At 73.2% G+C, this 55,347-nt stretch carries 49 protein-coding genes, 1 other RNA gene and 2 pseudogenes; 22 read left to right on the forward strand and 30 right to left on the reverse strand.

Translation table 11 applies throughout. From position 1 onward, the window contains the following. Nucleotides 1–701: 701 nt before the first annotated feature. Nucleotides 702–1,757, reverse strand: coding sequence for an amidohydrolase family protein (locus tag ACIQV3_RS03030; protein ID WP_403709181.1), 1,056 nt, complete (start codon nucleotides 1,755–1,757; stop codon nucleotides 702–704). Between the two features lie 179 nt (nucleotides 1,758–1,936). Between ACIQV3_RS03030 and ACIQV3_RS03035 the strand changes: the two genes are divergently transcribed. Continuing rightward, nucleotides 1,937–3,265, forward strand: coding sequence for a cytochrome P450 (locus ACIQV3_RS03035; protein ID WP_403709183.1), 1,329 nt, complete (start codon nucleotides 1,937–1,939; stop codon nucleotides 3,263–3,265). A gap of 31 nt (nucleotides 3,266–3,296) precedes the next feature. Here ACIQV3_RS03035 and ACIQV3_RS03040 read toward each other — a convergent pair whose 3' ends face one another. The 3 genes from ACIQV3_RS03040 to ACIQV3_RS03050 form a co-directional block, all read right to left on the reverse strand. Next, on the reverse strand, nucleotides 3,297–4,163 hold the full coding sequence (locus tag ACIQV3_RS03040) for a hypothetical protein (RefSeq protein WP_403709185.1): 867 nt from the start codon (nucleotides 4,161–4,163) through the stop codon (nucleotides 3,297–3,299). A gap of 103 nt (nucleotides 4,164–4,266) precedes the next feature. After that, on the reverse strand, nucleotides 4,267–4,677 hold the full coding sequence (locus ACIQV3_RS03045; RefSeq protein WP_403709187.1) for a GntR family transcriptional regulator: 411 nt from the start codon (nucleotides 4,675–4,677) through the stop codon (nucleotides 4,267–4,269). A gap of 149 nt (nucleotides 4,678–4,826) precedes the next feature. After that, nucleotides 4,827–5,204: a DNA-binding response regulator gene (locus ACIQV3_RS03050; protein WP_403710112.1), complete on the reverse strand. Its 378-nt coding sequence runs from the start codon at nucleotides 5,202–5,204 to the stop codon at nucleotides 4,827–4,829. 296 nt (nucleotides 5,205–5,500) lie between these two features. Here ACIQV3_RS03050 and ACIQV3_RS03055 point away from each other — a divergent pair, with 296 nt between their 5' ends. From ACIQV3_RS03055 to ACIQV3_RS03065, 3 genes are all read left to right on the forward strand, one after another. After that, complete coding sequence (locus tag ACIQV3_RS03055) at nucleotides 5,501–6,373, forward strand: MaoC/PaaZ C-terminal domain-containing protein (RefSeq protein ID WP_403709189.1); 873 nt, start codon at nucleotides 5,501–5,503, stop codon at nucleotides 6,371–6,373. Nucleotides 6,374–6,474: 101 nt separating this feature from the next. Continuing rightward, complete coding sequence (locus ACIQV3_RS03060; RefSeq protein WP_403709191.1) at nucleotides 6,475–7,551, forward strand: Zn-dependent alcohol dehydrogenase; 1,077 nt, start codon at nucleotides 6,475–6,477, stop codon at nucleotides 7,549–7,551. A gap of 24 nt (nucleotides 7,552–7,575) precedes the next feature. Then, the gene (locus ACIQV3_RS03065; RefSeq protein ID WP_403709193.1) at nucleotides 7,576–8,520 is read left to right on the forward strand and encodes a 3-oxoacyl-ACP reductase; all 945 of its coding nucleotides are present in this window, start codon (nucleotides 7,576–7,578) and stop codon (nucleotides 8,518–8,520) included. A 78-nt stretch (nucleotides 8,521–8,598) separates the two neighbouring features. Here the strand turns inward: ACIQV3_RS03065 and ACIQV3_RS03070 are convergent. Together ACIQV3_RS03070 and ACIQV3_RS03075 are read right to left on the reverse strand one after the other, a co-directional pair. Continuing rightward, nucleotides 8,599–8,850, reverse strand: a pseudogene (locus ACIQV3_RS03070) (HAD-IA family hydrolase); the annotation flags it as partial. 97 nt (nucleotides 8,851–8,947) lie between these two features. Beyond that, entirely contained in the window at nucleotides 8,948–10,087 is a 1,140-nt protein-coding gene (locus ACIQV3_RS03075; protein ID WP_403709195.1) for a hypothetical protein, read from the reverse strand. A gap of 580 nt (nucleotides 10,088–10,667) precedes the next feature. Here ACIQV3_RS03075 and ACIQV3_RS03080 point away from each other — a divergent pair. The 4 genes from ACIQV3_RS03080 (at nucleotide 10,668) to ACIQV3_RS03095 (ending at nucleotide 14,362) form a co-directional block, all read left to right on the forward strand. After that, nucleotides 10,668–11,537, forward strand: coding sequence for a Nif3-like dinuclear metal center hexameric protein (locus tag ACIQV3_RS03080; protein WP_403709197.1), 870 nt, complete (start codon nucleotides 10,668–10,670; stop codon nucleotides 11,535–11,537). Continuing rightward, entirely contained in the window at nucleotides 11,534–12,277 is a 744-nt protein-coding gene (locus ACIQV3_RS03085; protein ID WP_403710114.1) for a zinc ribbon domain-containing protein, read from the forward strand. The genes ACIQV3_RS03080 and ACIQV3_RS03085 overlap by 4 nt, the downstream gene beginning before the upstream one ends. Further along, nucleotides 12,277–13,758: a bifunctional RNase H/acid phosphatase gene (locus ACIQV3_RS03090; RefSeq protein WP_403709199.1), complete on the forward strand. Its 1,482-nt coding sequence runs from the start codon at nucleotides 12,277–12,279 to the stop codon at nucleotides 13,756–13,758. The genes ACIQV3_RS03085 and ACIQV3_RS03090 overlap by 1 nt, the downstream gene beginning before the upstream one ends. Nucleotides 13,759–13,978: 220 nt before the next feature. Further along, entirely contained in the window at nucleotides 13,979–14,362 is a 384-nt protein-coding gene (locus ACIQV3_RS03095; RefSeq protein ID WP_403709201.1) for a hypothetical protein, read from the forward strand. A gap of 65 nt (nucleotides 14,363–14,427) precedes the next feature. On the opposite strand, the gene rnpB is transcribed toward ACIQV3_RS03095, so the two are convergent. Beyond that, nucleotides 14,428–14,837, reverse strand: an RNA gene (gene rnpB / locus ACIQV3_RS03100) — RNase P RNA component class A. A 76-nt stretch (nucleotides 14,838–14,913) separates the two neighbouring features. Here rnpB and ACIQV3_RS03105 point away from each other — a divergent pair. Beyond that, on the forward strand, nucleotides 14,914–15,711 hold the full coding sequence (locus tag ACIQV3_RS03105) for a MerR family transcriptional regulator (protein ID WP_403709203.1): 798 nt from the start codon (nucleotides 14,914–14,916) through the stop codon (nucleotides 15,709–15,711). Then, the gene (locus ACIQV3_RS03110; protein WP_403709205.1) at nucleotides 15,708–16,544 is read left to right on the forward strand and encodes a hypothetical protein; all 837 of its coding nucleotides are present in this window, start codon (nucleotides 15,708–15,710) and stop codon (nucleotides 16,542–16,544) included. The genes ACIQV3_RS03105 and ACIQV3_RS03110 overlap by 4 nt, the downstream gene beginning before the upstream one ends. 123 nt (nucleotides 16,545–16,667) lie before the next feature. Here ACIQV3_RS03110 and ACIQV3_RS03115 read toward each other — a convergent pair whose 3' ends face one another. From ACIQV3_RS03115 to ACIQV3_RS03135, 5 genes are all read right to left on the reverse strand, one after another. Beyond that, the gene (locus tag ACIQV3_RS03115; RefSeq protein ID WP_403709207.1) at nucleotides 16,668–17,267 is read right to left on the reverse strand and encodes a hypothetical protein; all 600 of its coding nucleotides are present in this window, start codon (nucleotides 17,265–17,267) and stop codon (nucleotides 16,668–16,670) included. Next, nucleotides 17,264–18,436, reverse strand: a complete 1,173-nt coding sequence (locus tag ACIQV3_RS03120) for an MAB_1171c family putative transporter (protein ID WP_403709209.1) — start codon at nucleotides 18,434–18,436, stop codon at nucleotides 17,264–17,266. The genes ACIQV3_RS03115 and ACIQV3_RS03120 overlap by 4 nt, the downstream gene beginning before the upstream one ends. 1 nt (nucleotide 18,437) lies before the next feature. After that, nucleotides 18,438–19,139 (reverse strand): hypothetical protein, encoded by a 702-nt coding sequence (locus tag ACIQV3_RS03125; protein ID WP_403709211.1) that lies wholly within the window; start codon nucleotides 19,137–19,139, stop codon nucleotides 18,438–18,440. Nucleotides 19,140–19,302: 163 nt separating this feature from the next. Then, nucleotides 19,303–19,815 carry an XRE family transcriptional regulator gene (locus ACIQV3_RS03130; RefSeq protein WP_403709213.1) on the reverse strand — a complete coding sequence of 171 codons (513 nt, stop codon included), beginning with the start codon at nucleotides 19,813–19,815 and terminating at the stop codon, nucleotides 19,303–19,305. 482 nt (nucleotides 19,816–20,297) lie between these two features. Beyond that, nucleotides 20,298–21,203 carry a helix-turn-helix domain-containing protein gene (locus ACIQV3_RS03135; protein WP_403709215.1) on the reverse strand — a complete coding sequence of 302 codons (906 nt, stop codon included), beginning with the start codon at nucleotides 21,201–21,203 and terminating at the stop codon, nucleotides 20,298–20,300. A 153-nt stretch (nucleotides 21,204–21,356) separates the two neighbouring features. On the opposite strand from ACIQV3_RS03135, the gene ACIQV3_RS03140 reads away from it, so the two are divergent. Beyond that, entirely contained in the window at nucleotides 21,357–22,805 is a 1,449-nt protein-coding gene (locus ACIQV3_RS03140; protein ID WP_403709217.1) for a TerD family protein, read from the forward strand. Nucleotides 22,806–23,035: 230 nt separating this feature from the next. Here the strand turns inward: ACIQV3_RS03140 and ACIQV3_RS03145 are convergent, their stop codons facing one another. Then, nucleotides 23,036–24,478, reverse strand: coding sequence for an RNB domain-containing ribonuclease (locus ACIQV3_RS03145; RefSeq protein ID WP_403709219.1), 1,443 nt, complete (start codon nucleotides 24,476–24,478; stop codon nucleotides 23,036–23,038). A gap of 132 nt (nucleotides 24,479–24,610) precedes the next feature. On the opposite strand from ACIQV3_RS03145, the gene yaaA reads away from it, so the two are divergent. After that, complete coding sequence (yaaA, locus tag ACIQV3_RS03150; RefSeq protein ID WP_403709221.1) at nucleotides 24,611–25,411, forward strand: peroxide stress protein YaaA; 801 nt, start codon at nucleotides 24,611–24,613, stop codon at nucleotides 25,409–25,411. A 43-nt stretch (nucleotides 25,412–25,454) separates the two neighbouring features. On the opposite strand, the gene ACIQV3_RS03155 is transcribed toward yaaA, so the two are convergent. After that, entirely contained in the window at nucleotides 25,455–26,204 is a 750-nt protein-coding gene (locus ACIQV3_RS03155) for a bifunctional DNA primase/polymerase (RefSeq protein ID WP_403709223.1), read from the reverse strand. Nucleotides 26,205–26,341: 137 nt separating this feature from the next. Next, nucleotides 26,342–27,031: a TetR/AcrR family transcriptional regulator gene (locus ACIQV3_RS03160; protein ID WP_403709225.1), complete on the reverse strand. Its 690-nt coding sequence runs from the start codon at nucleotides 27,029–27,031 to the stop codon at nucleotides 26,342–26,344. A 115-nt stretch (nucleotides 27,032–27,146) separates the two neighbouring features. Between ACIQV3_RS03160 and ddaH the strand changes: the two are divergent. Next, nucleotides 27,147–27,965: pseudogene (gene ddaH, locus ACIQV3_RS03165) on the forward strand (dimethylargininase); the annotation flags it as partial. 50 nt (nucleotides 27,966–28,015) lie between these two features. Here ddaH and ACIQV3_RS03170 read toward each other — a convergent pair. Beyond that, the gene (locus ACIQV3_RS03170) at nucleotides 28,016–29,020 is read right to left on the reverse strand and encodes a small ribosomal subunit Rsm22 family protein (RefSeq protein ID WP_403709227.1); all 1,005 of its coding nucleotides are present in this window, start codon (nucleotides 29,018–29,020) and stop codon (nucleotides 28,016–28,018) included. A 67-nt stretch (nucleotides 29,021–29,087) separates the two neighbouring features. Next, on the reverse strand, nucleotides 29,088–30,407 hold the full coding sequence (locus ACIQV3_RS03175) for a Bcr/CflA family multidrug efflux MFS transporter (protein ID WP_403709229.1): 1,320 nt from the start codon (nucleotides 30,405–30,407) through the stop codon (nucleotides 29,088–29,090). A 109-nt stretch (nucleotides 30,408–30,516) separates the two neighbouring features. Here ACIQV3_RS03175 and ACIQV3_RS03180 point away from each other — a divergent pair, with 109 nt between their 5' ends. Continuing rightward, nucleotides 30,517–31,287 (forward strand): SDR family oxidoreductase, encoded by a 771-nt coding sequence (locus ACIQV3_RS03180; RefSeq protein ID WP_403709231.1) that lies wholly within the window; start codon nucleotides 30,517–30,519, stop codon nucleotides 31,285–31,287. A gap of 121 nt (nucleotides 31,288–31,408) precedes the next feature. After that, the gene (locus ACIQV3_RS03185) at nucleotides 31,409–32,326 is read left to right on the forward strand and encodes a PhzF family phenazine biosynthesis protein (protein ID WP_403709233.1); all 918 of its coding nucleotides are present in this window, start codon (nucleotides 31,409–31,411) and stop codon (nucleotides 32,324–32,326) included. A gap of 58 nt (nucleotides 32,327–32,384) precedes the next feature. On the opposite strand, the gene efeU is transcribed toward ACIQV3_RS03185, so the two are convergent. The 6 genes from efeU to ACIQV3_RS03215 form a co-directional block, all read right to left on the reverse strand. Then, on the reverse strand, nucleotides 32,385–33,233 hold the full coding sequence (gene efeU / locus ACIQV3_RS03190) for an iron uptake transporter permease EfeU (RefSeq protein WP_403709235.1): 849 nt from the start codon (nucleotides 33,231–33,233) through the stop codon (nucleotides 32,385–32,387). Nucleotides 33,234–33,251: 18 nt separating this feature from the next. Continuing rightward, nucleotides 33,252–34,568, reverse strand: a complete 1,317-nt coding sequence (gene efeB, locus ACIQV3_RS03195; protein WP_403709237.1) for an iron uptake transporter deferrochelatase/peroxidase subunit — start codon at nucleotides 34,566–34,568, stop codon at nucleotides 33,252–33,254. A 34-nt stretch (nucleotides 34,569–34,602) separates the two neighbouring features. Then, nucleotides 34,603–35,754, reverse strand: a complete 1,152-nt coding sequence (gene efeO / locus ACIQV3_RS03200; RefSeq protein WP_403709239.1) for an iron uptake system protein EfeO — start codon at nucleotides 35,752–35,754, stop codon at nucleotides 34,603–34,605. A gap of 187 nt (nucleotides 35,755–35,941) precedes the next feature. Continuing rightward, entirely contained in the window at nucleotides 35,942–36,865 is a 924-nt protein-coding gene (locus tag ACIQV3_RS03205; protein WP_403709241.1) for a heme ABC transporter ATP-binding protein, read from the reverse strand. Further along, nucleotides 36,862–38,004 carry a FecCD family ABC transporter permease gene (locus ACIQV3_RS03210; RefSeq protein ID WP_403709243.1) on the reverse strand — a complete coding sequence of 381 codons (1,143 nt, stop codon included), beginning with the start codon at nucleotides 38,002–38,004 and terminating at the stop codon, nucleotides 36,862–36,864. The genes ACIQV3_RS03205 and ACIQV3_RS03210 overlap by 4 nt, the downstream gene beginning before the upstream one ends. A gap of 1 nt (nucleotide 38,005) precedes the next feature. Next, nucleotides 38,006–39,025 (reverse strand): hemin ABC transporter substrate-binding protein, encoded by a 1,020-nt coding sequence (locus ACIQV3_RS03215; protein ID WP_403709245.1) that lies wholly within the window; start codon nucleotides 39,023–39,025, stop codon nucleotides 38,006–38,008. Between the two features lie 181 nt (nucleotides 39,026–39,206). Between ACIQV3_RS03215 and ACIQV3_RS03220 the strand changes: the two genes are divergently transcribed. The 3 genes from ACIQV3_RS03220 (at nucleotide 39,207) to ACIQV3_RS03230 (ending at nucleotide 43,457) form a co-directional block, all read left to right on the forward strand. Beyond that, nucleotides 39,207–40,937, forward strand: a complete 1,731-nt coding sequence (locus ACIQV3_RS03220) for an HtaA domain-containing protein (RefSeq protein WP_403709247.1) — start codon at nucleotides 39,207–39,209, stop codon at nucleotides 40,935–40,937. Nucleotides 40,938–41,170: 233 nt separating this feature from the next. Continuing rightward, entirely contained in the window at nucleotides 41,171–42,721 is a 1,551-nt protein-coding gene (locus ACIQV3_RS03225; RefSeq protein WP_403709249.1) for an HtaA domain-containing protein, read from the forward strand. Between the two features lie 19 nt (nucleotides 42,722–42,740). After that, nucleotides 42,741–43,457, forward strand: a complete 717-nt coding sequence (locus ACIQV3_RS03230; protein ID WP_403709251.1) for a PhzF family phenazine biosynthesis protein — start codon at nucleotides 42,741–42,743, stop codon at nucleotides 43,455–43,457. A gap of 142 nt (nucleotides 43,458–43,599) precedes the next feature. Here ACIQV3_RS03230 and ACIQV3_RS03235 read toward each other — a convergent pair whose 3' ends face one another. Continuing rightward, nucleotides 43,600–44,247 carry a heme oxygenase (biliverdin-producing) gene (locus tag ACIQV3_RS03235; protein ID WP_403709253.1) on the reverse strand — a complete coding sequence of 216 codons (648 nt, stop codon included), beginning with the start codon at nucleotides 44,245–44,247 and terminating at the stop codon, nucleotides 43,600–43,602. Nucleotides 44,248–44,393: 146 nt separating this feature from the next. After that, the gene (gene map / locus ACIQV3_RS03240) at nucleotides 44,394–45,251 is read right to left on the reverse strand and encodes a type I methionyl aminopeptidase (RefSeq protein ID WP_327307005.1); all 858 of its coding nucleotides are present in this window, start codon (nucleotides 45,249–45,251) and stop codon (nucleotides 44,394–44,396) included. Between the two features lie 59 nt (nucleotides 45,252–45,310). On the opposite strand from map, the gene ACIQV3_RS03245 reads away from it, so the two are divergent. Next, complete coding sequence (locus ACIQV3_RS03245; protein WP_403709255.1) at nucleotides 45,311–45,556, forward strand: hypothetical protein; 246 nt, start codon at nucleotides 45,311–45,313, stop codon at nucleotides 45,554–45,556. 6 nt (nucleotides 45,557–45,562) lie between these two features. On the opposite strand, the gene ACIQV3_RS03250 is transcribed toward ACIQV3_RS03245, so the two are convergent. Further along, nucleotides 45,563–46,168, reverse strand: a complete 606-nt coding sequence (locus ACIQV3_RS03250) for a hypothetical protein (RefSeq protein ID WP_403709257.1) — start codon at nucleotides 46,166–46,168, stop codon at nucleotides 45,563–45,565. Nucleotides 46,169–46,439: 271 nt separating this feature from the next. Here ACIQV3_RS03250 and npdG point away from each other — a divergent pair, with 271 nt between their 5' ends. Next, on the forward strand, nucleotides 46,440–47,177 hold the full coding sequence (npdG, locus tag ACIQV3_RS03255) for an NADPH-dependent F420 reductase (protein WP_403709259.1): 738 nt from the start codon (nucleotides 46,440–46,442) through the stop codon (nucleotides 47,175–47,177). A 307-nt stretch (nucleotides 47,178–47,484) separates the two neighbouring features. Beyond that, nucleotides 47,485–47,679 (forward strand): hypothetical protein, encoded by a 195-nt coding sequence (locus tag ACIQV3_RS03260; protein WP_385378417.1) that lies wholly within the window; start codon nucleotides 47,485–47,487, stop codon nucleotides 47,677–47,679. 38 nt (nucleotides 47,680–47,717) lie between these two features. Here ACIQV3_RS03260 and ACIQV3_RS03265 read toward each other — a convergent pair whose 3' ends face one another. Then, entirely contained in the window at nucleotides 47,718–48,542 is an 825-nt protein-coding gene (locus tag ACIQV3_RS03265; RefSeq protein WP_403709261.1) for a site-2 protease family protein, read from the reverse strand. A gap of 72 nt (nucleotides 48,543–48,614) precedes the next feature. Here ACIQV3_RS03265 and ACIQV3_RS03270 point away from each other — a divergent pair, with 72 nt between their 5' ends. Further along, entirely contained in the window at nucleotides 48,615–52,274 is a 3,660-nt protein-coding gene (locus tag ACIQV3_RS03270; protein ID WP_403710116.1) for an AfsR/SARP family transcriptional regulator, read from the forward strand. A gap of 63 nt (nucleotides 52,275–52,337) precedes the next feature. Here the strand turns inward: ACIQV3_RS03270 and ACIQV3_RS03275 are convergent, their stop codons facing one another. The 3 genes from ACIQV3_RS03275 to panB form a co-directional block, all read right to left on the reverse strand. Beyond that, the gene (locus ACIQV3_RS03275) at nucleotides 52,338–53,189 is read right to left on the reverse strand and encodes an ABC transporter permease (RefSeq protein ID WP_403709263.1); all 852 of its coding nucleotides are present in this window, start codon (nucleotides 53,187–53,189) and stop codon (nucleotides 52,338–52,340) included. After that, nucleotides 53,186–54,229, reverse strand: a complete 1,044-nt coding sequence (locus ACIQV3_RS03280) for an ATP-binding cassette domain-containing protein (protein ID WP_403709265.1) — start codon at nucleotides 54,227–54,229, stop codon at nucleotides 53,186–53,188. Before ACIQV3_RS03280 ends, ACIQV3_RS03275 begins: the two co-directional genes overlap by 4 nt. 162 nt (nucleotides 54,230–54,391) lie before the next feature. Continuing rightward, nucleotides 54,392–55,252 carry a 3-methyl-2-oxobutanoate hydroxymethyltransferase gene (gene panB / locus ACIQV3_RS03285; RefSeq protein WP_403709267.1) on the reverse strand — a complete coding sequence of 287 codons (861 nt, stop codon included), beginning with the start codon at nucleotides 55,250–55,252 and terminating at the stop codon, nucleotides 54,392–54,394. Nucleotides 55,253–55,347: the final 95 nt, after the last annotated feature.

The raw sequence follows: 55,347 nt of genomic DNA on the forward strand, positions 1-55,347 counted from the left end.
CGCCGCGGGCGGGGGGGGGGGGGGCGGGGGCGCGGGGCGCGGGGGGGGGGGGGCGGGGCGGGGGGGGGGGGGGGGTGTCGGCCTGGACTGCATGATTTAGGCGCCCTGTGCGCTGCTTCGACAGGGCGCGGGTTGTTCTCGCGCCACAAATCACGCTTTACGTCCCGGCCAACACCCCACCCCGCCCCCGTCCCCGACCCCGGGCACGCAGCCCCCACCGACCCCGGGTCGGGGGAACATCCGCCCGGGCCCTTTCAGCCGTCCGGCGTTTGAGGACCGGGGTCTGGGGCGGAGCCCCAGGGGGGTCCGGGCGCAGCCCGGTACCCCCCTTTCGGCTCGCCCGCGCCAATTCAGCCTCGCCGGCGTTTGAGGCGCGGGGTCTGGGGCGGAGCCCCAGGGGGTCCGGGCGAAGCCCGGGACCCCTGCTCTTCAGCCGGTCCGGCGTTTGAGGACCGGGGTCCGGGCGGAGCCCGGGGAACGGTGGAAGGGCGGGTAGGGGAACTTCGCCCCGCGCAGCGGCAACGGGCGCAGCGGGGAACTTCGCCCCGCGCAGCGGCAAGGGTCGCAGCGGGGGACTTCGCCCCGCGCAGCGGTCAGGGGCGCGGCGGGGGACTTCGCCCCGCGCAGCGGCGACGGGCGCGGTCGGGGCTGTGGGGGTGGGGCGGGCCCGCGCAGCGGGCAGGGTTCGGGGCGGCGGTCGCTCAGGCGTGCGCAGGGCTCAGCGGAGCCAGGCTCGGCATCAAGCGCAACGCGTTGTCCCGGTTGACCGCCCGCTGGTGCGCCGGCGTCAGGGCCGGGTCACCCGCCAGCGCCGGCAACGCGATGTCCGTGACCATGTCCGAAGGACACGCGGGCCAGTCGCTCCCGAAGAGGATGCGATCGGGCGACGCCATCGCCAGCAGGGTGCCCGCGGGGGACATCGGCCCGGCCGTGTCGTAGTAGAAGCGGAGCAGGTGGTCCCGCACCATCGCCGGATCGACGGGCGGGGTGAGCGCGCCCGCGAAGGCCTGTACCCGGGTGGCGATGTGCGGGAGGAAGCCGCCCGCGTGCGGCAGGATCACCGACAGGTTCGGGAACCGGTCCAGGGTGCCCTTGTGGATCATGTTCAGCGCCGCCCGCGTGGTGTCCAGCAGGAAGTCGCACAGGAAGTGCGGGATCCCCGGCACGGCCACCGCCCCCGGCCCGCCGCCCGCGCCGGGCCCCGCGCCGGGCCCCGCGCCGGGCCCCGCGCCCGGCAGGTTGTGCGGATGGGTGTCCACCACGGCGGAGCGTTCGTTCAGCTCCGCGAAGAGGGGGTCGTACGAGGGGTCGCCCAGGTAGACGCCTCCGTAGTTGGCCGTCACGTTCACCCCCACCGCCCCCAGCTCGTCGAGCCCCCGCCGCAGCGCCCAGCGCGCGACCTCCGGGTCGTCGAGGAAGAGCGGGGCGTGGAAGGCGAAGCGGCCCGGGTGGGCTTCCGTCACCTCCGCCGCCGCCCGCAGGGTGACGGCCGTGGCCTCGCGCAGTTGGGCGGACGTCGTGTAGCGCGCCGGAAGCATCGGCTTGAGGACGGCGGTGGCGATGCCCGCGCGGTCCATCAGGTCCAGGGCCGCCGCCGCGTCCCAGCGCGCCCATGGGGGCAGGGCCTTCCGGTTCGCCAGGCCCTGGCCTTCGGCCCACTCCAGCCACTCCGGGGCACAGAAGTGGTGGTGGACGTCGATCCGGCTGTCACTGCCGTCGTCCGGCGGGGGCGGGGTGATGTCTGCGATGTCCGGCATGGGGGGACCTTATGGCGGGGCCGCGAGGGTGATCGCGGGACGGCTCGGGGACCCGGCCGATCCGCCCACGCGGGCGTAGTTTCGGGCCCGAACGGGGTAATGGGCGTTATGCGGGGCGCGGGCCGAGGGAGTGAGGTGGCTGGACAGTCGAGTCCCGAGCCCCACGAGAGGTCTGAGCCGTGACGACCGAACCCGCAGTGGCCGTGAGTGACGGCCTCCCCGTCGGCGAAGCCCAGGCGGCCGTGTCCATGGGCACGCCGGAGTACCGTACGTGCCCTTACCCGGTCTACCGGTCGCTGCGCGAGCAGGCGCCCGTCTGCAAGCTGACCACGCGCCACGGGGTGGACACGTATCTCATCACCCGGTACGACGACGCCCGGCTCGCGCTGTCCGATCCGCGCATCGGCAAGGACATGCACGAGGGCATCGACATCTACCACGCGGTCTTCGGCGACACCTGTGACGCCCTCGACGACAACCTGATCTTCGCCGACCCCCCTCGGCACACCCGGCTGCGGCACATCGCCCACGAGGCCTTCACCCCGCGCCACGTCAAGCTCCTGCGCCCGCGCATCGAGCAGCTCGCCGGCGAACTGCTGGCCAAGTGTCCGACGGACACCCCCGTCGACCTGATGACCTCCTTCGCCCTGCCGCTCCCCGTCATGGTCATCTGTGAACTGCTCGGCATCGTCGGGGACGAGCGCACCGAGGTCCTGAAGTGGTTCGGGCAGGTGACGCGTTCCCGGTTCAGCAAGGACCTGGCCGACGACCTGGCCGCGGCGGAACACTGGCTGCGGAACTACTTCCTCGGCCTGGTCGCCCGCAAGCGCGCGCAGCCCTCGGACGACTTCCTCACCGTGCTGATCCAGACGGAGCACGAGGACGGGGCGCTGACCGACGACGAGCTCGTCTCGATGATGTGGGTGCTCCTCTTCGCCGGGCACAAGACGACCACGTACCAGATCGGCAACGCCGTCTTCTCGCTGCTCTCCCACCCCGACCAGCTGGCGCTCGTACGGGCGGACCGGGGGCTCCTGCCCCAGGCGATCGAGGAGCTCGTCCGGTTCGAGTGCTCCGTGGAGACCTCCACGTTCCGCTACGCCCTGGAGGACCTGGAGATCGGGGGAGTCGCCATCGCGCGGGGGTCGCTGGTCCAGATCGCGATCTCGTCGGCGAACCGCGATCCGGAGAAGTTCGCGGAGCCGGACACCCTGGACGTGACGCGGAAGGGGGTGCAGAGCACCCACCTCGGTTTCGGCCACGGACCCCACTACTGCCTCGGCGCCCCGCTGGCCCGGATGGAGCTGGAGACCGCGCTGACGGCCCTGCTCGACCGGTTCCCCGACATGGTCCTCGCGACGCCGGAGCCGGGCCACGAGGAGTGGCTCAAGGGGCCGTTCCCGGCCTTCCGCGGGCTGGAGAGGCTGCCGGTCGCCCTGGACCCGTCCCGGACCGTCGATGACTGGACGGCGACCACCGCGACGACCGCGACGAACGCCTCCGACTGAGTCGTCCGCCTCCGGCTGAGCCGTCGGCCCGTCAGCGGTGCCGGCGGCGCAGGAGCGCGAAGGCGGCGACGATCGCGGCGGCGGCGAGGGTCAGCAGGATTGCGCTCTCGATCAGTTGCAGCGGCCAGAAGTGGGACTCGGGGTGGTACCGCAACCCGATGTGCTCGACCGGATCGGAAAGGTGCCAGTTGTCTCCGCCGCGCGGGGTCCCGTCGAGGGCGGGCCAGAGCCGGGGACGGAGGAGGACGATCACCGCACAAACGATCCCGACCGCTGTCACGGCCGCGGCCACGGCGGGCAGCGTACGTCCGATCAGCAGGCCGGCCAGGGCGCCGACAGCGATGCCGAGGAGGGCGTAACCCACCGCGACCGGACCGGTCGCCCCGTACACGGGGAGGTCGTACCACTGGATCGGGTACCAGGTGTCGCGCGTTCCCCGCTTGATCCAGGCGGCCAGCAGCACGAACGCGGGCAGGACGAGGAGCACGGCGGCGACGGGCACCGCCAGCTTGGCGGCCAGCCAGCGGGCCGGACCGACCGACTGGGTCCACTGGAGTCGGTAGGTACCGGATTGGAACTCGCGCCCGATGAGTGGACCCGCGACGAACGCGCCGAGGAGCAGGGGCAGCGCACTCACGGCGAGCGCGACGAGGTGGAACATCTTGTGGACGTACAAGCTGCGGGAGAGGAAGCCGCGGACTTGGATGCCGCAGCCGGACACCGTGTTCTCCACTTTGCAACCGGTCGCGGTGAGGTCCTCGGCCAGTGACTGGACGTACCAGTGACCGGCGGGCAGGGCGGTGGCGGCCAGCAGCACCAGGGCGAGGGAGGCCCACAGCGCGTGGCGGTGCAGACTGACGGTGACTCGAAGGGGTCCGCGCAGTTCGGGGATGGTCATGCCGCCACCTCCAGGGCCGGGTGAGCGGGGCCGGGACGTCCGGGGCGCCGAGGCGGGCGGGCACGAGTGCTTCCAGAGTGGCCGTGCGCTTCGATGGCTGCCGTCATTCTTCGTCCCCCCGGGTCGGTTCACTGTCGGATCCGCTCAGTACGGAGGTGAACAGTGCGGTGATGTCTTCCTGCTCCAGGCCCGCCCGCCGGGCCCGTGCCAGCCACTGGGCGAGTTCGGTGCGCAGTGCCCCGTCTGCCGCCCCGCCCTCGCCCAGCGTCCGGCGGACGAAGGTGCCGAGCCCTCTGCGGCCCTGCACCAGGCCCTCACGTTCGAGTTCCCGGTACGCCTTGAGCACCGTGTTGGGATTGATGGCGAGGGCCTCGACCACCTCACGGGCAGTGGGTAGCCGATCCCCAGGCTCCAACAGGCCCAAGCGAAGCGCCTGTTTGGTCTGCTGCACGATCTGGAGATAGGTGGCCACACCGCTGCGCCGGTCGATGCGGTACTCGATCACGCCGGTCATCCACTCTTTCACTAAGGAAGTGGTGAAAGGGTGGCGTGCGGGAGCCCCGGGTGTCAAGAGCGTTCATGTGCCGGCGTCGAGGGCCCGACGCCTCGCGCTCAGGAGCGGGGCCCGGTTCGTGGGTGATGGTGGGCCGACCGCCGCAGCCTCTACGAGGACTGCGGCGCCCGCGGTGTCTCCAGTGCCGGGTCTACCACCGACTCACCCCGGGAGGCGCGGCGGACGGCGTCCGCGAGGTCCTCGACCGGGCCGTCCCGCAGGACCAGGCCGGCCGCGCCGGCGGCGAGGGCCGCCTGGGGCAGGCCGGGATGGGCGGAGCCCGTCAGGACCAGGATCCGGCATTCCGGATCCTCCGCCAGGAGCGCGGGGACGCGGTCCACCGACTCGGTCAGTGCCACCGCCGGGCGGGCCAGCGGCGAGGTCACGACCTCGATGTCCGGCTGGAGGCCGAGGAGCACCGCCAGGGCCGGGTTCGGCGGGTCCAGGAGCACCCGCAGGGATCGGGCAGGGCGCTGGGCAACGGGCATCTCGTTCACCCGGCCAGGGTAGGGGCGAAGCGTCTCGTACCGGCGCAACGCGCCGCGCGGGAACTGTGGCTGACAGATCGTCAGGAGTCTTCCCAAGTGCTGGGGCGTGCGTTATACATTCCTTCACCGGGCAACCTAGAACGCGTTCTAGAGTGCCGGGTCCCGCATACGACCTCGGTGCGGCCGACGGTGCGGACGGCCGCGCCGAGGTCTTCCAAGGCACCGCGCTCGCACAGACGGTGCCCCACAGCCGGTGCCTCAAAGACGGTGTTTCCAACACAGGGAGCAGCACGCCCATGCCGATCGATGCCGCCAAGGCCCTCGCCGCCGAACCCCGCCGGGGGAACATCGCCTGGGACCACAAGGACATCCAGCTCTACCACCTCGGACTCGGCGCGGGTACCTCCCCGAACAATCCCGGGGCCGCCACCGACCCCGACGAGCTGCGCTACACCCTGGAGTCCAAGCTCCACGTGCTCCCCAGCTTCGCGACCGTCGCCGGCGCCGGGATGGCCATGATGGGCGGCCTCGCCGCCCCGGGCATCGAGGTCAACCTCGCCAACGTGCTGCACGGCAGCCAGTCCATCGAGCTGCACCGGCCCATCCCGGTCAAGGGGGAGGCCGCCTCGACGGCCACGGTCGCCGCGGTCTACGACAAGGTCAAGGCGGCGGTGATCGTCCTGCGCACCGAGGTCGCGGACGCCGACGGGCCGCTGTGGACCTCCGACGCGTCGATCTTCGTACGCGGTGAAGGCGGCTTCGGCGGCGACCGCGGCCCCTCCGTCAAGGCCGAGCAGCCCGAGCGGGCGCCCGACCGGGTGGAGGAGCGGAAGATCCGCGAGGAGCAGGCGCTGCTGTACCGCCTCTCCGGCGACTGGAACCCGCTGCACGCGGACCCCGAGTTCGCCAAGATGGCCGGCTTCGACCAGCCGATCCTGCACGGCCTGTGCTCGTACGGAATGACCCTGAAGGCCGTGGTCGACACCCTCCTGGACGGCGACGTGTCCCGCGTCCGCGCCTACCGCACCCGCTTCGCCGGGATCGTCTTCCCCGGCGAGACCCTGCGGATCCGGATGTGGCAGGAGCCGGGCCGCGTCCTCGTCACGGTGAGCGCCGCCGACCGGGACGACGCCCCGGTCCTCGCCGACACCGTCGTCGAACACGGCTGAGCCGGACGCGCTGAGCCGGACGTGCCGAGCCGGACGCGCTGAGCCGGACGCGCAGCCGAAGCACGCGAGTAACCCCGCACACCCACCGAAGGAGCCGCACCGTGCGCGCAGCACTGCAGAGCGAGATAGGCCAGGACAAGCTCGAGGTCGTCGAGGACATGCAGGCCGTGGGCTTCGGCCCCGGCAAGGTCAAGATCCGTGTCAAGGCCACCGGCCTGTGCCACTCCGACCTCTCCGCGATGAGCGGCGTCCTCCCGCAGCCCGCCCCCTTCATCCCGGGTCACGAGGGCTCCGGCGTGATCACCGACGTCGGTGACGGGGTCACCAGCCACAAGATCGGCGACCGGGTCCTGGTCTGCTGGCTCCCGCCCTGCGGGCACTGTCCCTCCTGCAAGCGCGGCCAGGGCCACCTGTGCCTGGAGGCCTTCGGCAACGTGGTCACCCCCAACTTCCAGCGCGGCGACAGCCCGATCTTCGGCTTCGCCGGCACCGGCACCTTCGCCGAGGAGATGGTGGTCCCGGCGGGCTGCGCCGTACCGATCCCCGACGACGTGCCCTTCGACATCGCCGCCCTGATCGGCTGCGGAGTCACCACCGGACTCGGCGCGGCCATCAACACCGCCAAGGTGGAGGCCGGTTCCTCGGTCGCCGTCATCGGCTGCGGCGGCGTCGGCATCTCCGTCATCCAGGGCGCAAAGGTCCAGGGCGCGGCCCAGATCGTCGCCGTCGACCCGGTCGCCTCCCGGCGCGAGGCCGCGCTGCGCTTCGGCGCCACCGAGGCGGTTTCCCCGGAGGAGTTCGCCGACGCCAAGAACCGGATCACCGCGGGCGAGGGCTTCGACTACGTCTTCGAGGTCGTCGGCAAGTCCGCGACCACCAAGACCGCCTACGACATGACCCGCCGCGGCGGATCCGTCGTCGTGGTCGGCGCGGGTGCGCTCGACGACAACTACTCGATCAACATGTTCTCCCTCTTCTTCGACGAGAAGAAGATCCTGCCGTCGATGTACGGCGGCGGCGACGTGCTCCGCTCCTACGAGCGCACCATCGCGCTGTGGCGGGCCGGCCGGGTGGACCTGGCGGGCCTGATCACGCACCGCGTGCAGCTCGCCGAGATCAACGACGCGCTCGACCAGATGCGTACGGGCGTGGCCCTGCGCACCTGCATCGAACTCTGACCCGTTTCGAGAGGAACCGTACGGATGTCACTGCCACTTGAGGGACTCGTCGCCATCGTCACCGGGGCCGGCCGCGGCCTCGGCCGGTCCGAGGCGATCGAACTCGCCCGGCTCGGTGCGAGCGTGGTCGTCAACGACTTCGGGCAGCCCGGCCGCGACGGCTCCGGCGAGGCCTCGGCCGCCCCGGCGGAGGAGGTCGCGGCGGAGATCCGCGCCGCGGGCGGACAGGCGGTGGCGCACCTGGGCGACGTGGCCGACTTCGAGCAGGCGCGCGAGCTGGTCGAGCTGGCGGTGAACAGCTTCGGGAAGCTCGACGTCCTGGTCAACAACGCGGGCATCCTGCGCGACCGGATGGTCTTCTCGATGTCGGAGTCGGAGTGGGACTCGGTCATCCGGGTCCACCTCAAGGGCCACTTCAACACGACCCACTTCGCCTCGGTGCACTGGCGCGAACGCTCCAAGGCGGCGGGCGGACCGGTCTACGGCCGGATCATCAACACCTCCTCCGAGGCCTTCCTCGGCGGCTCGGCCGGCCAGCCCAACTACGCGGCGGCCAAGGGCGGCATCGTGGGCCTGACCACGTCCACCGCCCTGGCCCTCGCCAAGTACGGGGTCACGGCCAACGCCATCTGCCCGCGCGCCCGTACCCGTATGACCGAGGACGTCTTCGCGGGCTTCCAGGTCCCGGAGGAGGGCAAGCTCGACGCCCTCGCCCCCGAGCACGTCTCCCCGCTCGTCGGCTACCTGGCCTCCCCGGCCTCGGCCAAGGCCAACGGACAGCTGTTCGTCGTCCACGGCGGCATCGTGGTCGTCATGGAACGCCCCAAGGTGGCGGCGAAGTTCGACACCACCAAGGAGTCCTTCTCCTACGAGGAACTCGACGAGGTCCTCACCCCGCACTACGACTCCCGCCCCCCGAACGAAACCTTCGCGGCGGCGGAAGTCCTCGGCCTCAAGCACGACGGCTGACCGGTACGAGCAACGCCGGTGGGGCGGTGGACCCTCGTGCCCGAGGGCCCTCCGCCCCACCGGCGTGCCGTACGGCCCTCACCGCGCGAGGGCGAAGGCCAGCGGCTCGTGGAGGTCGGCCGGCTCCCGGTAGTGCACGCCGGTCATGCCCAGCGCGACGGCCGCCTCGATGTTCTCCAGCCGGTCGTCGATGAACAGGCACCGGTCCACAGCGACACCCGCGCGCCCGGCGGCGATCTCGTAGATCTCCCGGTCGGGTTTGGCCACGCCCACCCGGGCGCTGCTCACCACGTGCGTCGTGTCGTAGGAGCGGATCACGTTGTCGAGGTCACGGAGGACCGCGTCGTAGGGCGTGGAGTTCGTCGCGGAGTCCGTCGTGGAGTTCGTCACCGGGCCTGGATGGCAGACGCCCGGGAGCGTGACGCGCTCACCCCAGCGGTGCCTGCTGCAAAGGGACCGGGCGGGTAGGCGCCGGCGGGAGGGGGATGGGGTCCAGGCGGATGGGCGGGGGCGGGGAGACCGGGAGGGTCATGCCCAGGACTCCGCACGGGACTTCGGAGGTCGCGTACGGGAGGTGCAGGCGGCCCTCCGGGGTCCAGCGGCCCGTGCCGCCGAGCCAGCCGGCCGGGGCGCCGAGCCGGAACACGTGCCGGTCGGCGGGGCGCCACAGGGCCAGTCCCGCCACGGAGCCGCCGTAGCCGTCGCCGGCCTCGTCCACGCGGAGGGCGACCCCGCAGCTCTCCGGCATCAGCACCTGCCCCGGCTGCACCGCGAAGGGCGTCGCCGTGGCCCCGACGGCCCGCAGGCACTCAGGGAAGCGCACGGGGCGGGCGCTGCCCAGGACCCCCCAGCCGAGCCGGGGTTCGCCCGGCGCGTCCGAGCGGATCAGCAGCAGCCCGCTGTCGGCGTCGGCCAGCAGCAGCCGGTCGTTGCTGGCCTCCGCGATCTGGAGCAGCGGCGAGACCTCCCCGCCCCGCCGCAGGTCCACGGCCACCGCCTTGGTCACCGGCCCGGCCGGGCCGTCCAGTTCGCGGTCCAGCGCCAGCAGCCGGCCGGTCCGGTCCAGCCAGACCCCGCCCGAACACCGCCCCGGGATCCGGGCGACCGCCTCCGGCCCGAAGGGGACCCCGGCCACCTGCCAGACCGTGGTCGAGGTGGCGCCCACGGCCAGGGCGAAGGCCCCGTGCCCGTCGGGGGACGGGGGCAGCAGGGTGACCCGTACGCCGTCCTGCGCCGCGATCGCGCCGAGCTGCAGTTCCCCGGTCCGGGGCCCGGCGGCCCCGTCCGCGGTGGCGCCCCCGCCCGTCGGGTACAGCAGCGCGAAGCCGTGCCGCTCCGCCACCCGCCGGTGGATCAGCACCCGCCCGTCGGTCAGCGGCAGCACCTCGCTGTCGGCCTCCTCGGGCTGGGCGAGGGGCAGGGGCACCGCGTACGGCTCGGGCCCGGTCAGCGTCCAGCGCTCCGGGTAGCGGGCCTCGCCGTCCCCGGCCAGCCGGGCGGCGTAGGACCCGTCGGCGGCGATGGTGAACGGGGTCGCGCTGGTCTTCTCGATGGCACAGACAGTCATCGCGTTACCTCCGCCGAGGAACGTAGTGATCGCGCTTCTCCCCGGACAACGCGACAATCCCCGCTTCACACATACGTGTGGCGCGGCGGCGATTCGGCTGTGGAGGACGAGGCGGTTGTGCTGTGCGATATCGGGGCGTTTGGGATGAGGGCCCTGGTGAGGCGCACCTCACCTGCTTCTCCGGTCTTTGCCCGCCCCCCATCCTCAGGTCCTCACCCGGCCCCGGAAACCCGCACCCGCAGAGCCGGAAGGCCGAGGACCTCGCGGTGGAGACCGGCCCGGAGCGCACGGACGAGGCCGCCGCCGGCAAGGTCCTCGACGACCTGCGCGGGTCCCTGCTCAAGGAGCCGGCCCAGAAGTCCTCGGCCCGGGTGAAGGGCGGCCGCCCGGTGAGCATCGTGTGGTGGCCGTCGTTGTCCTCCGGGAAGGGGGCGATCTCCGGCAGCGGTCAGGTCTTGGCCGTCATGAGACCCCTCGGGGCTGAGCGAGAAGCCCTCGGCCACAGCACTGGCCGCCGAGCCGAGGGAATCAGGCTCCGGGACCAGAGCTGGCCGGTCGCCACGGACGGTAGCCTTGGCCTGTGCCCCGTCTCTCTGAAGTCATCGCCGCGCTGGACGCCCTGTGGCCCCCCTCGCGGGCCGAGGCGTGGGACGCCGTCGGCACCGTCTGCGGCGACCCCGACGCCGAGGTCACCCGGGTCCTGTTCGCCGTCGACCCCGTCCAGGAGATCGTCGACGAAGCGGTGAAGCTGGGTGCCGACCTGCTCGTCACCCACCACCCCCTCTACCTGCGGGGCACCACCACCGTCGAGGCCGGCACCTTCAAGGGCCGCGTCGTGCACACGCTGATCAAGAACGACATCGCGCTGCACGTCGCCCACACCAACGCCGACACCGCCGACCCGGGCGTCTCCGACGCCCTCGCCGGCGCCCTCGACCTGCGCGTCACCGGCCCGCTCGTGCCCGATCCGAGCGACCCCCACGGCCGCCGGGGCCTGGGCCGGCTCTGCGAGCTGGACCGGCCCGAGACGCTGCGCGAGTTCACCGCGCGCGTCGCCGCCTGGCTCCAGCCGACCGCGCAGGGCATCCGGGTGGCCGGGGACCCCGACGCGATGATCCGTACGGTCGCCGTCAGCGGCGGCTCCGGCGACAGCCTCTTCGCGCAGGTCCGGGCCGCCGGAGTCGACGCGTACGTCACCGCCGACCTGCGCCACCACCCGGTGTCCGAGGCCCGCGAGCAGAGCCCGCTCGCCCTCGTCGACGCCGCCCACTGGGCCACCGAATGGCCCTGGTGCGAGCAGGCCGCGGCCCAGCTCGACGCCATCTCCGAGCGCAGCGGCTGGGGTCTGCGGACCCACGTCTCGCGCACGGCCACCGACCCGTGGACGGCGCACGCGCCGTCCGTGACATCCTCTTCGACGCCCCCTTCTCTCCCTGGAGCCCCCAACTGAACGCCGAGCCCGCCGACCAGATCCGACTTCTCGACGTCCAGGCCCTGGACGTCCGGCTGTCTCAGCTGACCCACAAGCGCAAGATGCTGCCCGAGCACGCCGAGGTCGACTCACTGACCAGCGACCTGGCCCAGCAGCGCGACTTCCTCGTCGCCGCGCAGACGCAGGCCACCGACGCCGCCCGCGAGCAGACCAAGGCCGAGCAGGACGTGGACCAGGTGCGCCAGCGCGCCGCCCGCGACCAGTCCCGCCTGGACACCGGCGTCGGCATCTCCGCCCGCGACCTGGCCAACCTGCAGAGCGAGGTCGTCTCCCTCGCGAAGCGCCAGGGCGACCTGGAGGACGTGGTCCTGGAGGTCATGGAGCGTCTGGAGGGTGCGCAGGAGCGCGTCACCGAGCTCACCGACCGGGTCGCCTCCCTGGAGGCCAAGCTCGTCGACGCCACCGCGCGCCGCGACGCCGCCACCGGCGAGATCGACGCCGAGGTCGCGGGCATCGCCAAGGACCGCGAGGTCATCGTCACCTCGATGCCGGCCGCGCTGATCGCCCTGTACGAGAAGATCCGCGTGAAGCAGGGCGGCGTCGGCGCCGCGCGCCTGTCGCAGCGCCGCTGCGAGGGCTGCCGCCTGGAGCTCGACCTCGCCGAGGTCAACGAGATCAAGGCCGCCGCCCGCGACCAGATCGTCCGGCACGAGAGCTGCGGCCGCATCCTGGTCCGCATGGCCGACGCGGGCATCTGATGCCGCGGTTCGTTGTGGAAGCCGACGGCGGCTCCCGGGGCAACCCGGGGCCCGCCGGGTACGGTTCCGTCGTCCTCGACCCGGTGACGGGCGAGACGCTGGCCGAGCGCGCGGAGTACATCGGCGTCGCGACGAACAACGTGGCCGAGTACAAGGGCCTCATCGCCGGGCTGAAGGCCGCCCGCGAGCTGGACCCGGACGCGGTGGTCCTCGTACGCATGGACTCCAAGCTCGTCGTCGAGCAGATGTCGGGCCGCTGGAAGATCAAGCACCCGGACATGAAGCCGCTCGCGGCGGAGGCGGCGAAGGTCATGCCGCGCGCGCAGGTGACGTACGAGTGGATCCCGCGCGAGAAGAACAAGCACGCGGACCGGCTCGCGAACGAGGCGATGGACGCGGGCAAGCGCGGCGAGCAGTGGGAGCCCGCGAACTCCTCCGCCGCCCTGGACGCCTCGGCGGCCCGCGCCCTGGCCGCCCCGCAGGGCCCTCCGGGCGACGCGGCGAAGGGCGCCGCGGCCGTCCGCGCAGCCCTCGCCTCCGGCGGTGGTACGCGGACCCGCGCGGGCGCGGCCGCGAACGCGCGGGCGGGCTCCGCACCGTCGGGCGCGGACACCCTCTTCGGGGACCCGGCCGACCTCGTGCACCCGGCGGAAGCCCCGACCCCGGCTTCCGGACCGGCCACGGCCACGGCCACCGGGCCGGCCACGGCCACCGGCACCGGCACCGGCACCGGCACCGGCACCGGTACGGCCACCGGTGCGGCCACCGGCACCGGTGCGGCCACCGGCACCGGCACGGCCCCCGGGACCGGCGCCGCTTCCGCCCCCGCGGTGGGGCAGGGCTGGGGGCCCGACATGGGGCCGCCCGCCACCTTCGTGCTGCTGCGCCACGGAGAGACCGCGCTGACTCCGCAGAAGCGGTTCTCCGGCAGCGGCGGCAGTGACCCGGAGCTCTCCGAGGCGGGCCGCCGCCAGGCCGCCGCCGTCGCGGAGTCGCTCGCCGCGCGCGGCACGATCGAGACGGTGATCAGCTCCCCGCTGCGCCGCTGCCGGGAGACCGCGCAGGCGGTCGCCGACCGGCTCGGGCTCACCGTCACCGTCGAAGAGGGCCTGCGCGAGGTCGACTTCGGCGCGTGGGAGGGCCTGACCTTCGCGGAGGCGCGCGAGCGCCACCCCGAGGACCTCCAGGCGTGGCTGGACTCCCCGAAGGCCGCCCCCACGGGCGGCGGCGAGAGCTTCGCCACGGCCACCCGCCGCATCTCGGCGACCAGGGACCGGCTGCTCGCCGCACACGCGGGCCGCACGGTGCTCCTCGTCTCGCACGTGACCCCGGTCAAGATCCTGGTCCGCCTCGCGCTGGGCGCCCCGCCGGAGGCCCTGTTCCGCATGGAGCTGTCGGCGGCCTCCCTGTCGGCGGTCGCCTACTACGCCGACGGCAATGCCTCGGTCCGTCTCCTGAACGACACGTCCCACCTGCGCTGAGCCACCGGCCCGGCCGCACGACGAGGCCCCCCGCCCCGACCGGGCGGGGGGCCTCCTCGTCATCCCCGCCCGCGGTGCGCCGCCGTTTGGTAGAACGGGGTCGCGTGACGACAGAACGGGGTCGCGTGACGACAGGAGGAGGGGCCGCCCGTGCAGCCGTACCCGTCCGGCTTCCGGTAGCTCCCCCAGGAAGGCCCTGGGGTGCGACTGGAGGTTCTCCGTGTCCCGCACCGCCCACCACATCCGCGCCGAGCACACCCCGTACGCCCGGCAGCGGCGCAAGGAACGCGACGCGTTCGCCCCGCAGCACACCGGGTTCTCGGGTCCCTGGCGCCGCGTCGACCTGCGCGGCCTGCGCTACTCGGCCGCCGAACTCCGCACCGCGACGCGGGAAGGCCGGCGCCCGCGGCCGCGGGAGGTCCGGCGCGCCTTCGACAGTTGGCGGTACTGCTGCGCCTTCGGGGGTTCCCTGTCCGAGGCCGCCAACCTGGCCGAGCGTGGTGCCCGAGCCCGGCTCCGGGCCGCCCGCCGGGCCGCGCTGCACGACCCGGAGACGGTCATCGAGCCCTACCGGCCCCGCTACGGGGCCCACTGGGGCTGCTGACCGCCACCGCGGTACGACGAAGCCCCCGCACCCGAACGAACGGGAAAGCGGGGGCAGTTCGACGGCAGACGAGCCGGCCTGTACGCCGGGTTCTGTCGCCCGGTGACCTCGCGGTCGCCGGGGAGACGGCCATCCATCTAGGACCGGCGTTGCCGCCGGTCTCGTGCGGTCTACCCGCGAACTCGGGCGGGCAGCCCTCAAGCGTTCGCGCAGGTCCCGCCGTCCGAAAACGGCCGGACCCTCTTGACCTTGCTCCGGGTGGGGTTTACCTAGCCGCCTGAGTCGCCTCAGGCGCTGGTGGTCTCTTACACCACCGTTTCACCCTTACCGGGGGCCGAAGCCCCAGGCGGTCTGTTTTCTGTGGCACTGTCCCGCGGGTCACCCCGGGTGGCCGTTAGCCACCACCCTGCCCTGTGGAGCCCGGACGTTCCTCGGCGGGATCCGGGGATCCCGACGCGGCCGCCCGGCCGACTCGTCTGCCGTGCCGACCATGCTACCCGCAACCTGTGAGCGCTTGACCTTGACGCAGCGGCAAGGTTTCTACTGGGCTCATGCGGATCGGAGAGATCGCCGCGCTCGTCGGGGTCACCACCCGGGCGATCCGGCACTACCACCACGTCGGCCTGCTCCCCGAGCCGGACCGGCGCCCCAACGGCTACCGCGCCTACAGCGTGCGCGACGCCGTCCGGCTGGCCCGGGTGCGCCGGCTGACCGAGCTCGGGCTGAGCCTCGACGAGGTGCGCGACGTGCTCGCGGACGACGCGGGGCGCGAGCTCGCCGAGGTGCTGGCCGAGCTCGACGCCGACCTCGCCCGCCAGCAGGCCGAACTGGCCGAGCGCAGACGGCGCCTCGCCGTCCTGCTCGCCGCCCCGCCCGGGGAGGCCGAGCCGGTCTCGCCCGCGCTCGCGGAGCTGCTCGCGAAGGCGCCCGCGACGGCCTCGCCGTCCGCCGCGCTCGACCGCGAGCACCTGAGCCTGCTGGACGCCTCGGGCGCCGTGGGGGAGGAGCTCTACGCCGTGCTCGGGACGGTCGCCGCCGACCCGGCCGTGCTCGCGCTGTACGAGCGGCTCGACGAGCTCGCCGACGCGGACGCGGACGACCCCCGGATCGGGCCGCTCGCCGCGGAACTGGTGGCCGCGGTCCCCGCCGAGGCGTTCGCGGCGGTGACGCGGGGGGCGACGCGGGGGGCGACGGAGGGCGGCGGCGGGCCGCGGGAGCTGCCGGGCTTCCTGGAGGCCCTGCTCGCCGAGTACGCCCCGGCGCAGGCGGAGGTCGTCCGCCGGGTGATGGAGGCCTTCACGGACACGTGGGCCACGGAGACGAAGCGGACGGAGAGGGGCCGGGAATGAGCGCGATACGCGCGGCACGGATCGGGGTGGCCACTGTGCTGCCCATGGAGCTGGCGCTGGTGGTGTGCGTGGCGGCCGGGGTGCGCCCGCCCGGCTGGGCCCTCGCCGTCGCCGAAGCGGTGGTGCTGGGGGTCCTCCTGCTGGAGGCGGGCGTCCTGTACTCCCTGTACGCCGCCTCCCGCGCCCGCGGCGCCGACCCCGCCGCGGCCCGCCGCGAGGCCGTACGGGCCGTGGTACCCGTACCCGTACGCCGCCTCGTCCTCCACGAGCTGCGGGCGTCCGCGGCCCTGGCCCGGTGGGCGCTGCGGCGGCCCCCGCACGGAGTGCGGCCCGGAGACCACGCGGCCCCGTACACCGGACCGCAGACGGCCATGATGTACGGGCTGGTGTTCGTGTCGCTGATCGAGACCGTGGCGCTGGCCTTCCTGATCCCCTGGCCGGCCGTCCACCGCGTGGTGCTCGTCCTCGACGTGTACGGGGTGCTGCTGATGCTCGCGCTGCACGCCGCCTGCGTCACCCGGCCCCACGTCGTGAGCCCCGACGGGACCCTGCGCATCCGGTACGGAGCCCTCTTCGACCTGACCGTCCCGCCGGACGCGGTGGCCTCGGTCCGGGTGGACCGGCGCTACCCCGAGGGGCGGCTCGTGAGCCTCTCCGAGGACGGGGTGCTCGACCTGATCGTCGGCAGCCAGACCACGGTCACCGTGGAACTGGCCCGGCCGCTCGCCTTCCGCCGCCCGCTCGGCGCCCGCGCCGAAGCCCGCGCCATCCGCTTCCACGCGGACGAGCCCCGCGCGCTGGTCGACGCACTGCGGCAGCCCGCACCCCCGTGACGGGCTGCCGCAGTGCCGACGGTGTCCGCCGAGCGTGGCAAGCCCGTCCGCGCCTGTCTTGTCGAAATCGGCACGGCCCGAGAAAGGGCCGCTCCCGCCGGATCCGGCAAGATCCGGAAGGCCCTAGCGGACCAGCGCGAAGGTGGTGGCCGCCACGGCCGCGCCCACCGCGGTGCCCGCGATGACCTGGGCCGGGGTGTGGTCCTTCAGCTCGACCCGGGACCAGCCGACGACGGCGACCAGCGGGTAGGCGAGCAGCAGCCAGGGCCCGTAGGTCATCGCGAGCATGGCGACGCTCCCGGAGGAGACGGCCGCGTGCACGCTGATCTTCCAGGCGGGGGTGACGGCGAGCAGGGCCGCGAGGGTGACCAGCATGGCCGCGATCAGCGCGATCATCGTGCGGGGCGAGCCGAGGAGCGCCATCAGCGCTATGCCGGTGGCGACCGAGCCGATGATGAACACCATCACGACGATGCGCTGTTGCCGCTGGCCGACGTGCCGGTCGGCCCAGCGGCCGCGCCGGATGCCGTACTTGATGAAGGCCAGCGGGATGACGGCGGCGAACAGGCAGCCGAGGAGCCCCCAGCCGATCCCGGCGAGGCCGGCGGTGTGCCAGCCGATCAGGAGGGTGTCGGCGATGATCCAGGTCTTGGGATCGAGCCCGTCGGTGATCAGGCGGGCGGACCGGGACCCGGTGGGCTGCGGGGTGAGCGTGGTGGTCATGCCGTGGCCTCCTGGCTGGTCTCGGTGAGGAACGCGTCGGCCACGGAGGAGTGGTAGATCCGGGCGAGCTGGATGAGGCGCAGTACTTCGGCGGCGAAGTCGAGGTCGTCGATCCCGACGGTGGCCGCCGGCTCCTGGGCGCCGCGCGGCGGCAGCACGCCGCGGGCCTTGGCCTCGCGGGCCGCCCGCATCCGGAGGGCTTCGGCCGCCGGGCTCGTCGCCGGGTCGAAGCCCGCCTCGAGGGCGGCGCGGTGGGCGCGCTCGCGGACCTCGTGGGCGGTGTAGGCGTCCAGAGTCAGGGCGGCGTCACGGATCTCGATCACCCGGCGGTACAGCCGCAGGCGCGGACTGCGCAGGAGGCCCGCCTTCAGGACGATGTCGGGGGTGACCGCGGTCAGGTCCTGCCAGAGCGGCTGGAGTTGCCGGTGGTGGCGGCCGTCCTGGACGGTGCGCCAGGCCACGCCGAAGGCGGGGATGCTGCTCCCGATGAGGATGAAGCCGATCGCCAGGTACTTCAGCGCGTCGGTGACGCCGTCGACCGCGAGGTCGCTGGTCTCGTCCGTGAGGCCCGCGAGGCGGCTCGCGATGTACCCGGCCCGCAGCAGGGTGTAGAGCACGCCGACGGCGGTCCCGATGCCCATGAGGCGGACACCGGTGCGCAGCCACAGGGCGCTGGCGTGCCGGGCGCTGCCCCAGAAGAGCCAGGTGGCGGTGGCCATGGCTATGCCGAGGTAGACGACGAAGAGGAGGTAATAGACCGTGGCCCAGCCGTTGCCGGCGGTCTCCTCGAAGAAGTCGGTCATTTCGTGGGGCCGCGGGACGAAGAAGACGAAGAGCACCGCCATGGCCGTCATCGCGGTCAGGGCGGCGTAATGGCGGACGCGCAGCCGGCGGCCGGTCTCCGGCCGGGCGATGGCGACGACGAAGTCGACGACCGCGCCGGCCGCGATCATGCCCAGCCAGTGCTTGACGAGGGTGGAGAGGTTGTTGACCCCCGCCCAGTCGTCCAGGGTGCGCATCACGCCGGGGAGGCGGAGCGTCATGGAGACGGTCAGGGCGGCGAACGCCGCCCACAGGGCCCGCTGTTTGACCGAGCGGACGGCTGAGGGGGCGCGCCAGAGCGTCACCGTCCAGAGCATGACCAGGATGGCGATTTCCAGGTGTTTCACTTCACGACCACGTGTTTCGAACGGGGTGCCCGAGGGCGTCATGGAGGCGTACGAGACGGTCCTCGGCCTCACTGTCACTGGAGGTCGACTGCGTCGTGCGGTAGCGGCCGGCCCGCTCGTGGATGAGCGTGGCCAGGGTCTCCGCCTGCCGCTCCTGTGGGCTGGCGAACTTGCTCCGCCCCATGAGGTGTGCCAGCCGGTCGATGTCGAGGCCGAGTTCCTCGTCGATGGATTCGGTCCTGCGCGCCACGCTCCGGATCCGGGCGGCCTCGGTGCGGATGATCGAGGCCACGGGCAGTTCGGGGCGGTCGATTCCGGAGACGGCCGTGTGCGTGCGCGTCAGCAGGCGCTGGAAGTGCTCGGAGGCCCGGGCGATCTCCCGCTCCGACGGCTGTTCGGGGATGTCGAGTTCGGGAGCGACGTGGCCGAGCAGCATGTGCGAGATCTCGTGGAGGACGATCTGCACCTTGAGGATCTCGGCCGCGACGGCGTCGTAGAAGACGAGGTCGGCGACGTCCAGTCCGAGCCAGATCCCGCAGGGCAGGGCCGGGTCGGGGGGTCCGTCGAGGGGCAGCAGGATCAGTGGCCTGCCGCGCTGTGCGGCTATGCCCTCGCAGAAGGCTTCCAGGTCGAACGGCCGGGGGATCGCGAGCCGGTCCGCGACGGCGGCGCACTCCGCGTCGGCGCGCTTCCACCAGCGCATGGTCGCCCTCCCCGCCCCTCGTCGCCCAGTCCGCACACCTGATCGGGTTTGAGAGTAACCGGAAGCGCAGCGGGGGCTAAGGGACGGCGGATCGGTGGCCGGAATACGGCTACCGGGGTGCAGGGCATGGCTGATTCCGCGCCTCGGGGCTCCCCTTCGTGCCTCAGGACTCCTTGCCGCGACGGCGGCGGGGCTTCACATCCGGAAGCCCTTCGGCCTTCCGGAGCTGCTTGATCAAGCCGGTGACGGAGCGCATGGACCCGGCGGACAGCCCGCTCAACCGGAAGGCCGCGGCCTTCACCTGCTCGTCCTCCAGGACCTGGGCGAACTCGTCGGCCGCCGCGGCCTTGCCCATCTCCTCGCGCAGGCGCGCGATCCGTTCCTCGATCCGGTGCTCGATCGCCTGGGCGTTCTCGCCGTCGGCCAGGTACCCGACGGTGACGCCGAAGAAGTTGGCGATCGCGCGGATCGAGTCGATGCCCGGATTCGGGTTGTTGTTCAGGCGGATGGTCTGGACCGTGCCGTGCGAGACGGAGGGGCCGGACAGCTTCTTGGTGCCTTCGGCGATCTCTTGGTACGTGTACGGACCGCGGCCCGCCGGGTGGATCGTCTCGATCAAGAAGCCGAGGCGGTCACCCATGGTGTCCAGCCGGCCGGTGGGGGTCTCCTCACCCATCACCGTCACTGCTCCCGTCTGCTGCTGGATCGTGTAGTCCAGTACTAAATCAACACCGGCATTATCTACCTGCCTAGATGGCTTTCGCCACACAGTGCAACGAACCCCGTCTACCCAGCTAGCGGACCCGTCGGAATGTGACCCACGTCATATTGCCCGCGGGGCACCCCGCAGAGCCTTGACAGGGCGTGTGTGCGGCGGCGTATCTTCGTCCAGCCGTCTAGCGCGCTAGACGGATCGGCGCTCAAACGCCGGACGCAGGGCGTCTAGCGGACTGAGTGGCCGGAGCGCTCGCTCATGGGCTGGGGTACGGGGGTCCTCAGCCCGGGGCGGGCGAACCGCTCGCCGACGGGAGCCGACGCCCGTCGGCGGGGCCCGGCGGAATCCAACGGGGGAGCCGCCGCCGGGCCGCACGGTCCGGCCGCGACCCGGGACGCGATCCGAGGCGCGCCCCGGGTCGCGTCCGCCCTGTGCCGGCGGGCCTAGCCGGTCAGCATCACGCTGCTGACCCGGCCCCGCATGCGGTCCAGGGCCGAACCGGGTGCCAGCCCGCCCCGCAGCAGGACGAACCGGGACGGGGGCAGTCCCGTCATCGCCTTCACCTCGCGGCTCAGGTGCGCCTGGTCGTGGTAGCCGCACACCGCCGCCACCTGTGCGGCCGCCGTTCCGGCCGCCAGCATCCGCAGCGCGTGCTGCAGCCGGAACACCCGGGCCATGGCCTTGGGGGACAGGCCCACCTGTTCGCGGAACCGTGCCCGTACGGTACGGGCGCTCCACCCCGTCGCCGCGCTCACCCGGGTCAGGGAGCGGGCGTCGGCCCAGAGCCCGGAGAGGGCTCCGGCGACCTCGGGCGCGCAGGAGGGGCCGGCGTCGAGGCGGGCGCAGAAGAGGGCGTCCAGCAGGGCGAACCGCTCCGTCCACGAGGGGAGCGCCTGGAGCCGTTCGGTGAGGTGGTGGCCCTGCCGTCCGAGCACCTCCACCAGATCCACGTGGGCGTCCTCGAAGTGCCACATCGGGATGCCGAACAGTCGGTAGCAGCCCTGAGGGGTCATGTTCACCTCCAGCCCGTGCACCACTCCCGCGTGCAATCCGATCGCCGGCACCGTGCGCGGGCCGCTGATCATGGCCCGGGCGGCGGGCCGCAGTTGGGCCGGGGCGAGGTTCTCCGTACGGGAGATCCACAGGCCCTCGGAGAAGCTGAACACCAGCGTCACGCAGCCGGTGGGCAGCTCCAGCCGGCGCCTCGGGGCGGTGAACTCGGTGTGAAAGCCCGTGTAGTTGATGATGAGCGGTCGCAGCGCGGGGGCGGGCGGGCGGCGGCGCGCCGACCGGCTGCCCGCGGCGCTGGTGGGCATCGTGCGTGCGTCGAAGGCATCGACCGAGCTCATGGCCGGCCCCTCCCCCCGCTGTTGCGCGGCCGGTGCTACCGCGCGGTCGGCCGATGATGGCAGGTCACGGGGTGCGATGGCCAGAGTCGTCCGGCAGCGGTTCCGATCCGCCGCCCCTGTCGGCGGGCCGGGCCGTGATGTCAGGATGCGTGCATGACAGAGATCATCAAGGGGGGAAACCTTCCGCTCGGCGGCGAACCGATGCGCGTCGCCGTCGTACGCCGCGACGGCGGGCCCGGCTCGCCGGCGGTCGACGCGGCCGCGCTGCTCGTCGGGGCGGACGGCAAGGTGAGGGGCCGGGGCGACCTGGTGTTCTACAACCAGCCCGAGCACGCGGCCAGCTCCGTACGGCTGTTGGGCGAAGCCCGGGGGGACGGCGGGGTCACCGCCGACTGGCTGGAGATCGACCCCGGACGCGTCGAGCCGTCCGTGGAGCGGATCGTGGTCGCTGCGTCCTGTGACGGCGGGACGTTCGGGGAGGTCGCGGACCTGTACCTGCGGGCGGTCTCCGAGGCCACCGGGGAGCAGCTCGCGCTGTACGCCGTGGAGGGCGCGACGACGGAGACCGCGATCCTGCTCGGTGAGTTCTACCGCAGGGACGGGGGATGGAAGTTCCGCGCGGTGGGGCAGGGCTACGCGTCCGGACTGCCGGGCCTGGCCGCCGACTTCGGCTTCACGGTGCCCGAGGATCCCGAGGATCCCGAGGAGGAGCTCGAGGAAGGGGAGCCCGCCCCGGCGGCCTTCCCGGACCGGCTCCCGCTCCCGCCGCCCCTGCCGGAGCCCGCGGCGCCGACCGCTCCCGCGGCCGTGCCCGCGGCCGTGCCCGCTCCCGCGGCTGTGCCCGCAGCCGCGCCCGCGCCGCCGCCCTTCCGGCTCCCGCCCGCGGAGTCCGCGCCGCAGCCGTCCGACGGCGTGGAGAAGACGGCCGGCCCCGCCCCGGCCGCCACCGTGCCGCTCCCGGCCGAGCCGGTCGGGGTGGTGTCGGGTCGGAGCAACGCGCTCCCCGTCGACTTCGGGAAGGAGTTCCCGGAGGTCCGGTACTCCGGCCGGGGCCGCGAGGTCATCGAGGTCGACACCCCGCTTCCGCGCGGCTTCGTGGTGGTCGACCTGGTCAAGGAGGCCGAGGGGTACGTGCGCGTCACCGTCCTGGACCGCGGCTCGGACAACGGCAGGCAGATCATGGCCAGCGTGCTCGACGACCTGCGCGGCCGGACCGTCTTCCGCCACGGGGGCAAAGCCGCGATCCGGCTGGAGGTGGACACCTTCCAGTGCGCGTGGACGATCACTCTGCGGCCGGTGACGGTCCTCCACGAGCTCGACGGGCGGATCGAGGGACGCGGGCCGGACGTACTGGCCTACTCCCGCTACATCGACCACATCAAGGTCAGGCACCTCGGCAGGGGGGACGAGCGGGGCTACATGTCGGTCCATGCCGTCCGGAAAAACGACAACCGCGAGCTGGTCTTCGAGCGCGAGAGCCGGGGCCGCAACACCGTCGAGGTGCCCATGAACCCGCGGCTCCTGGTGATCGACGCGCCCGGCGCCTGGTCCGTCGAACCCGCCGAGCTGAGCGCCATCGGCTTCTGGATCCGCAACCGCTGACGGCCGGCCGCTGAGCGCGAACCGCGGCGGGGCATCCACGGCGATGCCCCGCCCCGGTTCCGAAGGAACCTAGTGCCGTGGCCGGAAAGGTTCACCGTGTCGCGACGCCCGGCACGGCACCTCGCCGCGTTGTCGGACCGAGCCGGTACGTCCAGTACGAGGCACGGCCCTCCGCCTTGCGATGCACCGCACCGGACGCCGCGACCCGGCAAACCTTTCCGGCCACGGCACTAGACCGGTGCGAAGAGCACCTTCGCCCGACCCGGGTCCGCCTCCGTCAGCCGGACCCTGATCCGTTCGCCCAGCGGCAGCTCCGCCGACGTGGACTCCACGCGGCCGATCACCGCGGGCTCCTCCAGGTGGACCGTGCCGACCAGCGGCTCCCGGTCCTTGACGTCGATGACCGTCGCTTCGAAGGTCTCGCCGACGCGGTCCTTGAGCAGCGCCGCCTCCACCAGGTCCACGGACTCCCGCTCCGCCGAGTTCGCCAGCCGGGTCCCGGCCGCCATCTCCTTCGGCAGGGCGTCGAGCGCCTCCCTTACCCACCCGGGGGGTTCGGTCCCGGCCGCGGCGGCCACGCACAGCTCGCCCGTGTACCGGTCGACGAGCCGGCGCAGCGGCGCGGTGCAGTGGGCGTACGGGGCCGCGACCGCGGCGTGCAGGACGGGGTCCGGGGTCTCGCCGCCGGTGAAGACGGTGTACCCGGCGCCGCGCAGCAGGGCCGTGCACTCCTGGAGGAAGGCGGCGTGGGCCGGCCGGTGCGGATCGAGCCCGCGCACGAGCGCCGCGTACGGGACGTGGTGCGGCCAGTCGATCCGCAGGGCCTTCGCCGCCCGGCGCAGCCGCCCGACGGCTCCGTCGGGAGCGGTCGGCAGCGTCCGTAGGATGCCCGTCCCGGCGGCGAGCATCAGGTCGGCGGCGGCCATGCCGGTCAGCAGGGAGATCTGCGCGTTCCAGCCGTCGGCCGGGAGCGGGGCCCGGTAGGCCAGGCTGTACGAGCCCTCGTGCTCGACGATCTCCTGCTCGGGCACGCTGAGCGAGATCCCCCCGCGCTCCGCCTCCAGGGCCTCGCGCAGCCTTCCGATGTCCTTCAGCAGGGCGAGCGGTTCCTCCGCGGTGCCCGCGTCGATGGCCTTCTGGACGCCGTCGTAGTCGAGCTTGGCCCGGCTGCGCACGAGCGCGCGGCGCACATCGGTGCTCTCCACCCGCCCCTCGGCGTCCAGGTCGAGCCGCCACAGCAGGGCCGGGCACGTCTGGTCGGGGAGCAGGCTGGCGGCGCCCTCCGAGAGCACCGGCGGGTGCAGGGGGACCTTCTCGTCGGGGAAGTAGAGGGTGGTGACCCGGCGGTGGGCCTCGGCGTCGAGTGGGCCGCCGGGGGTGACGTAGGCGGCGACGTCGGCGATGGCGTAGTGGACCCGGTAGCCGCCGGAGGCGCGCTTCGCCAGGTGCATGGCCTGGTCCAGATCGCGCGAGGCCGGCGGATCGATCGTGAAGAAGGGGATGTCGGTGGCGTCGGAGTCCGGCAGGCGGGGGTCGCGCACCGCCCGCTCGGCCTCGGCGAGTACCGGTGCCGGGAACTCCTCCGGCACCTCCAGCTTCGTCCTCAGTTCACGCAGCGCGGCCCGCAGAGCAGCCCCGTCTGCGCCGGTCATGATCATGTGACGGCGTGGCATGAGCCGAGCCTATGGCCGGTGGGCCCGGGCGGCACGGCGAGGCCGGTGGGCCCGGGCGGCACGGCGGGCCGTCTACCCTGGTCGGGGGCCGCACCCCCGTCGCTGTGCCGTGCCCGTCGAAGGAGAACCACCGTGCTCGTGTTGCTGCCGCCGTCCGAAGGAAAGGCCGCCGGCGGCTCCGGCGCACCGCTGAAGCCGGAGACGCTCTCGCTGCCGGGGCTGGCCGCGGCCCGGGCGGCGGTGCTGGAGGAGCTGGTCGAGCTGTGCGTGGGCGACGAGCTGAAGGCCCGCGAGGTGCTCGGCCTGAGCGAGGGCCTGCGCGGTGAGGTCGCCAAGAACGCGGAGCTGCCGACGGCGGTCGCCCGCCCGGCCGGGGAGATCTACACGGGCGTCCTGTACGACGCGCTGGGCCTGTCGACCCTCACACCGGCGGCGGCGTCGCTGGCCGCGGAATCCCTGCTGGTCTTCTCGGGCCTGTGGGGAGCGGTCGGGGTCGAGGACCGCATCCCCTCCTACCGCTGCTCGATGGGCGTGAAGCTGCCGGGGCTGGGGGCGCTGGGCGCGTTCTGGCGCGAACCGATGGCCGCGGTGATGCCGGAGGCGGCGGGCGACGGCCTGGTCCTGGACCTGCGGTCCTCGGCGTACGCCTCCGCGTGGAAGCCGAAGGGGGAGGTGGCGGGGCGCACGGCCACGGTCCGGGTGCTGCACTCCCAGAAGGTGGACGGGGTGGAGAAGCGGTCGGTGGTGAGCCACTTCAACAAGGCCACCAAGGGCCGCCTGGTCCGCGACCTGCTGTCGGCGGGCGCGGTCCCCGAGACCCCGGCGGAGCTGGTGACGGCCCTGCGCGACCTGGGCTTCACCGTGGAGGCCGAAGCCCCCGCGAAGCCGGGCAAGGTCTGGTCCCTCGACGTGGTCGTCACCCAGATCCACTGATCCGCCGTCACCCGGGGCGGTCCCGAAGCGTCGGCCTAGCGGCCTAGCGGCCTAGCGGCCAGGCGACCGTGGCGGGGGTGTGGTCCGAAGCGCCGGCGTAGGTGGCGCACGCGTCCGTGAGGGTTTCCAGCAGGGTCAGCGGATCGACGAGCGGATGCTCCATGCCGCGGAGCCAGGACACCGAAAGGTCGCCGGGCAGTGCGGCCGGCGGCACCAGGACGTAGCTGCCCCGGCAGTGCCAGCGCAGTCCGGGGTGCTCGTCCATCGTCTCGGGGTGGCAGTCCAGTTCGCAGGGCCACCACTCGTCCTCGTCCTCGGGCGTGCCCCGGGTCGCGGTGAAGAAGAGCATCCGGGCCTGGTCTCCCGTACCGCCGGACTCGGCGACCGGGCCGACCTCGATGCCGGCGGCCAGCAGGCGTTCCAGTGCGCTGTGGCCGGCTTCCAGGGGGACGTCCAGTACGTCGTGGACCATGCCCGTCGCGGTGATGAAGTTGGCCGCGGGCTGGTTGCGGGCCCAGCGTTCGACCTGTGCGCGGTCCGTCGTGGACTGCGTCTGCCAGGCGAAGGAGATGGGGTGTCGCGCGGGCGTCGGACAGCCGATCCGGTCGCACGAGCACCGGTAGCCGGCCGGATGGGCGGCGGGCGAGATCGGCAGACCCGCGGCGGCCACGGCCAGCAGCAGGGCTTCGCGTTCGCGCGCGGGGTCCTCGGCGTCGGGTTTGGGCTTGCGGCGCAGCCACTGGGAAATCCTGCTCTGCTCGCCGCGTGTGACGCGGCCCGACTCAGACCCCATCTATCCCCTCACCTACACCGTTGCCCCGGTAGACCCTCACATGTTCCCACCATCCTGGGCGCCGGGTGACCGCACCCCCCGACCAGGGTTCCCACATAACCATAGAAATCGGCCATATGTTCTCGGCCATCAGGAGGTCATGACTTATCCCACCCGGCCCCGCCCCCGCCCAGCACCGCGTCCACCAGCGCATCCGCGTACGCGTGCGTGAGCGGCGCCGTGCGCAGCAGCCAGCGGTAGGTCAGAGGTCCGAGCAGCATTTCGACGGTCAGCCGCAGGTCGGTGTCCGGCGGGAGCTGCCCGGCCTCGCGGGCCGACCGCAAACGCTCCTCGTACAGCGCGAGCTGGGGTTCCAGCAGCTGCTCCGTGAAGCGCGCCCCCAGCTCGGGGTCGGTGGCGCCGGCCGCCATCAGGGCGCGCGAGGGGGCCGCGTACCGCTCGTCGGCGAACTCGTCCACCGTCGCCCGCAGTACGTACTTCAGGTCGGCGGCCAGGTCCCCGGTGTCGGGGAAGCCGGTCCAGGTCCCCTCGGACTGCGCGTCCCCGGCGAGCGTGACCGAGGCGTCCAGCAGCACCGCGGCCTTCGACGGCCACCAGCGGTAGATCGTCTGCTTGCCGACTCCGGCGCGGGCGGCGATGGCCTCGATGGTCAGCTTGTTGTAGCCGACCTCCCCCACCAGTTCGAGCGCCGCGTCCAGGATGGCCCGCCGCGAGCGGTCGCTGCGGCGCGTGGCGTCCGGGGACCGGGGGGCGGAGGCGGGGCCGGAACCGGGGCCGGAACCGGAACCGGGGCCGGAACCGGGGTCAGGGAGGGGGCTGGAGCTCATTTCGGAAACTTATCAACTCCGAACCACTCGACTTTCGGCCGTTCGGGAAACCACCCAATCAGTTCACTGCGCCGTTCCCGCCGAGGAGGGACGATTCTCTTCTCATCACCGTGAGGAGCCTTCATTGCGCAGAGACGCCACACCCCGGCGTTACCTGATGTGCCCGCCCGCGCACTTCAAGGTCACGTACTCCATCAACCCGTGGATGGACCCCACGAAACCGGTGGACCTGCCCCTGGCCATGGCCCAGTGGGAGGACCTCCGCGACCGGTACGTGGCCCTGGGCCACACCGTCGAGACCCTCGTCCCCGACCGGGGATTGCCCGACATGGTCTTTGCGGCGAACGGCGCCCTCGTCGTCGACGGCCGGGTGCTGGGCGCGCGGTTCGCCTACCCCGAGCGGGCCGCCGAGGCGGAGATCCACCTCGACTGGTTCCGGAACAACGGCTTCGGTGACGTCCACGAGCCGTCCCACGTCAACGAGGGCGAGGGCGACTTCGCCGTCACCGCCACCTACCTCCTGGCGGGCCGGGGCTTCCGCTCCAGCCCGCTCTCGCACGACGAGGCCCAGGAGTTCTTCGGCCGCCCGGTCATCGGTCTCGACCTGGTCGACCCGCGCTACTACCACTTGGACACGGCCCTGTCCGTGCTCGACGGCGACGAGGTCATGTACTACCCGGACGCCTTCTCCGAGGGCAGCCGGGCCGTACTGCGCCGGCTCTTCCCCGACGCGCTGATCGCGCGGGCCGAGGACGCGGCCGCCCTCGGGCTCAACGCGGTCTCCGACGGCCGGCACGTGCTGCTCCCGCAGGAGGCGACCGGACTCTTCGCCCCCCTGCGGGAGCGGGGGTTCGAACCGGTCCCCATGGACCTGGGGGAGCTGCTCAAGGGCGGCGGCAGCGTGAAGTGCTGCACGCAGGAGCTGAGGCCCTAGCCGGCCGCGGCGGGTGGCGCCCCCGCACGGGGACCGGGCCTCCTACGGGCTCAGGCCCCCTGCGGGGGCGGCCACTCCTGGCCCCAGTCGGCGTCCCGGGCGGCCTTGTACAGGTCCCCGTGGCGCTTGGTCACGTTGACCTTGGTCTGCCCCTCGGCCTCGGGTCCGCACAGCTCCAGCAGGACCAGCCCCTTGCGGAGCTGCGGCCTGCGCGTGATCCGGGAGGCGGCCGGCTCCACCGGAAAGCGGGTGGCGGCCACGTAGCTGAACTTCTCGTCCTCGTAGGACAGGGAGCCGCCCTTGACCTGGCGGTGCAGGGAGGACCGGCTGACCCGCGCCGAGAAGTGGCACCAGTCCTTGCCGACCTGGATCGGGCAGGTCCCGTCGTGCGGGCACGGGGCGGCGACCTGGAACCCGGCCCCGATCAGCTGGTCGCGGGCCTCGCGGATGCGCAGGTAGCCCTCCGGCGTGCCCGGCTCGACCACCACCACGGCCTGACCGGCGCGCGCCGCCTCGGCGACGACCTCGCCGCGGGCCTCGGGGGTCAGTTCGCCCAGGACGTAGGAGACCGTCACCAGGTCCGCCGCGGGCAGGGCCGTCCCCGCCCCGATGACGCTCTGGCGCCATTCGGCGGCCCGCAGGGTGGGGGAGGAGGAGGCCGCGGCCAGCTCCTTGCCGAGGACCAGGGCCGGGTCCGCCCAGTCCAGTACGGCCGTCTCGCGCGGCCCGCCCCAGACGGAGTCCGCCGCCCAGGCCGCGGCTCCCGTGCCGCCGCCCACGTCCACGTGCGAGGCCGGGGACCAGCCCGGGGCGGCCTCGGCGAGCCCGTCCAGGGCGGACCGTACGGCCTCGAAGGTGGCGGGCATCCGGTACGCCGCGTACGCGGCCACGTCGGAGCGGTTGCGCAGGACCGGGGTGTCGGTCGGGATCTGGCCGCGGTAGTTGGCGATCAGCCGCTCCACGGCGGCCGTGGCCTGCTTCTGCGGGAGGCCTTCGAGCAGCCCGGCGAGGGCGCTGCGCAGGGTTTCGGCGGTGGTGGTGGCGGTGTCGTTCACCCGCCAAGTTTACGGGGCGGGGGACGGGCCCGGACCGGGGCCGAAGCCCCGGCCCGGACCCGGACGGTCAGCTCGCCGTCGCGGTCGCCGTCGCCGTCGGCGGGCTGGTCCGCCACGGGCGGCACAGGGCGACGAAGCAGAGGACCGACAGGAAGGCGCAGGCGGCCTGGACCAGGGCCATCGGTACCGCCGTGTCCTCGCCCGCGATGCCGACCAGGGGGGAGGCCACGGCTCCGACCAGGAAGGAGGAGGTGCCGAGCAGGGCGGAGGCCGAGCCGGCCGCGTGCGGGGCGCGCATCAGGGCCTGCGCGTTGGTGTTGGGCAGCACCAGGCCCATGGCGGACATCAGGACGAACAGTCCGGCGCAGATCGCGAAGAGCCCGACCTCGCCGAAGACCCCGGCGGTCATGAGGAGCAGGGCGACCGAGGCGGCCGTGATGACCGCGAGCCCGTACCCCAGGACCTTGTCCAGGCTGACCCGGCCGACCAGTAGCTTGCCGTTGATCTGGCCCACCGCGATCAGGCCGAGGGAGTTGACGCCGAACAGCAGGCTGAAGGTCTGGGCCGAAGCACCGTAGATCTCCTGCACGACGAACGGCGAGGCGGAGATGTACGCGAACAGCGCCGCGAAGGCGAAGCCGCCGGCCAGCGTGTAGCCGGCGAAGACGCGGTCGGCGAACAGTCCGCGCATGGTCCGCAGCGCGGCGCCGACGCCGCCGGTCTGGCGCCGTTCGGGCGGCAGGGTCTCGCCGAGCTTGCGCCAGACCAGGAGGGTCAGCAGGGCCCCCACGACGGTGAGGACGACGAACACCCCGCGCCAGTCGGCGAAGCGCAGCACCTGGCCGCCGATGAGCGGGGCGATGATCGGCGCCACGCCGGATATGAGCATCAGGGTGGAGAAGAACCGGGCCATCTCGACCCCGTCGTACAGATCGCGTACGACGGCCCGCGCGATCACGATCGCGGCGGCGCCGGCCAGGCCCTGGAGCAGCCGGAAGGCGATCAGCAGCTCGACGGTCGGGGCGAAGGCGCAGATGGCGGTGGCCAGGACGTAGACGACCATGCCGATGAGCAGGGGGCGGCGGCGGCCCCACTTGTCGCTCATCGGGCCGATCACCAGCTGACCGAGGGCCATGCCGGCGAGGCAGGCGGTGAGGGTGAGCTGGACGGTCGCGGCCGGGCTGTTCAGGACCTTGGTCACCGTCGGCAGGGCCGGCAGGTACATGTCCATGGACAGCGGGGGGAGGGCGGTGAGTCCGCCGAGGATGAAGGTGACGAGCAGTCCCGTCCGGCGGGCGGCCGTCAGGGGAGGTGTGGTGGTGAGGGGGGAGGGATTCGCGGGTGACGAATCCTTCGAGGGCGCTGTCGCGTGGCCTCGCTCCGGCATACGGAACTCCAGTCTTTTTATCGTGTCTTCACACCCCCTGATCACCCCATGTTCTCAGCAATCGGAACGTCCCGGAGCCGATGCGCCGTGTGACGTAGCCTGCGGCCCCATGAACGCACGCGTGAAGCAGATCGCCGTAGTGACCGGAGCCGGATCCGGGATCGGCCGTTCCGTGGCCCTCACCCTCGCCGCCGCCGGATGGGCCGTGGCGGTGGCCGGCCGCAGGAGCGGGCCGCTGGAGGAGACCGCCGAGGCCGCCAGGGCCGCCCACCCGGACGCCGAGGTGCTCTGCGTCCGGGCCGACGTCAGCGACCCGGACGACGTGGCCGCACTGTTCGAGACCGTCCGGGAGCGCTACGGGCGGGTCGACCTGCTCTTCAACAACGCGGGCACCTTCGGCCCGGCCGGCGTCGCGCTGGAGGACATCTCCTACGAGGCCTGGCGCTCGGTGGTCGACGTCAACCTCACCGGCTCCTTCCTCTGCGCGCAGGCGGCCTTCCGGGTGATGAAGGCCCAGGACCCGCAGGGCGGCCGCATCATCAACAACGGCTCCATCTCGGCGCACGTGCCCCGGCCGAACTCGATCGCGTACACCGCGACCAAGCACGCCATGACCGGCCTGACGAAGTCCCTGTCGCTGGACGGACGTCCGTACGGGATCGCGTGCGGGCAGATCGACATCGGCAACGCGGCCACCGAGATGACCGAGCGGATGCAGACCGGGATCACGCAGGCCAACGGACAGCTCGCGGTGGAGCCCGTCATGGACGCGGCCGACGTGGCGCGCACGGTGCTGCACATGGCGGAGCTCCCGCTCGGGGCGAACGTGCAGTTCGCGACGGTGATGGCGACCGCGATGCCCTACATCGGGCGCGGCTGACCCGTTGCGCACCCGGCCCGGGGCCCGCTTCCGAGGCCCTCCTCGGGCCCGCCCGCTCTCGACCTGCGAAAACGCACCGGATCCGGGAATGCGGGCCACGGGGGGCGCCGTTGAGTCGATCATGACTGACGTACTGCGCTACACCGCCTTCTCCGACGACCCGGCCGGCGGCAACCCCGCCGGTGTCGTCCTCGACGCCGCGGGCCTCGACGAGGCCGCCATGCTGAAGATCGCCGCCGAACTGGGCTACAGCGAGACGGCCTTCCTCACCGCCCCGCCCGAGGGCCTGGGCGGGGAGCCGGGCAGGGCCTTCACCGTGCGCTACTTCAGCCCCAAGGCGGAGGTCCCCTTCTGCGGGCACGCCACCGTGGCCACCGCCGTGGCCCTGGGCGAGCGGATCGGCCCGGGCGAGCTGGTCCTCGCGACCCGCGCGGGCACGGTGCCGGTGTCGGTGACCCGGGAGGACCCGGTGACCCGGGAGGACCCGGTGACCCGGGAGGACCCGGTGACCCGGGAGGACGGGGCGGGCGGCCTGCGCGCCACCCTGACCAGCGTCGAACCGCACACCGAGGACCTGGACCCGGCCGACCTCGCCGAGGCCCTGGCCGCGCTGGACTGGCCGGCCGCCGACCTGGACCCGGCGTTCCCGCCGCGGATCGCCTACGCCGGAGCCCGCCACCTGGTGCTCGGCGCCGCCACCCGCGCCCGGCTCGCGGACCTCGCCTACGACTTCGACCGGCTGGAGGCGCTGATGCTGCGCCTCGACCTCACCACCGTGCAGCTCGTCCACCGGGCGGGCCCGGCGGAGTTCCACGTACGCAACCCCTTCCCGGTCGGCGGCGTCGTCGAGGACCCGGCGACCGGCGCGGCCGCGGCCGCCTTCGGGGCGTACGCCCGCGAGCTCGGCCTCGTCCCGGACGAAGCCGTCCTGACCCTCCACCAGGGCGCCGACATGGGCCGCCCCGGCGTGCTCACCGTCGAGCTGCGCTCCGGCGACACCCGGGTCCGGGTGGGCGGAGCGGGCGCGCTGATCCCGTAGTGCGGCCAAACGGTGGAGGCCGCGCGGACCAGGTCCGCGCGGCCTCCACCGGCATCCGTCAGGAGCTGCTCGGCGCGGACTCGGGCTCCGGCTTCGGCTCCGTGCGCTTGACCAGCGACGGCGCCAGGAACAGGGCGAGCACCGGGACCAGGTACAGGGCCCACACGATGACCTGGAGCACGGTCGGGTCCGGCTGGAAGTTGAAGGTGCCCTTGAGCAGGGTCCCGTACCAGCTGTCCGGCGGGATCGTCTCGCTGATGTCGAAGGCCTTGTTGTTCAGCCCCGGCAGGAAGTCGGCCTCCTGGAGGTCGTGGACGCCGTACGCGAGCACGCCCGCGGCGACCACGACCAGCATGGCGCCGGTCCACGTGAAGAACTTCGACAGGTTGATCCTCAGCGCGCCCCGGTAGAACAGCCAGCCCAGCAGGATCGACGATCCGATGCCGAGCAGCACGCCGATCAGCGGGCCCGCGCCGTCACCGGCCGCGTGCACCGAGCGCCACACGAACAGCGAGGTCTCCAGGCCCTCCCGGCCGACGGCCAGGAACGCCGTCGCCACCAGCGCGCCGGTGCCCATCGAGAGGGCCGCGTCGAGCTTGCCGTGGAGCTCCGCCTTCAGGTGCCGCGCGGTGCGCTTCATCCAGAAGACCATCCAGGTGACCAGGCAGACCGCGACGATCGACAGGGTGCCGCCGATCGCCTCCTGTGCCGTGAAGGTCAGTTCCTGCGTGCCGAATTCGAGGCCGGCGCCGAAGGCCAGGGACAGGGCGGCGGCCAGGCCGACGCCCAGCCACAGCGGCCCCAGCTTGGCCTTGTTCCCGGTCTTGACCAGGTAGGCGATGAGGATGCAGACGACGAGGCTGGCTTCCAGCCCCTCGCGCAGCCCGATCAGATAGTTGCTGAACACTTCGGTTCTCCCGGTCCCTTACGCGAACAGCGTCCGGCCCCACCAGTCGTCCTTGTCGCGGACGCCCGGCGGGACGGCGAAGACGGCCGAACCCACGTGCTGGATGTATTCGTTGAGGACGTCGGACTTCGCCAGGCTGCGCTGCACCGGGACGAAGCCCGTGCGCACGTCGCGCTGGTAGGCGAGGAAGAACAGGCCCGCGTCGAGCCGGCCCAGTCCGTCCGTGCCGTCGGTGAAGGAGTAGCCGCGGCGCAGCATCATCGCGCCGTTGTTGGTGTCCGGGTGCGCGAGACGGACGTGCGCCTGCGGCTTCATCGCCTTCAGGAACGGCTCGTCGCGCTCCTTGGACTTGCCGACGGGGGCACCCTCGCCCTTGTCGCGGCCGAAGATGTCCTCCTGCTCACCCAGGGACGTGCGGTCCCACGTCTCGATGTTCATCCGGATCCGGCGCGCCACGAGGTACGAGCCGCCGGTCAGCCAGTCGCTGCCGTCGCCGGCGCCGACCCACACGTGCTTGTCCAGGGCGGCCTCGTCGGTGCCCGAGATGTTCCGGGTGCCGTCCTTGAAGCCCATCATGTTGCGCGGGGTCTGCTCGTCGGGCGTGGTCGAGGAGGTCTTGCCGAAGCCCAGCTGCGACCAGCGCACGGCCGTCTTGCCGAAGCCGATGCGGGCGAGCTGGCGGATGGCGTGCACCGCGACCTGCGGGTCGTCGGCGCAGGCCTGCACGCACAGGTCGCCGCCGGAGCGGGCCAGGTCGAGGTTGTCGCCGGGAAAGAGCTCCAGGTCGATCAGGGCGCCGGGGCGCTTGCCCTCCAGGCCGAAGCGGCCCTTGGCGAACAGGTCCGGCCCGAAACCGATGGTCAGGGTGAGGCGGGAGGCCTTGAGACCCAGCGCCTCGCCCGTGTCGTCCGGCGGGGCCTCGGGGAGGCCGCCGTAACCGCCCTCGCCGACCGGATGTCCGGCCGTCATCAGCCGGGCCGCCTCGGTCCAGTCCTTGAGGAGCCGGACCAGTTCGGCGCGGTCCTTCGTCTTCACGTCGAAGGCGGCGAAGTGCAGGCGGTCCTGGACGGCACTGGCGATGCCGGCCTGGTGCTCACCGTGGAACGGCACGGCCGCGCCGGCCGAGGCCGCCGAGACCAGGTCGGGGCCCGAGTTCAGGGCGATGGCCGTACCGCCGGCCGCCGCCGCGCCGAGCGCGAGGCCCGCGCCGCCCCAGCCGAGGACGGCCCGGCGCGAGGGCGCACCCGAGCCCGGGACCGTCTGCTCCGGCGCGCCTTCGGGCGCGACGAGCGCGTCGCCCTGTGCGGGCTGCTGCCCGGACACCGACTCGCTCATGTGAGGTTCTCCCGCCTGCTCTGCTGTTCCGGAGTTACTTCGCGGCCGCGGCGGCGAGCTTCGAAAGCGGCTCGGCCAGCGCGTTGACGCCGTCGGAGAGCTCCTTGCGCTCGGCCTCGCCGACCTTGTCGTACGAGACGAACTCGTAGGCGGCCTTGTTCGGGCGGTACTTCTCCAGCAGGTTGTTCAGCGCGGCGAACTGCTTGTCCAGCTCGGCGGTGAGCGCGGGGTCGGTCGTGGAGGTGACCGGCTTCAGCAGCTCGTACGCCTTCTCCGCACCCTCGACGTTGGCCTTGAAGTCGACCAGGTCGGTGTGGCTGTAGCGCTCTTCCTCACCCGTCACCTTGCCGGTGGCGACCTCGTCGAGGAGCTCCTTGGCGCCGTTCGCCATCGAGGTGGGGGTGATCTCCGCCTGGCCGACCTTCTTCTGCCACACGGCCAGGTCGGCCATCAGGGTCTCGGCGAGCTTCTTGTCCGCGTCGTCGATCTTGTTGCCCTCGAAGAGGGACTTCTCCAGCTTGTGCCAGCCGGTCCAGTCCTTCTCCGGGTCCTGGCCGGCCTCCAGGCCGTCCTCGCGGAGGTCGACCTTCGGGTCGATGTCGCCGAAGGACTCGGCGACCGGCTCGGTGCGCTCCCAGCCGATGCGCGAGGGGGCGTACGCCTTCTTCGCGGCCTCGACGTCGCCGGCCTTGACCGCGTCCGCGAAGGCCTGCGCCTTGGGGATGGTCTCGTCGGCCTGCTCCTGCACGTACTTGCGGTACGCGGCGACCGCGGCGTCGGCCTCGGGGCTGCGCTTCACGGCGGCGCCCCCGCCGGTGGCCTTGACCTGCTGGCGGATGCCGTCGCCCTTCATGCCGGGCTTGCAGGCGATCTCGTAGTCGCCCGCCTTGAGCTCGGCGGTGATGGTGGCCTTGGTGCCGGGGCCGATGTTCTCGCGCTCGGTGACGATGCGGTCGTCGGGGAACAGGACGTAGAGCTCGGTGACCTTGGAGCCCTTGTTCTCGACCTCGATGGTGACCTTGCCCGCGGGGAACTCCTTGAGGGAGACCTCGCAGGCGGAGTCGGAGGCCGCCACCTTGATGGTGCCGTCGCCGGACGCGTCGCTCTTCTCGGAGCAGCCGGTGACCGCGGTGAGGGCGGCCGCGACGGCTGCCGCGGTGACGACGGTGAGGCGGACGGGGCGCATGGGGGGCTCCTGGCGGTCTGGCGTTCGGCAGACGACCGCCCCGATCGGGTGGGGGCGGCCGGTGAGGCGGACCTAACTTAACCGAGGCTTACCTGACCCATACCCGCGCGTCCAGTGATACGGCCCACACATTCCGGGGCCGGACACGGGGCCGTCACGGGCGCCCCACGCCACCCCCATGTGCGGGTCAAGCCGAGGTCAAGCCCGGGCGACCGGTCCGTACGGCGGACTGCTCTCCTGCGGGCGGCTCCGGCTCGCCGTCCCGTACGGGGACCACCAGCGGCGCCCCGGTGCGCGGGTGCGGGAGCACCTCCACCGGCTGGCGGTAGACCCGGCTCAGCAGCCCGTCCTCGAACACCTCCGCGGGCGGGCCGTCCACCGCGATCCGGCCGTCGTGCAGCACGGCGACCCGGTCCGCGTACGCCGCCGCCAGGCCCAGGTCGTGCAGGACCACGACGACCCCGTCCCCGGCCGCCGCCCGCTCCCGGCAGATCCGCAGCACCAGTTCCTGGTGGCGCAGGTCCAGCGCCGCCGTCGGCTCGTCCAGCATCAGCAGCGGGGCACCCTGGGCCAGTACGCGGGCCAGCGCGACCCGGGCCCGCTCGCCGCCCGAGAGCCCCGAGAACGGGCGGGCCGCGAAGCCCGTCACCTCGGTGGCGGCCATGGCGGCGGCCACCGCCTCCTCGTCGGAGCCAGCCGCCTCGGTGCCCGCCCAGGGGGCGCGGCCCATCCGTACGACGTCCTCCACGGGGAAGGGGAAGGCCAGTTCGGCCGATTGGGGGAGCACCGCCCGGCGCAGGGCCAGCTCGGGGGCGGCCCAGTCGCCCATCGGCCGGCCGTCGATCCGCACCTCCCCGGAGGCGGCCGGCAGGTCCCCGGACAGGGCCGCCAGCAGCGTGGACTTGCCCGCGCCGTTCGGCCCGACCAGGGCCAGCACCTCCCCGGCCCGCACGGTCAGCCCGATCCCGGCGAGCACCTCGCGCCCGCCGAGCCGAACGCGCAGGTCCGTTGCCTCGGCGAGCGGCGCGCCCGGGGCGGGCCGGGCGGGCACGGTGCGCCCGTTTCCGCGCAGGCGGAGTGCGGCGAGGCCGGAACGCAGCCGGACGCTCATGCCCAGCCTCCTTGCTTGCGGCGGGTGCGGCGCAGCAGCCAGAAGAAGAACGGGCTGCCGAGCAGGGCGGTCAGGACGCCGAGCGGCAGTTCGGCGGGCTGGGCGAGGGTCCGGGCGGCCAGGTCCCCGGCGACCAGCACCACGGCTCCGGCGAGCGCGCTGCCGGGCACCAGGAAGCGGTGGCCCGGACCGTTGGCCATGCGCAGCAGGTGCGGCACGAGCAGCCCGACGAAGGTGATGATCCCGGCCACGGCCACGGCCGCCGCCGTCAGCAGCGCGACGACCAGGATCAGCGCGAGGCGCAGCCGCTCCACGTCGACGCCGAGGTGACGGGCGGGACGCTCGCCGAGGGACAGCAGGTCCAGCTTGCGCGCGTAGAAGGGGGCGATCAGGAGGCCGGCGAGGGCGCAGGGCAGGACGGCCAGCACCTTGGGCCAGGTGGCCTGGGCGAGGGAGCCGAGCTGCCAGAAGGTGATCTGGTTCACCTGGCCGCTGTCCGCGAAGAAGATGAACAGGCCGATCAGGGCGCCCGCGAAGGCGTTGACGGCGATGCCGGTCAGGATGAGGGTGACCACCTCGGTCCGGCCGCCGTTGCGGGACAGCAGGTACACGGCTCCGACGGTGATCAGCCCCGCGAGGAACGCGCAGGCGGTGATGGTCCAGTTGCCGAAGAAGCTCAGGCCCAGCCCGATCGCGGCGACCGCGCCGACGGCCGCGCCCGCCGAGATCCCGATGACCCCGGGCTCGGCCAGCGGATTGCCGAACACCCCCTGCATCAGCGCCCCGGCGCAGCCGAGGGCGGCCCCGACGAGCAGGGCGAGGACCACGCGGGGCAGCCGTACGTTCCACAGCACGCTCTCCCCGACCCGGTCGAGGGCGGCGCCCCCGAGGCCGAGGCGGTGCTGCACCGACCCGATCACCTCCCCGAGCGGGATCTCGTACGCCCCCACTCCGGCGGAGACCAGAGCGAGCAGGACGAGGACGGAGGCCAGCGCGCCGGTGAGCCAGGCGGAACCCCACCGCCGCCGGGGCGGTGCGCCGGCGGCGGTGGGCAGGGCCCGGGACGCCGCCCGCCCGGGAGCGGGAAGGGGGTCCGCTCCGGGCGGCGTCCCGGGGGCTCGGTCGTACTTGAGGGACACGTCAGGAGGCCTTGCCGTAGAGCTGGGTGATGAGGGAGGTCAGCACCTGGTCGGTGCGCGGACCGTAGTTGAGCAGCACCCCGTCGTCGACGGTGACCACCCGCCGGTCCATGCCCGCCGGGGTCTGGGCCACGCCCGGGATCTTGACCAGCCCGTCCACGCCGCCGACGGACTCCAGGCCCTTGGCCATGACCAGGATGGCGTCGGGCGCGGCGGCCGCCAGGGCCTCGCTCGTGATCGGGGTGAAGTCCTTGCCGAGCCCCGACTCCGGGCCGGTGTCCACCGCGCCGGCCGCTTCGAGCAGGGAGCCGGCGCCGGAGTCGGAGCCGCCCATCAGGTAGACGGAGGCGGTGCCGCGCAGGTAGAGGAAGGCCACGCGCGGCTTCTTGCCCGAGGCGGGCAGGGCCTTGCGGGCGGCGGCGATGCGGTCGGCGGTGCGCTGGTTCAGCTGCGCGCCGGCCTCCTTGACGCCCAGCGCGGCGGCGACGGTGTCGGTCCGCTTCGCCACGTCGTCCAGGGACTTGGCCGGGGCCACCACGAGCAGCGGGACGCCGGCGTCGCGGATCTGCTGGATCGCCTCGGCGGGGCCGGAGGTGGTCTCGGCCAGCACCAGGGTCGGACGCAGCGACAGCACGCTCTCGGCGGAGACGTCGTGGCCCCGCGTCACCACGGGCAGGTCCGCCGCCTGTTCGAAGGTGGCGGTGATGTCCTTGGCGACGACCTTGGGGCCGAGTCCGAGGGTGTACACGATCTCGTTGAGGCCGCCCGTCAGCGGGATCACCCGCTCCGCCGAGGTGACGGTGACGGGCACGCCGTCCGCCGAGGCCACGGTCGCCGGGAGCGCGGGCGCGGGCGCCTGCGCGAGCGGCTCCACCCGGTCCGGGAGGGCCGGGGCTCCGGCTCCGGCGGTGGGGGAGGGGGCGGCCGTACCTCCGCAGGCGCTCACGCCGAGCGCCAGGACCACGGAGGTCAGGGCGACGGCGAAGCGGGACACGCGGGTTGACGCGGCGGGCGTAGGCACGAAGGCACCGTCCTGATCGTCCGACTGGGAGTTGGGCCCGGATCTCGTGGTTCCGGAGGTTCCGGAGGTTCCGAAGCTTCCGGGGGTCCCGAAGCTTCCGGGGGCCAGGGGGGTTTCACACCCGGCCGAACGTAGCTTAGGTTAGCCTAACCTGGCTCGCTAGACCCTGGAGGGGACATTCATGTCCGCTGGACCCGCCCGTGCTTCCGCCGTCGCCCTGCTGGCGACCCTGGCGGCCCTGCTGGGAGCCCTGCTTCCGGCGACCGCCGCCCAGGCGGCGGGCCGCACCGTGGAGGGCGGCCGACTTGACTGGGGCATCAAATCCTCCTTCCAGAGTTATGTCACCGGGCCGGTGGCGAAGGGTGGGTTCAAGCTGAAGAACGGAGCCGCCACCGCGGGCGGCAGCCTGTTCCGCTTCCACTCCGCCAGCGGCTCCTACGACCCGGACAGCGGCGCCCTGCAGGCCTCCTTCAGCGGCGGCGTCACCTTCCAGGGCCACCAGAAGCCGGACGGCACCTACGAGCTCGACATGAGCGTCAGCCGCCCCACCGTCAAGATCAGCGGCGGCAGCGGCACCCTCTACGTGGACGTCTCCAGCAAGGCCAAGGAGGGCGGAGCGGTCACCACCGCCTCCCAAGTCCCCTTCGCCGAGCTGGGCCTGGGCGGGGTGAACATGAAGGGCGGCGGCAGCCCGATCGCCCTCGCCAACATCCCGGCCACCCTCACCGAGCAGGGCGCCAAGGCCTTCGCCGGCTACTACGCCGCGGGCGCGCAGCTCGACCCGGTCTCGCTCTCCGTGGACGTGAAGGCCGCGGCGGCCGAGCAGACCGCCTCGCCGTCGCCGAGCACCCCGGCCGCGCAGAACCCGCAGGCTTCCCAGACCCCGCGGGCCGGCGGGGCGTTCACCGACGCCGCCGTCGACTGGGGGGTGCGGCGCACCTTCCGCGAGTACGTTTCCGGCTCCATCGGCCAGGGCAAGTGGGAACTGGCCGAAGGCGCCCAGGACGGCGGCGCGCTGTTCCGCTTCCCGCAGGGCAAGGGCGCGTACGACGCCGCGAAGGGCACCCTTGACGCCGCCTTCGCCGGCTCCGTGCACTTCACCGGGGCGCACCTGGACCTGAAGCTCGGAGCGGTCACGGCCAAGGTGGAGAACGGCAAGGGCGTGCTCTCCGCCGACGTCACCACGGGCGCGGGCACCAAGCCCGCCGTCCCGCTCGTCGAGTTCGACGCCAAGGGCCTCAAGACCGAAGGCGGCCTCGTCACCCTCACCGAAGCCCCGGCCACGCTGACGGAGGGCGGAGCCGCCGCCTTCAACTCCATGTACAAGCCGGGCACGGAGATGGACCCGGTCTCCCTCGCCATCGCCCTCGACGGAGCCGCGAAGCTCCCGGCCCTCCCGGACCTCGGCTCCACGGCCACCCCGGCCGCCCCGCCGGCCCCGGCTCCGGCGGCCGCCACGAAGCCGGACGCATCCTCGAACACCGGCCTGTACGCCGCCCTCGCGGTGGCCGTCCTACTCCTCGCGGGCGGAGCGGCCTTCCTGCTCCCGCGCAACCGCCGCCGCGGCGAAGCCACCGCGACCCCGGCCCCGGGCGCGGCTTCGGCCCCGGCTTCGGCTCCGGCTCCGGCTCCGGGCGCGGCCCCGGCTCCGGCTCCGGGCGCGGCCCCGGCCCCGGCTCCGGGTGCGGACCCGGCTCCGGCCCCGGCCCCGGCCCCGGCTCCGGCTCCGGGCGCGGCCCCGGCCCCGGCTCCGGGTGCGGACCCGGCTCCGGCCCCGGCCCCGGCCCCGGCCCCGGCTCCGGCTCCGGCTCCGGCCCCGGCCCCGGGCACCGGAACTCCGGCCGCTCCGGCCCCCGGGAACGCCGACTCCCCGGACTCCCCGGGGGCCGACGGGGCCGCTCCGCGCGGCTGACCGGCACCCCGAACCCGTACCGCCCGCACCCGCAGGGCCCCGCGCCACCCCGCTGTGCGGGCCGGGCTCATCCGAACCCGCCCGGCTCGCAAGCCCCGTACCGCGCTCACGCGCAACCCCCGCACCACCGCACAAGCCCCGCAGGGCCCCGCCAGGGCTCGGCTTCGCCGTGCCTTCGCGCGCCCCGCCGCGCACTCCTTCTCCTCCTCCACCCCCCTTTCAGGAGACCCGCCATGTCATCGATCCGCCGTCCCGCCGTCCTCGCCGCCGCCGTGGCCACCTCCGCCGCGATGGCCGCCACCGCCTTCGTCCTGCCCGCCACCGCCACCGCCGCCGCCGCCGAGGCCGGCACCGCACCCGCCGCCTCCGTGGCGCAGGGCGCCCCGGCCACGATCCCGGTCATCGGCGGCACCCTCGACTGGGGCGTGCTGGAGAGCTACCGCACCTACGTGACGACCATCGCCCAGGGCGAGATCACCGTCGCGGGCGGCGCGAAGAAGACCGCCAAGGGCTTCACCTTCGGCTCCGCCACCGGCGAGTACGACCCGGCCACCCACCTCGTGACCGCCGCCTTCAAGGGCAGCGTCACTTTCACGTCGGCCGCGCACCGCTTCGAGGTGAAGCTCGCGAACCCGCGCATCGACACCGGCAAGAAGCTGCTGATCATCGACGTCACCCGGGACGGCGTGCTCACCAAGAGCGTCCCCTTCGCGAAGGTCGCCTTCGGCGGCCAGTCGATGGCCGACCTGGGCACCACGCTGACCGCCGACGCCGCGAAGCTCCTCGGCTCGGACAGCTACAGCGGCAAGGCGGGCGACCCGCTGACGGCCGTACTGAAGTTCCCGTCGCAGCCCACCAAGAGCCCGTCCCCCTCCGCGAGCCCGACGAAGACGCCCACCTCGTCGCCCTCCGCCTCCCCGACGAAGCCGGTCCCGACCAAGCCCGCACCGTCGAAGCCCGCCTCCCCGACCCCCTCCGCCCCCTCCGCCTCCACCAGCTCCCCGGCGGCCGGCGGCCCGCAGAAGATCCTCGGCGGCAAGCTGACCTGGGGCGTCAAGGAGTCCTTCCGCAAGTACGTCCAGCGCGCGGGCGGCACCGTCACCCCGGCGGGCGGAGCGGTCGCGAACGGCGACAGCTTCGCCTTCGGCGGCGGCAAGGGCACCCTCGAAACCAAGGCGCGGAAGCTGAACGCCACCTTCGCGGGCAACCTGCGCTTCCAGTACGCGGGCCACGGCATCGACATGACCTTCGGCAACGTCCGCGTCAACGCCCAGGGCGACAAGGGCACCCTGGTCCTGGACGTGAAGACGGCCGCCGGGGTCAAGGCGAACATCCCCTTCGCCACGCTCGACCTCTCGAAGGCCGACTACAAGACCAAGAACGGCGTGCTCACCCTGAACGGCGTGCGCACCGCGCTCACGGCCGAGGGCTCCGCGGCCTTCGCCAACTCCACCACCGGCTCGATGTACCCGGTGGGCACCCGGGCGGACGACGTCAACCTGACGGTCTCCGTGGACAAGGACGCCGTCCTGCCCCCGGCCGGCACCGGCACCGGCACCCCGGCCGGCACCGGCACCGGCACCCCGGCCGGCACCGGCACCGGCACCCCGGCCGGCACCGGCACCGGCACCGGCACCGCCGGAGGCGGCGGCACGGTCGGCGGCGGCCTCGCCGCCACCGGCGCCGAGATCCCGGCCGACGCCCTGCTCGGCTCCGCCGCCATCATCGCCGCGGGCGCGGGCGCGGTCTTCTTCGCGCGCAGGCGCCGCACGGCCCAGAACTGACCCGTGCTTCAATGCCCGCGTGAACGATCTCGACGTCCTGAGGGTCTTCTGCGCGGGTGACGGCAGCCACGGCAACACGCTCGGCGTCGTACGCGACGGCCGGACCTGTCCCGACGACGCGTCGCGGCAGGCGCTGGCCGCCGAACTCGGCTACAGCGAGACGGTGTTCGTCGACGATCCCGAGCGCGGGATCGTCGACATCCGCACCCCCGGCACCCGGATGTCCTTCGCCGGGCACCCGTTGGTCGGGGTCGCGTGGCTGCTCGACATCGAGGAGCTCCAGCCCCCGGCGGGCGCCGTATGGGCGCGCGACGACGGGGAGTTCACCTGGATCACCGCCCGGCCCGAATGGGTCGAGGGCAAGCGCACCGAGCAGTACGCCGACGCCGCCGCGGTGGACGCGCTGCCCGGCCCGCCGCCGGGCGAGGGCTGGCTGTACGCCTGGGCCTGGGAGGACAAGGCCGCGGGCCGGATCAGGGCCCGCGGTTTTCCGCGCCGCCCCGACGGGACGATCACCGAGGACGAGGCCACGGGCTCGGCGGCGATCGTCCTGACGGCCGAGCTGAACCGCGCCCTGAACATCACCCAGGGCGCCGGCTCCCAGATCCTCACGGCCCCGGCCCCGGACGGCACGGTAGAGATCGGCGGCCGCGTCCGCTTCGCCCCATCCGGCCTCGCCGGCGGCACATCCGGCCTCGCCCGGGGGCACCTCCCGGCGGTAGCCGGGGGAGTGTGAGGCGCGGGGTCCGGGGCGGAGCCCCAGGAGCCCGGGGCGCAGCCCCCGCGCCGGAGACGGCCGTGCCCCGGGGGAGCGCAGCCCGGAAGGGGGGTGGGCCCGATGGGCCCACCCCCCTTCCCCGTTCAGCCCGCCGCAGGCGCTACGCGCTCAGCGGGAACTGCTCGCCCAGCTCGCGGAAGACCGCGCCGTTGAAGTCGAAGGCGCGCTTGCACTCGTCGATGATGCGCTGCTTCTCCAGGTCGTCCGCGGCGATCGTGTCCAGCAGCTCGCGGTAGGTCCGCTTGAAGGCGGCCGGGTTGGAGATGTCCGCGAAGACGTAGAAGCGGACGCCGTCGCCCTTGCGCTCGAAGCCCCAGGTCCGCTCCGCCTTGTCGCGGATGATCTGGCCGCCGGAGAGGTCGCCCAGGTAGCGGGTGTAGTGGTGGGCCACGTACCCGCCCGGCCAGGAGGCGGCGCACTCGGCGACGCGGGCCGCGTAGGCCTCGGTGGCGGGCAGCGCGACCAGGCTCTCGCGCCATGCGGGGCCCCGCAGGTGGGCCAGGTCCCGCTCGATCTCGGCGAGGCGCATCAGCTCGGGCCGTATGAACGGCCCGGCCACGGCGTCGTTCCTGAGGGCCTCCGCGGCATCCTCCAGGGCCTTGTACACGAACCACAGCTGCTCGGTGTAGCGGGTGTAGGCGTCCACCCCGAGACGGCCGCCCAGCAGGTCGCTCATGAAGGTCGAGGTCTCCGCCTCGGTGTGCTGCTCGTGCGAGGCGACACGGATGACGGTCGAGAAGGCGTCCAAGGCGGACCTCCGAGAAATCGGAAGAAAAGGGAGGAGCAGGTGTGGCGGCCGTGCCGCCACACCCGATCCTCCTTCTTAGGCTTACCTAAGTCAATATGTTCCCGACGTCTTGTCGGTAAAAACCTCCGCGAGGTGTTTTCCCCGGATCAGGGCAGCGTGAGGATCTCCGCCCCGGTGTCCGTGACCACCAGCGTGTGCTCGAACTGCGCGGTCCGCTTGCGGTCCTTCGTGACCACCGTCCAGCCGTCCTCCCACATGTCGTACTCGTGGGTGCCCAGGGTCAGCATCGGCTCGATGGTGAAGGTCATCCCGGGCTCGATGACGGTGGTGGCGTGCGGGCTGTCGTAGTGCGGGACGATCAGGCCGGAGTGGAAGGACGAGTTGATCCCGTGACCGGTGAAGTCCCGGACCACGCCGTAGCCGAAGCGCTTCGCGTACGACTCGATGACCCGGCCGATGATGTTGATCTGCCGGCCCGGCCTGACGGCCTTGATGGCCCGGTTCAGGGCCTCGCGGGTGCGCTCCACGAGCAGGCGCGACTCCTCGTCCACGTCACCGCACAGGTACGTGGCGTTGTTGTCGCCGTGCACCCCGCCGATGTAGGCGGTCACGTCGAGGTTGACGATGTCGCCGTCCCGCAGGACGGTCGAGTCGGGGATCCCGTGACAGATCACCTCGTTGAGCGAGGAACACAGCGACTTGGGGAAACCGCGGTAGCCCAGCGTCGAGGGGTAGGCACCGTGGTCGCACATGTACTCGTGGGCGACCCGGTCCAGCTCGTCGGTGGTCACCCCCGGCGCGATCAGCTTGGCGGCCTCTTCCATCGCCTGGGCGGCGATCCGGCCGGCGATGCGCATGGCCTCGATGGTCTCGGGCGTCTGCACCTCCGGTCCGGTGTACGGAGTGGGCGCGGGCTTGCCCACGTACTCGGGCCGGCGGATGTTTCCGGGAACGGAACGGACGGGAGTGAGCTCGCCTGGTACGAGCAGCGACTGGCCAGACATACGAGCGAGTGTATCGAGCGGGTATGGGGCAGCATGGCGACAGAGAGAGGAGCCTGACGATGGCCCTGTTCAAGAAGCGCCAGGTGGGCAAACCCGGCGAGTGGTACTACTGCCTGGTCCACAAGAAGGTCGAGGAAGGCCCCGAGTGCCCGGCGAAGGACCGTTTCGGTCCCTACGCGACACCCGAAGAGGCGAACCACGCCATGGAGACCGCGCAGGAGCGCAATCTCGAATGGCAGAACGACCCCAAATGGAACGACAAGACGCGCGAGACAGAGGAAGGCACGGGCACGGCCACCCCGTAGCCGGGCCTACCAGCGGCTGGGCGGCGGCGCGGCCAGCTGGTCGGCCAGCCGCGCCAGCCGGTCACGGAACCGCCGCGGCCCGCGCTGCACCGGCAGGCTGTTCTCCCCGGCCGCCGCGCTGACCAGGTGCTGCACCGTGTCCAGGTCCAGCTCGGCGGCCCCGTCCGGTACGGACAGCACCTCGTGCGCCAGCGTTCCGAGATCCGGGTCCCCGCCGTCCAGGGACAGTACGGTCGCCCCCGCGCGCCGGGCGCCGTGCACCCGCTCCAGCAGCCCGTCCCCGGGCTGCTCCGGAGCCACCACCAGCAGGGTGTGACCGCGCCGGGCCGCCTCCAGCCGGCTCAGGCCGACCGACAGGTGCGGGGCGTCACCGGGCAGCACCTGGTGGCGTACGAGCGTGGGCGCCAGCTCCGGCAGCCCCGACCAGGCGGCCTCGTCGACCAGGTGCGCCGCCAGGTGCCAGGGCTCGTACTGCTCGGTCCCGACCAGCAGCAGGTTGCCGCCGGCCGGAACGACCGACCGCCGCAGCGTCCCGGCGAACCGGCGCGCGGCGCCGGGCCACTCCGTACCGGCGAGCACCTCGCGCAGCAGCGCGACTCTCACGGCGTCCATTCCCGCATCTTCGCAGGGATCTATGGGAAGAAGTGCGGAACGCCGGAGTTCGCCGGATTGTCGGTAGCGGTCGGTAGCGGTCGGTAGCGGTCGGTAGCGGTCGGTAGTCCGAGATCCGGGCATTCGACCTCGGCTTGGTGAGAAGCCCCGCCCTCGAGGGCGGGGAGGAGTCACATCGGCATCCTGCTGCACCAAAAACGGGCGCCTCCTACCCCTTCTCGCCGGCGCCCGTCCCTTCGACTGTTGTCTACTCGGCAGTACCCTCGCCCCCATGACCTCCACAGACAGCACGCAGCAGCCCGCGCAGGCCCCCGCGCAGGCCCCCGCGAAGGCCCCTGCCAAGGACCCGTGGGACCTCCCCGACGTCTCCGGCCTCGTCGTAGGCGTCCTCGGCGGCACCGGCGACCAGGGCCGGGGCCTCGCCTACCGGCTCGCCCGCGCCGGCCAGAAGGTGATCATCGGCTCCCGCGCCGCCGACCGCGCGCGGACCGCCGCCGACGAGCTCGGCCTCGGGGTGGAGGGCGCGGACAACGCCGAGTGCGCGCGCCGCAGCGACATCGTGATCATCGCGGTGCCGTGGGAGGGTCACGCCAAGACCCTGGAATCGCTGCGCGAGGACCTCGCCGGCAAGCTCGTCGTCGACTGCGTCAACCCGCTCGGCTTCGACAAGCAGGGCGCCTACGCCCTCCAGGTCGAAGAGGGCAGCGCCGCCCAGCAGGCCGCCGCCCTCCTCCCGGACTCCCGCGTCACGGCCGCCTTCCACCACCTCTCGGCGGTGCTCCTCCAGGACGAGTCGATCGACGAGATCGACACCGACGTGATGGTCCTCGGCGAGGTCCGCGCCGACACCGACATCGTGCAGGCCCTCGCCGGCCGGATCCCGGGCATGCGCGGCGTCTTCGCGGGCCGCCTGCGCAATGCCCACCAGGTCGAGTCGCTGGTGGCCAACCTGATCTCCACCAACCGCCGCTACAAGGCCCACGCGGGCCTGCGCGTCACGGACGTCTGACCCGCCCGGCCACCCGTCCCGCCACCCCCTCCACGGGGGGCCGCCGGACCGGGTGGCCCGGCGTCCGCTCCGCCCCGCACCCTCAGCCGCGCCGCACCCTCAGCCGTCCGGCACCGTCAGCCGGCCCGCCGCCTCAAGCGCGCCCGCCTCAGCCGCACCCCCCTGCGCGGTGCGTCTCGGGCGAACCGTAGCGGCGGGGGGAGGAAAAGATCACGGGATGGCGGAAATCAGCCGGACGGGAGCACGCCGGGGCATGGGGGACACTGGAGGGGCTTGAACCGCTCAGTGTCTTCGAGGAGCCCCCGCCATGCCCCGCCTTGCCGTGTTCGCCGTCGTCCTCTGCGTCCTCGCCACTGCCGCCGCCGTGGTCTCCTTCGTCGAGGGCAGCCTGCTCGGGATCGTGTGGGTGCTCATGGCGGGCATCACGTCCAACATGGCGTGGTTCTACGTGCGCAAGGCGAAGATCGAGAAGGCCGCGGCAGCGGCCCGCACCGCGGGCTAGGGCTAGGGCTAGGGTTAGGGCGTCTGTTCCGGCTGTCGTCAGGACGCCGTGCAGAAGCCGCTGGTGTCCTGCCAGAACTGGTAGAGGTCGCGGCCGCAGTAGGCCTCCAGCTCGCTCACGCCCAGTGCGGACAGCACGCCGTACACCGCGTCGAAGAAGTACGCGTTGATCTCCGGGACCCACAGCAGCGCGAAGACGGCCAGCAGGCCGAACGGTGCCAGCGGCGCCACCTGGCGGCGGACCGAGTGGGAGAGCCAGGGCTCGATGATGCCGTAGCCGTCCAGGCCCGGGACCGGCAGGAAGTTCAGGATCGCAGCCGAGACCTGGAGCAGGGCCAGGAAGCCGAGCGCGAAGCGGAACGGGATCGGGACCCCGTCCAGGGCGTTCAGCCAGAACGGGGCCGTGCAGACCGCCGCGAAGGCGACGTTCGTCAGCGGGCCGGCCGCCGAGATGAGGCTGTGCCGCCATCGGCCCTCGATCCGGTCGCGCTCGATGTACACCGCGCCGCCGGGCAGACCCAGGCCTCCCATGATCACGAAGAGGACGGGGAGGACGATGCTGAGCAGCGCGTGCGTGTACTTGAGCGGGTTCAGCGTCAGATAGCCCTTCGCGCCGACGCTGAGGTCGCCGCTGTGCAGGGCGGTACGGGCGTGCGCGTACTCGTGCAGGCACAGGGAGACGATCCAGGCCGCCGTGACGAAGAGGAACACGGCCAGCCCGGTGCTGGCCGCGTACTCCGTCCACACGGCCCACCCCGTGACCGCCATGACGGCGAAGATGCCGAGGAACACGGGACTGATCCGGCGGTCGCCGCGGTCGTGAGTGCTGTACTGGCTACGGTTGCGACTGCCCTGGGAACCCATACGGCGAACCTATCCCGGAGGCGGCGCCCGGGGGAGCTCCGGGCCGGAGACAATGGGCCGGTGCGCTACGCGATGCTCGGCACCACCCAGGCCATCCGCGACGACGGGAGCACGGTCCCCGTCGGCGGAGCGCGGCTGCGCGCGCTCCTGACCGCGCTCGCCCTGCGGCCGGGACGGGCGGTGCCGGCGGGCGCGCTCATCGAAGAGGTCTGGGACGGCGACCCGCCCGCGGACGGCCCGGCGGCGCTCCAGGCGCTGGTGGGGCGGCTGCGCAGGGCCCTGGGGCGCGAGGCGGTGGGCTCCGGGGAGGGCGGCTACTGGCTCGTCGCCGCCCGGGACGACATCGACCTGTACCGCTTCGAGCGGCTCGCGCGCGCCGCGGCGCAGGCCTCCCCGGCGGAGGCGGCCGCCCTGTACGACGAGGCCCTCGCGCTGTGGCGGGGCGAACCCCTGAGCTCCCTGCCGGGTTCCGGTCCGGAGGCCGCCCGCTGGGAGGCGCTACGGCTGGACGCGCGCCGGGGCCGCCTGCACGCGGCGCTGGAGCTGGGGGAGGCGGAGCGGGTCCTGCCGGAGCTGACCGCGCTGTGCGCGGAGCTGCCGCTGGACGAACCCCTCCAGGCCCTCCGCATCCGTGCCCTGCGCGACGCGGGCCGCCCGGCGGAGGCGCTGGCCGCTTACGGCGAAGTCCGCCGCGACCTGGCCACCCGCCTGGGCACCACCCCGGGCCCCGCCCTGCGCATCCTCCACACGGCCCTCCTGGCCGACCCGACGCCGGACCCCCGCCGGCTCGCCCCGCCGACCGCACCCGTCCCGCTCCGCCCGGCGCCGGTCGGACCGGGACGGACAGCCTCGACGGACGAGGCCCCCGCACACTCCGATCCGCACTTCGATCCACATTCCGATCCACATTCCGATCCGCTGTCCGATCCGGTGTCCGGGACCGACCGGCAGCCCACCCGGACCGGACGGGCCGGCCCTGGCCCCGGCAGCGCCCCCGTCCACCCCGCCGGGACGCCGACGGCCCGTCCGACCCCACCCGCCCCCGCCGCGCCGGCGCCGGGGTCCGCCGGGTCCGCGCCGGGCGCGGGCAACCTGCGGATGCGGCTGACCACCTTCGTCGGGAGGGAAGAGGACATCCGGGTCATCGGCGACGACCTCGCCCGGTCCCGGCTCGTCACCCTGCTCGGACCCGGTGGCGCCGGCAAGACCCGGCTGTCGCAGGAGGCCGCCGAGGCCCACGCGCGGGCCGGCCGCGGCACGCCGGACACGCGCCCCGCGGACACGCGCCCCGCCACCCAGGAGCACCTGTCCGCCGACCCCAACCCGGGCGGCTCCGCCCCCGGTGCCCCCCGTTCCACCGCCGGCGGCACCGGATGGGCCGACGGGGTGTGGTTCGTGGAGCTGGCTCCGGTGGACGATCCCGAGGACGTCCCCGAGGCCGTGCTCGCCGCGCTCGGGGCCCGGGAGACCAAGCTGCGCGGCGGCTCGCCCGAGGAGATGCGGGTGCTGACCGAGCGCGGGGACCACCCCCTCGACCGCCTCGCGGAGCACTGCGCACGGCGCCGGATGCTGCTGATCCTCGACAACTGCGAGCACGTCGTCGACGCCGCCGCCCACCTCGCCGAGGAAGTGCTCGCGCGCTGCCCCGGCGTACAGATCCTGGCCACCAGCCGCGAACCGCTCGGCGTGCCGGGGGAGACCCTGCGCCCGGTGGACCCGCTGCCCGACCCCGTCGCGCTGCGGCTGCTCGACGACCGGGGGGCCGCCGCCCGCGCCGGGTTCAGCGTCGACGAGGACCCGGCCGCCGCCGTGGAGATATGCCGTCGGCTCGACGGGATGCCGCTCGCCATCGAGCTGGCCGCCGCCCGGCTGCGGCTGCTCTCCCCGCGCCAGATCGCCGACCGGCTGGACGACCGGTTCAGGCTGCTGACGGGCGGCTCGCGCACCCATCTGCCCCGCCAGCAGACCCTGCGCGCGGTGGTCGACTGGTCCTGGGACCTCCTCGACGAGCCCGAACGGGCCGTCCTGCGCCGGCTGTCCGTCTTCGCCGGCGGCTGCGACCTCGACGCCGCCGAGGCCGTCTGCACCGACGCCGCCGAGGGCCTCGACGCCGCCGACCTCCTCGGCTCCCTCGTCGACAAGTCCCTCGTCGTCGCCGCTCCCGGCGCGGCCGGAGGAGGCATGCGCTACCGCCTGCTGGAGACCGTCGCCGAGTACGCGGCCGACCGCCTCGCCGAGGCCGGCGAGGACCGGGCGGAGACCGAGCAGCGCCATCTCGCCCACTACCGCGAACTCGCCCGCACCACCGAGCCGCTGCTGCGCGGCCACGGCCAGCGCGCCGCCGCCGACCGGCTGGCCACCGAGTACGAGAACCTGCGCACCGCCCTGCGCCGCGCCGTCGCCGCCAAGGACGTGGGCGAGGTGCTCTGCCTCGTGCACTCCCTCGGCTGGTACTGGCACATGCACGATCTGCGCGCCGAGACCCGCCACTGGGCGGGTGCCGCCGCAGCCCTCGGCCCGGACCCCTTCGCCGCGCCCGTCGTCCCCGCCCCACCCGTCTACGAGCAGATCGTCGACACGCCCCCGCCCTACGAGGGCGAACTGCTCACCGAGGCGTGGCGCGGCATCCAGCTGATGTGTCTGGTCGCCCGCGACCAGATCAGCTCCACCTGGTCCACCCCCGAGGTCCGCGCCCAGGCCGAGGGAGTGGTCGCCGCCTACCGCCCGGGCCTGCCTCAGACCTGCCGGGCCCCTTCCTTCCTGTGGATCTACGCCGTCATGATCTCCGGGGACGCCGAGCTGCTCCACCGCGCCACCGAGGAGACCGTGGAGACGGCCCGCGCGCTCGGCTACCGCTGGGAGCTGGCCTCCGCCCTCCAGCTCCGGGCCAACGTCCTCGCCAACCGCGCCGACGGGGCCGGCAGCGCGTCGCGCGACGCCGAGGAGAGCCTCGCCCTCTACGCGTCCCTCGGCGACGACTGGGGCTGCGCCGAAGCCCTCTCCGCCCGCGCCGAGGCCCGGGAGAAGCGCGGGGAGTACGCCCTGGCCGTTCAGGACTACAGCGCCGCGATCGAGTACGCCCGGCGGCTCGGGGCCAAGGCGCAGGTCACGGTGATGCAGGTGCGCATGGCCGGGACCCTCGCCGAGGACGGCTACCTGGAGGAGGCCGAGGAGCTCCTCACCGGCCTGCTCGCCGGCGCCGTCAACCAGTTCGGCAACGAGGCCGTGCCCGCCGCCCAGATGTTCCTCGCCTGCATCTACGGCCGCACCGGCCGCCTCCCTGAAGCCCGCGCCCAGATCCAGTCCCTGCGCGAGGAGTTCGCCGTGGGCGCGTTCGCCATGTTCGACGGCTTCCTGCTCGGCCTGCTGGCCTGGGTCGACAACGAGGAAGGCCGGTACGAGGACGCCGTCGCCCGGCTCCGCAAGGCGATCGAAGCCGTCCGGGACCCGCTCTCCATGATGCTCGCCCCGCACCTCCCGGCCGCGTACCTGATCACCGGGGCCCGCTCCCTCGCGCAACTCGGCGGCCAGGTCCGGGCCTACGACGCCGCGCGGCTCATCGGCGCCTACCGCGCGCTGCTGCCGCCCGCCCACTTCCCGGTCACCATCGAGCGCGCGGACGCCGAGCGGGCCGAGCGCCTGGCCCGGGCCGCGCTCGGCGACGCCGCGTACGAGGCGGCGTACGCCGAAGGCGGCGGCCTCACCCTGGAGGAGGCCACCGCCCTCGTCTGACCCGACCCGCACGGGGTCCGCCCGGGACGCGATCCGGAACGGACCCGCGGACCCGACCGCGGATCAGGTCTTCTGGCGGAACTTCCGCACGGCGAGCGGCATGGTCACCAGCGTGATGCCGACCGACCAGGCCAGCGTGATCCACACGGAGTTGCCGAGCGGGGTCCCGTTGATCAGGGAGCGGGCCGCGTCGGCCAGGTTGGACAGCGGGTTGACGTCGGTGAAGCTCTGCAGCCAGCCGGGCATCGTCGTCGGCGGGGCGAAGATCGAGCTGCCGAACTGCAGCGGCATCAGGACCAGCATCGCCACGCCCTGGACGGCCTGGGGGGTCTTCATGCTGAGACCCAGCAGGATGAAGATCCACATCAGCGAGGCGCCGAAGACCGCCGACAGCCCGATGGCGAGGAACAGGTCGAGCACCGAGGACTTGATCGACAGGCCGAGCAGGAAGCCCATGCCGAGCAGGATCGCGATGGCCACCATCATCCGGCCGAGCTCGACCACGATCTTGGCGATGAGCACCGAGGAACGGGCGATCGGCATGGACCGGAAGCGGTCCATCACGCCCTTCTTGAAGTCGTCGTTGACCCCGGTGCCCACACCCATGGCGATGTTCATGCCCATCATCGCCATCAGGCCCGGGACCACGTAGTTGACGTACTCGTCCTGGTTGCCCTTGCCGGAGATCGCGCCGCCGAAGACGAACACGAACAGCAGCGTGAAGATGATCGGCATGAACAGGACGTCGAACATCGACTCCGGGTCCTGCTTGATCTGCAGCACGTTGCGCCGGGCCAGGGCGCCGATGTGGCGCAGGTTGCCCCGCAGGCCGATCCGGCCCTCGTCCGCGAGGACGGGCCCGCCGGCCGGGGCGGCCGCGGTGGGGCTGGGCTTCGTCGTGGTTACGGTGCTCATGCCGCGACCTCCTCGGTCTTCTGGTGGGGGATGGACTCCTCGGCGGAGTCCTCGGCGGCGGGCTTCTGTCCGGTGATGGACAGGAACACCTCGTCCAGGCTGGGCAGGTAGGTGCTGATGTCGGAGATCCCGTACCCGCGGGCGGCCAGCAGGCCCACCACGGCGGTCAGCTGCTCGTCGGCCAGGATCGGCACCAGCAGGGCGCCCTCGTCCGGGACGGCCTGGGAACCGGCGACCCCGTCCAGACCGGCCTCCGCCAGGGAGCGGGCCATGCCGGGCAGGTCGGTCGGGTCGGTCGGGCGGATCCGCAGGGTACGGCCGCCGACGCGGGCCTTCAGCTCGTCGACCTTGCCCTTCGCGATGACCTTGCCCTTGTCGATGACCGTCAGCTCGTTCGCGAGCTGCTCGGCCTCCTCCATGTACTGGGTGGTGAGCAGGACGGTGGCCCCCTCGGCGACCATCCGCTGCACCTCGTCCCACACCTCGTTGCGGGTACGGGGGTCCAGACCGGTGGTCGGCTCGTCCAGGTACAGCACGGCCGGGCTGCCGATCATCGAGGCGGCCAGGTCGAGCCGGCGCCGCATGCCGCCGGAGTAGGTCATCACGGCCTTCTTGGCGGCGTCCGTGAGGGAGAAGCGCTCCAGCAGTTCGTCGGCGCGGCTGCGGGCGTCCTTGCGGGACAGGTCCAGCAGCCGGCCGATCATGTAGAGGTTCTCCCAGCCGGAGAGCTTCTCGTCGACCGAGGCGTACTGGCCGGTCAGGCCTATGGTCCGGCGCAGCTGCCGCGGCTGGCGGACCACGTCGAAGCCGGCGACCCGGGCGGTGCCGGCGTCGGGGGTGATCAGGGTGGAGAGGATGCGGACCAGGGTGGTCTTGCCGGCTCCGTTGGGCCCGAGGACCCCGAGGACGGTTCCCTCGCGGACATCGAGGTCCACGCCGTCGAGGGCTTTGGTCTCGCCGTAGTGCTTGACCAGCCCCCGGACCTCCACGGCGTTCGAGCCGTTCAGGGGATTCTTGTCGTTTCGCGTCATGCCCACCATGGGACCAGACGCCACTGACAAAGCGCCTACAGGCGACCTACAGGCCGCCGACAGCCTCCGACCGGGCCGTGCACGGCCCGCCCGCGGAGCACCGACAGGACATCGGCGGGTCCGCGGGCGGGCCGGCTAGCTCATCGCAACGGACGGGCCCATCGCAACGGGCTAGTGGAAGGCGTGCTGCTCCTGCGGGAACGTTCCGCCGACCACGTCCTCGGCGAAGGCCCTCGCCGCGTCGCCCATGGTCGCGCGGAGGTTCGCGTACTGCTTGACGAACTTCGGCATCTTCCCGCCGGTCAGCCCCATCATGTCCGTCCACACCAGCACCTGCGCGTCGCACTCCGCGCCCGCGCCGATGCCGACCGTCGGAATGTGCAGGGACCGGGTGACCTCGGCGGCCAGCTCGGCCGGGACCAGCTCCAGGACCACCGCGAAGGCGCCCGCGTCCTGCGCCGCCTTCGCGTCGCGCAGCAGCCGGTGCGCGGCCTCGTCGCCGCGGCCCTGCACCCGGTAGCCCATGGCGTTCACGGACTGCGGGGTCAGGCCCAGGTGCGACATGACGGGGATGCCCGACTGCACGATCAGCTCGGTCTGGGCCAGCGAGCGCTCGCCGCCCTCCAGCTTCACCGCGCCGACCCCGGCCTCCTTGACGAGCCGGGTGGCGCTGCGCAGGGCCTGTACGGGGCCCTCCTGGTAGGAGCCGAAGGGCAGGTCGCCGATGATCAGGGCCCGGCTGGTGCCGCGTACGACGGCCGCCGACAGCAGGGTCATCTCGTCCATCGTCACCGGGACCGTGGTCTCGTAGCCGAGGTGACAGTTGCCCATCGAGTCGCCGACGAGCATGACCGGGATGCCGGCCTCGTCGAACACGGACGCCGTCATGGCGTCGTAAGCGGTGAGCATGGGCCACTTCTCGCCGCGTTCCTTGGCGAGGGTGAGGTCGCGGACGGTGATGCGCCGGGTGCCCGAGCCTCCGTACAGGGTGGGGGAGGAGGCTTCGCGGGCAGGCGAAACGGCATGCGTCATTGCAACTGCTCCTTGATGTTCATCTCGAGGCACCCTTACGGCGTCCCCGGACTCACCACCATGGTGGCACTCCCGGGGCCCGGGCGGGAAGTGGC

It is taken from the genome of Streptomyces sp. NPDC099050 (assembly GCF_044759865.1).
GTDB lineage: Bacteria > Actinomycetota > Actinomycetes > Streptomycetales > Streptomycetaceae > Streptomyces.

What these genes read in the sequence shown, in the direction of transcription:
- ACIQV3_RS03265 (WP_403709261.1), bottom strand. Translation starts at nt 48,542, where the DNA reads ATGGGTTCCCAGGGCAGTCGCAACCGTAGCCAGTACAGCACTCACGAC.
- ACIQV3_RS03185 (WP_403709233.1), top strand. Translation starts at nt 31,409, where the DNA reads ATGACTGACGTACTGCGCTACACCGCCTTCTCCGACGACCCGGCCGGC.
- ACIQV3_RS03260 (WP_385378417.1), top strand. Translation starts at nt 47,485, where the DNA reads ATGCCCCGCCTTGCCGTGTTCGCCGTCGTCCTCTGCGTCCTCGCCACT.
- ACIQV3_RS03205 (WP_403709241.1), bottom strand. Translation starts at nt 36,865, where the DNA reads ATGAGCGTCCGGCTGCGTTCCGGCCTCGCCGCACTCCGCCTGCGCGGA.
- ACIQV3_RS03040 (WP_403709185.1), bottom strand. Translation starts at nt 4,163, where the DNA reads ATGACCATCCCCGAACTGCGCGGACCCCTTCGAGTCACCGTCAGTCTG.
- ACIQV3_RS03050 (WP_403710112.1), bottom strand. Translation starts at nt 5,204, where the DNA reads ATGCCCGTTGCCCAGCGCCCTGCCCGATCCCTGCGGGTGCTCCTGGAC.
- map (WP_327307005.1), bottom strand. Translation starts at nt 45,251, where the DNA reads ATGTCTGGCCAGTCGCTGCTCGTACCAGGCGAGCTCACTCCCGTCCGT.
- ACIQV3_RS03065 (WP_403709193.1), top strand. Translation starts at nt 7,576, where the DNA reads ATGTCACTGCCACTTGAGGGACTCGTCGCCATCGTCACCGGGGCCGGC.
- ACIQV3_RS03245 (WP_403709255.1), top strand. Translation starts at nt 45,311, where the DNA reads ATGGCCCTGTTCAAGAAGCGCCAGGTGGGCAAACCCGGCGAGTGGTAC.
- panB (WP_403709267.1), bottom strand. Translation starts at nt 55,252, where the DNA reads ATGACGCATGCCGTTTCGCCTGCCCGCGAAGCCTCCTCCCCCACCCTG.
- ACIQV3_RS03270 (WP_403710116.1), top strand. Translation starts at nt 48,615, where the DNA reads ATGCTCGGCACCACCCAGGCCATCCGCGACGACGGGAGCACGGTCCCC.
- ACIQV3_RS03110 (WP_403709205.1), top strand. Translation starts at nt 15,708, where the DNA reads ATGAGCGCGATACGCGCGGCACGGATCGGGGTGGCCACTGTGCTGCCC.
- ACIQV3_RS03105 (WP_403709203.1), top strand. Translation starts at nt 14,914, where the DNA reads ATGCGGATCGGAGAGATCGCCGCGCTCGTCGGGGTCACCACCCGGGCG.
- ACIQV3_RS03045 (WP_403709187.1), bottom strand. Translation starts at nt 4,677, where the DNA reads ATGACCGGCGTGATCGAGTACCGCATCGACCGGCGCAGCGGTGTGGCC.
- ACIQV3_RS03030 (WP_403709181.1), bottom strand. Translation starts at nt 1,757, where the DNA reads ATGCCGGACATCGCAGACATCACCCCGCCCCCGCCGGACGACGGCAGT.
- ACIQV3_RS03115 (WP_403709207.1), bottom strand. Translation starts at nt 17,267, where the DNA reads ATGACCACCACGCTCACCCCGCAGCCCACCGGGTCCCGGTCCGCCCGC.
- ACIQV3_RS03140 (WP_403709217.1), top strand. Translation starts at nt 21,357, where the DNA reads ATGACAGAGATCATCAAGGGGGGAAACCTTCCGCTCGGCGGCGAACCG.
- npdG (WP_403709259.1), top strand. Translation starts at nt 46,440, where the DNA reads ATGACCTCCACAGACAGCACGCAGCAGCCCGCGCAGGCCCCCGCGCAG.
- efeB (WP_403709237.1), bottom strand. Translation starts at nt 34,568, where the DNA reads ATGAGCGAGTCGGTGTCCGGGCAGCAGCCCGCACAGGGCGACGCGCTC.
- ACIQV3_RS03225 (WP_403709249.1), top strand. Translation starts at nt 41,171, where the DNA reads ATGTCATCGATCCGCCGTCCCGCCGTCCTCGCCGCCGCCGTGGCCACC.
- ACIQV3_RS03135 (WP_403709215.1), bottom strand. Translation starts at nt 21,203, where the DNA reads ATGAGCTCGGTCGATGCCTTCGACGCACGCACGATGCCCACCAGCGCC.
- ACIQV3_RS03180 (WP_403709231.1), top strand. Translation starts at nt 30,517, where the DNA reads ATGAACGCACGCGTGAAGCAGATCGCCGTAGTGACCGGAGCCGGATCC.
- ACIQV3_RS03075 (WP_403709195.1), bottom strand. Translation starts at nt 10,087, where the DNA reads ATGACTGTCTGTGCCATCGAGAAGACCAGCGCGACCCCGTTCACCATC.
- ACIQV3_RS03250 (WP_403709257.1), bottom strand. Translation starts at nt 46,168, where the DNA reads ATGGACGCCGTGAGAGTCGCGCTGCTGCGCGAGGTGCTCGCCGGTACG.
- ACIQV3_RS03220 (WP_403709247.1), top strand. Translation starts at nt 39,207, where the DNA reads ATGTCCGCTGGACCCGCCCGTGCTTCCGCCGTCGCCCTGCTGGCGACC.
- ACIQV3_RS03090 (WP_403709199.1), top strand. Translation starts at nt 12,277, where the DNA reads ATGCCGCGGTTCGTTGTGGAAGCCGACGGCGGCTCCCGGGGCAACCCG.
- ACIQV3_RS03175 (WP_403709229.1), bottom strand. Translation starts at nt 30,407, where the DNA reads ATGCCGGAGCGAGGCCACGCGACAGCGCCCTCGAAGGATTCGTCACCC.
- efeO (WP_403709239.1), bottom strand. Translation starts at nt 35,754, where the DNA reads ATGCGCCCCGTCCGCCTCACCGTCGTCACCGCGGCAGCCGTCGCGGCC.
- ACIQV3_RS03145 (WP_403709219.1), bottom strand. Translation starts at nt 24,478, where the DNA reads ATGCCACGCCGTCACATGATCATGACCGGCGCAGACGGGGCTGCTCTG.
- ACIQV3_RS03130 (WP_403709213.1), bottom strand. Translation starts at nt 19,815, where the DNA reads ATGGGTGAGGAGACCCCCACCGGCCGGCTGGACACCATGGGTGACCGC.
- ACIQV3_RS03280 (WP_403709265.1), bottom strand. Translation starts at nt 54,229, where the DNA reads ATGGTGGGCATGACGCGAAACGACAAGAATCCCCTGAACGGCTCGAAC.
- ACIQV3_RS03275 (WP_403709263.1), bottom strand. Translation starts at nt 53,189, where the DNA reads ATGAGCACCGTAACCACGACGAAGCCCAGCCCCACCGCGGCCGCCCCG.
- ACIQV3_RS03125 (WP_403709211.1), bottom strand. Translation starts at nt 19,139, where the DNA reads ATGCGCTGGTGGAAGCGCGCCGACGCGGAGTGCGCCGCCGTCGCGGAC.
- ACIQV3_RS03055 (WP_403709189.1), top strand. Translation starts at nt 5,501, where the DNA reads ATGCCGATCGATGCCGCCAAGGCCCTCGCCGCCGAACCCCGCCGGGGG.
- ACIQV3_RS03160 (WP_403709225.1), bottom strand. Translation starts at nt 27,031, where the DNA reads ATGAGCTCCAGCCCCCTCCCTGACCCCGGTTCCGGCCCCGGTTCCGGT.
- ACIQV3_RS03155 (WP_403709223.1), bottom strand. Translation starts at nt 26,204, where the DNA reads ATGGGGTCTGAGTCGGGCCGCGTCACACGCGGCGAGCAGAGCAGGATT.